Origin of the sequence: Streptomyces ficellus (assembly GCF_030406405.1) — a bacterium.
GTDB lineage: Bacteria > Actinomycetota > Actinomycetes > Streptomycetales > Streptomycetaceae > Streptomyces > Streptomyces ficellus_B.
Genome location: NZ_JAUEPL010000023.1, coordinates 54,903 through 98,442 on the forward strand (window position 1 = coordinate 54,903; position 43,540 = coordinate 98,442).

Here is a 43,540-nt window from a genome sequence, read left to right on the forward strand (position 1 = left end):
CGTCACCATCCGCGACACCGTCTCCTTCCACAATGCCCACGGCCACTTCGACGAGACGGGCCGGCACAAGGACCCCACCCGCCCCGACGCCGCCGCCAAGACGATGCTCGACCAGCTCGCCTGGTGGGCGCTGGCCCTGCGCGAGGCCAAGTCCGTCCGCCCGTACACGGGCTGAACGCACGAGGGCGGCCGCCGGCGGCGGGCGGTGCGTACGCTCGGTGGTGGGCGGCGCAGCTCGCCGCGGTGGCCCGACTGGTGGAGGAGAGTGGAGCGTGACCCTGGCCCTGACCGTACTCACCACGACCGACAGCGCCGAGAAGGCCGAGGAGCTGGCGCGTGGCGCGGTGGAGGCGCGGCTCGCCGCGTGCGCGCAGATCTCCGGCCCCGTCACCTCGGTCTACCACTGGAAGAACGCCATCGAGACGAGCCAGGAGTGGCAGGTCTTCTTCAAGACGACGGAGGCCTGCTACGACACGCTGGAGGCGCACATCGCCCGCGTGCACGACTACGACACACCGGAGATCCTCGCGCTGCCGGTGGTGCGGGGGAGCGCGGCCTATCTGGCGTGGCTGGCGGAGGAGACGTCGGCAGGGTGAGCGAACGTCCGTTCTTCGTGTACGGGACGCTGCGTCACGGCGAGCGCAACCACGAGGCGTTCCTCCGGGGCCGTACGGCGGCGCAGGAGCCGGCGCGACTGGCCGGCGCCCTGCTGTACGACGGCCCCGGCCACCCGTACGCGGTCCGGGGCGCGGGTGAGGTGCACGGCGAGCTGGTGACGGCGGTGCCCGGCTCGTACGACACCCTGCTGTCCGTACTGGACGGCCTGGAGGGGTTCCTCGGCCCAGGCCACCCGCTCAATCTGTACGAGCGGGAGGTCGGGGACGTGGTGCGGCTACGGGACGGGGCGGCCGTGAAGGCGTGGGTCTACGTCGCCGCCGCGAGCGTGAGGCCCGGGCCGCTCATCGCGGGCGGGGACTGGCTCAGCCGCCGGCCGCCCGGCCCGCCGCCTGGTCCGCCGCCCGGCCCGCGCCCGGTGCCTGGCCCCCCGCACGGGCCGCCGCCTCCAGGCGTACCGCGCACACCTTGAACTCCGGCATACGGGAGGTCGGGTCGAGGGCCGGGTTGGTCAGGGTGTTCGCCCGGCCCTCGCCCGGCCAGTGGAACGGCATGAACACCGTGTCCGGGCGGATGCCGGTCGTGATCCGCGCGGGCGCCACGGCCCGCCCGCGCCGCGACACCACCGCGACCGGCTCGCCCTCCGCGACGCCCAGGCGCTCGGCGAGCCGCGGGTGCAGCTCCACGAACGGGCCGGGCGCCGCCGCGTTCAGCTCGGCGACACGCCGGGTCTGGGCGCCCGACTGGTACTGCGACACGACGCGCCCCGTCGTGAGCACCACCGGGTACTCCTCGTCCGTCTCCTCGCCCGCCGCCCGGTGCGTGACCGGCACGAAGCGGGCCAGCCCGTCGGGCGTGGCGAACCGGTCGAGGAAGAGGCGCGGCGTGCCGGGGTGGTCCGCCTCGGGGCAGGGCCAGAAGACCCCGTCCTCCTCCACGATGCGGCGGTAACTGATGCCCGCGTAGTCGGCGGGGCCGCCCGCCGAGGCGCGGCGCAGCTCGTCGAAGACCTCCTCGGGGTCGGTGGGGAACCCCTTCTCCCAGCCGAGCAGCTCGGCGAGCCCGTGGAGGACCTCCAGGTCGCTGCGTACCCCCTCCGGCGGCTGGATCGCCCGGCGGCGCAGCAGGACCCTGCCCTCCAGGTTGGTGGTCGTGCCGGTCTCCTCCGCCCACTGCGTGACGGGCAGGACGACATCGGCGAGTGCGGCGGTCTCCGACAGCACCACATCCGCGACGGCGAGGAAGTCCAGTGACTCCAGCCGCTCCTGGATGTGCGCGGCGCGCGGCGCGGAGACGACCGGGTTGGAACCCATGAGCAGCAGGGCCTTGATGTCGGTGCCGAGCGCGTCGAGCAGCTCGTACGCGCTGCGGCCGGGACCCGGGAGCGTGTCGGGGTCGACGCCCCAGACCCCGGCGACGTGCGCGCGGGCGGCCGGGTCGTCCAGCTTGCGGTAGCCGGGCAGCTGGTCGGCCTTCTGGCCGTGCTCGCGGCCGCCCTGCCCGTTGCCCTGCCCGGTCAGGCAGCCGTACCCGGACAGGGGGCGGCCGGCGCGGCCGGTGGCCAGGCACAGGTTGATCCAGGCGCCCACGGTGTCGGTGCCCTTGGACTGCTGCTCGGGCCCGCGCGCGGTGAGCACCATCGCGTTGTCGGGCTCGCAGAACACGCGTACCGCCTCCCGCAGCTGCGGCACGGGCACGCCGGTGATGCGCTCCACGAGGGCGGGCCAGTGGGACATGGCGGCGGCGCGGGCGTCGGGCCAGCCCGTCGTGCGGTCCCGGATGAAGTCGTCGTCGGTGCGCCCCTCCGCCACGACCAGGTGCAGCAGGCCGAGCGCGAGCGCCAGGTCGGTGCCGGGGCGGGGCGCGAGGTGCAGGTCGGCCTGCTCGGCGGTACGGGTGCGGCGCGGGTCGACGACGATGAGGCGGCCGCCGTTCTCCTTCAGCTCGGTCAGGTACCGCAGCGCGGGCGGCATCGTCTCGGCCAGGTTCGACCCGACGAGGATGACGCAGCCGGTGCGCGGGATGTCCTCCAGCGGGAACGGCAGCCCCCGGTCGAGGCCGAAGGCGCGCTGGTGGGCGGCGGCGGCCGACGACATGCAGAAGCGGCCGTTGTAGTCGATCTGGGAGGTGCCGAGTACCAGCCGGGCGAACTTCCCGAGCGTGTACGCCTTCTCGTTGGTGAGCCCGCCGCCCCCGAAGACGCCGACCGCGTCGGCCCCGTGACCGTCCCTGGTGCGGCGCAGCCCCTCGGCGACGGCACGCAGGGCCTCCTCCCAGGTGGCCGGTTCGAGCTCGCCGGTGGCGGGGTTCTTGACCAGCGGCCCGGCGAGCCTGACCCGGGAGGAGAGCACCGCGGGCGCGGTACGTCCCTTACCGCACAGGGCGCCCCGGTTGACGGGGAAGTCCGTGCGCTCCACCACCTCGACGCCCTCGCCGCCCTCGCCGGCGGGCCGGAGGTTCATCCCGCACTGCAGGGCGCAGTACGGACAGTGCGTGGAGGTGACGGTGGTGAGCATGCCCCCGAGCATGCGACGCCCGTGTTACACCCACCGACACGGCGCATTACATACCCGGTACGACCGACTCCGCCGCCGCCTCCCGCCGCCGTGAGGCCACGCCGCCACCCGCGCGTTCAGCCCGCCGAGGCGAGCGCCTCCGCCACTCCGGTCTCCTGCCCTCCCAGGAAGGTCGGGTCCGGCGTGAACGCCGTGTCCGCCGCCGCCTTCCCGGCCGCCACCAGCTCGCGCACCGCGCCGTAGTACCAGACCGAGTCGCGCCGCTCGTCCACCCCGACGCCGTACGAATCGACCCCCGCCGCCTGGCAGAGCGCGACCGCCCGGCGGATGTGGAACCCCTGGGTGACCAGCACCGCCCGCTCCACGCCGAAGATCTTCTTGGCGCGGACGCAGGAGTCCCAGGTGTCGAAGCCCGCGAAGTCGCTCACGATCCGGCCGTCCGGTACGCCCCGCTCCCTGAGGTACGCGCGCATGGCGTCGGGCTCGTCGTACTCGACCCGGCCGTTGTCACCGGTGACGAGGACGACCTTGACCCTGCCGTCGCGGTACAGGGCCGCGGCGGTGTCCAGCCGGTGCGCCAGGTACGGAGTCGGCCGGCCCTTCCACAGGCCCGCGCCGAACACCACGGCGACGTCCCGCGCGGGCACGTCCGCGGCGGTGCGCAACCGGCCGTCGGCGGTGGCGTGCATCCATGTCGCGGGCGCCAGCGCCAGTACGCACCCGAGCATCGCGCCCTGCACCAGCCGCCGCCGCCCCCGCCGGCTCGCCGGCCACCACAGCACCGTGCGTACCGTCGAAAGGCGCCCCAGCACCCCGCCTCGTATCACCGAATCCCCCTTGTCTCCGCCTCCTTCGACGCGTGAACGGCCCGCCCGGTTCAGTTCGGCACGCGTGATCTCGACGACGGACGTCCGCCGTACAGGAGCGAGGCGAGGCCCGCGCCGAGGAGGCCGCCCAGCAACTGGGCGGTGACGAAGCCGGGCAGGGAGGCGGGCGCGATGCCCGTGAAGGAGTCGGTGAACGAGCGGCCGACCGTGGCCGCCGGGTTGGCGAACGAGCCCGACGAGGTGAACCAGATCGCGGCGGCGATGTACGCGGCCACCGCCAGGGGCGCGAGCCGCGCGCGGCCGATGCGGTCAAGGCCCTGGATGAGCAGGACCAGGCCGGCCGTGGCGACGGTCTCGCCCAGCAGCAGATGGCCGGCCGAGCGGTCCTGGGTGGACCAGCCGCCCGGCGCCCGCCCGAACATGGCCTCGGCCAGCAGCGCCCCCGCGACCGCCCCGGCCAGCTGGGCGGTCAGGTAGAGGGCCACGTCGCGGCCGGTCAGCCCGTTGCCGTCGCGCCGCCCGGTCCACCAGACGGAGAGGGTGACGACCGGGTTGAGGTGGGCCCCGGACACGGGAGTGAACAGGGCGATGAGCAGGCCGAGCCCGATCGCCGAGGCCAGGGAGTTGGCCAGCAGTTGTACGCCGACGTCCTGGCTGAGCCCGCCGGCCTGGATGCCGGAACCGACGATGACCGCCACGAGCGCCGCGGTGCCGACGAGTTCGGCGACAGCACGGCGTGGCAGCTCCCACTGCGTACCACCCATGAGACCCCCACTTCCTCTATGCGGAAAACCCATTCCGAGTTTCGGAAGTAATGTAGCGGGTAGGGGAGATCCTTCTCTTCCGTCCGGCTGTACGGCCGTGCAGCCGGACGGCCGGACGTTCCTCCGGCCTCAGAAGAGCGCGGAGCTGTCACCCCGCCCGCCCACCCCGTGAGCCGGCGGAAAACACCCGTCACCGCCGCGCAACGACCCCGCAACACCCGCCCGGCACCATCGGTCCATGACGCAGCCGGCCGACCCTCGCGAGCCCCAGCCCTTCGACAGCACCGCCCAGCTGCTCACCCGTATCACCGCGCAACTCGGCAGCCGGCTCTCCTCTCTCCACCTCAACGGAACGCGCAGGCCCATGAGCACACCCCACCGGCCCACCCTCGTCGCCGTCGCCCACGGCAGCCGCGACCCGCGCGCGCTGACCACCGTCAACGCCCTGCTCGACCGGGTCCGCGAGCTGCGGCCCGGCCTGCCGGTACGGCTCGGGCACATCGAGCTGAACGCGCCGCTGCTCACCGACACCCTCGCCAACCTGGAGGGCGGCGACGCCGTCCTCGTACCCCTCCTCCTCAGCCGTGGTTACCACGTCAAGCACGACCTGCCCGGCGCCGCCGCGACCGCACCCCACCTGCGTGTCCGCGTCGCCGCCCCGCTCGGCCCCCACCCCCTGCTCGTCGAGGCGCTGTACGCCCGGCTCACCGAGGCCGGCTGGCGTACCGGGCACGGCACGAGCCGCGGCACCGGCGTCGTCCTCGCCGCCGCCGGGTCCCGCGACCCCGAGTCCGCGGCCGACACCCGCCACACCGCCCGGCTGCTCAGCGAGCGCCTGGGCGGGGTGCCGGTCGTCCTCGCGTACGCCTCCGCCGCCTCGCCCACCGTCCCCGAGGCCGTCCGCGCCCTCGCCGCCCGCGGCCGCCACCGCATAGCCGTGGCGTCCTGCTTCACCGCCCCCGGGCTGTTCGCCACCCGCAGCGCGGCCGCCGCCCCCTGGCTCGCCGCCGCCCCGCTCGGCTCCCACCCGGCCATGGCCCGGCTCGTCCTGCACCGTTACGACCAGGCCGTCGCCGACCGCACCGGTCAGCCAGTCGCCGACCGCACCGGTCAGCCCGCCGCCCCGCTGGAACTGGTCCACGCCTGACCCCCGGGGGCCACCGACCGGCCTTCCCGCGCATCACTGTCACTCCTTGCGGTTACCTTCAGTGCATGAACGGCATGGAAGGTACGTACGACGAGAAGGCCACCGCGCGCTGGGCCACCGAGCCCGACAAACGACCGGGCCGCACCGCGTTCCAGCGCGACCGTGCGCGCGTGCTGCACTCGTCCGCGCTGCGCCGCCTGGCCGGCAAGACCCAGGTCGTCACCCCCGGCTCCCGCAGCCATGCCTGGGACCCGACCCCCCGCACCCGGCTGACCCACTCCCTGGAGTGCGCCCAGGTCGGCCGCGAGCTGGGCGCCGCGCTGGGCTGCGACCCCGACCTCGTCGAGGCCGCCTGCCTCTCGCACGACATGGGCCACCCGCCCTTCGGGCACAACGGCGAACAGGCACTCAACGACTTCGCCAAGGACTGCGGCGGCTTCGAGGGCAACGCCCAGTCGCTGCGCCTGCTCACCCGTATCGAACCCAAGCGGTTCGTCCCCGACCGGGCGACCGGCGAGCTGGTCAGCGTCGGCCTCAACCTCACCCGCGCCGCCCTCGACGCCGCCACCAAATACCCCTGGCCCCGCGGCGGCCACCCCACCGACCCCGACTCGGTCAAGTTCGGGGTGTACGAGGACGACCTGCCCGTCTTCGCCTGGGTCAGGGAAGGCGCTCCCGAGCACCGCCAGTGCTTCGAGGCGCAGGTCATGGACTGGTCCGACGACGTGGCCTACTCGGTGCACGACTTCGAGGACGGGCTGCACGCCGGCCACATCGACCCCAACCTCCTCCTGGCCGAACCCGAGCGCGCCGACATCTGGCGCGTCGCCATCGGCCGGTACGTCCCCGCCGACACCGACCCGCGGGAGCTGGCCGACGCCCTCGACCGGCTCATGGAACAGGAGTGGTGGCCGCACGGCTACGACGGGTCGGCCATCGCCCAGGCCCGGCTGAAGGACGCCACCAGCCAGCTCATCGGCCGCTTCTGCCTGGCCGCCGAGGCGGCGACGCGGGAGGCGTACGGCTCGGGCCCCCTCACCCGGTACGCCGCCGAACTGGTCGTACCGCGCGAGACCCGCAACGAGTGCGCGGTCCTCAAGGCCGTCGCCGACCGTTATGTGATGCAGCGCGCCGAACAGGAGGCGCTCCGGGCCGACCAGCGCATCGTGCTCGCCGAGCTGGCCGAGGCCCTGACGGCCCGCGCGCCCGAGGGTCTGGACCCGCAGTTCCGCGCCCTGTTCGACACCGCGCCCGACGACCGGGCCCGCAAACGGGTGATCGTCGACCAGATCGCCTCGCTCACCGACGCCTCCGCCCGCACCCTGCACTCCCGGTTCACGAGCCGCCGCTGAACGCCCTATTCCTTCCTCACGCTCCGTACGGGACGCTGCGTGCGGGCGGCGCGTAGCGTGGAATGGCCCGTGCTCTGTCTTTCCGGGAAAGAGGAGGCAACAAGTGGTCGACGCAGATCAGACCTTCGTCATCGTCGGCGGGGGACTGGCCGGCGCCAAGGCGGCGGAAACGCTCCGCTCCGAAGGCTTCACCGGCCGCGTGATCCTCATCGGGGACGAACGCGACCACCCCTACGAGCGCCCGCCCCTGTCCAAGGGCTACCTCTCCGGCAAGGAGGAGCGCGACAGCGTCTTCATCCACGAGCCCGCCTGGTACGCACAGGCCGACATCGAACTCCACCTCGGCCAGCCCGTCACCACCATCGACCGCGAGGCCAGGACGGTACGCCTCGGCGACGGCACCACCATCCGCTACGACAAGCTGCTGCTGGCCACCGGCGCCGAACCGCGCCGCCTCGACGTCCCCGGCACCGACCTCGCCGGCGTCCACCACCTGCGCTGCCTCGCCCACGCCGACCGGCTCCAGGGCGTTCTGGCCGCACTGGGCCGCGACAACGGCCACCTCGTCATCGCCGGAGCGGGCTGGATCGGCCTGGAGGTCGCCGCCGCCGCCCGTGGATACGGCGCCGAGGTCACCGTCGTCGAACCGGAACCCACCCCCCTGCACCAGGCCATCGGCCCCGAACTCGGCCAGCTCTTCACCGACCTGCACGCCGGGCACGGCGTCCGCTTCCGCTTCGGCGCCCGCCTCGCCGAGATCGTCGGCCAGGACGGCATGGTGCTGGCCGCCCGCACCGACGACGGCGAGGAGCACCCCGCGCACGCCGTCCTCGTCGCCATCGGCTCCGTGCCCCGCACCACCCTCGCCGAGAACGCCGGGCTCGCCCTGGTCGACCGCGCCCACGGCGGCGGCATCGCCGTCGACGCCTCGCTGCGCACCTCCGACCCCGACATCCACGCCGCCGGTGACGTCGCCGCCGCCGACCACCCCCTGCTCCACACCCGGCTGCGCGTCGACCACTGGGCCAACGCCCTCAACGGCGGCCCGGCGGCCGCCCGCGCCATGCTCGGCCAGGACGTCACCTACGACCGCGTCCCCTACTTCTTCTCCGACCAGTACGACCTCGGCATGGAGTACAGCGGCTGGGCACCCCCCGGCACGTACGACCAGGTCGTGCTGCGCGGCGACGCGGGCAGGCGGGAGTTCATCGCCTTCTGGCTGAAGGACCGCCGCGTGCTGGCCGGGATGAACGTGAATGTGTGGGACGTCACAGGACCCATCCAGGAGCTCATCCGCTCCGGTGCCCCCGTGGACACCGAGGCCCTCGCCGACCCGGCGACACCCCTCACGGCCGTCGTCCCCCGGCCGTAGCGGCAGCGGACGGCGCATCGGTGAGGTGCCCCGCCCGTAAGATTTACGCGTGGCAGGCGGCAGGATCAACGATGACGACGTGAAGGCGGTACGGGACGCGGTCCCGATCGACGCCGTCGTGTCCGAGTACCTCCAGCTGCGCAACGCCGGCGGCGGCAACCTCAAGGGGCTGTGCCCCTTCCACGACGAGAAGTCCCCCTCCTTCCAGGTCAGCCCCAGCAAGGGGCTCTTCCACTGCTTCGGCTGCCAGGAGGGCGGGGACACCATCGCCTTCGTGATGAAGATCGACCACCTCTCCTTCTCCGAGACGGTCGAACGCCTCGCCGCCAAGGCGGGCATCACCCTGCGGTACGAGGAAGGCGGGTACAACCCCGGCCACCAGCGCGGCGAGCGCATCCGGCTCATCGAGGCCCACAAGGCCGCCGCCCAGTTCTACGTGGAGCAATTGGACAGCGCCGAGGCCGAGATCGGGCGGAAGTTCCTCGCCGAGCGCGGCTTCGACCAGGCCGCGGCCCAGCACTTCGGCGTCGGCTACAGCCCGGCCGGCTGGGACCACCTCACCCGCTACCTGCGCGGCAAGGGCTTCTCCGACAAAGAGCTGCTCATCTCGGGGCTGTCCCAGGAAGGCCGCCGGGGCCCCATCGACCGCTTCCGCGGCCGCCTGATGTGGCCCATCCGGGACGTCGGCGGCGACGTCGTCGGCTTCGGCGCGCGCAAGCTGCGCGACGACGACAACGGACCCAAGTACCTCAACACCCCCGAGACCCCCGTCTACAAGAAGTCCCAGGTGCTGTACGGCATCGACCTGGCCAAGAAGGACATCGCCAAGTCCAGCAGGGCCGTGGTCGTCGAGGGCTACACCGACGTGATGGCCTGCCACCTCGCCGGGGTCACCACCGCCATCGCCACCTGCGGCACCGCCTTCGGCGGCGACCACATCAAGATCCTGCGCCGGCTGCTGATGGACAACGGCTCGGCCCGCGTGATCTTCACCTTCGACGGCGACGCGGCCGGGCAGAAGGCCGCGCTGCGCGCCTTCGAGGACGACCAGAAGTTCGCCGCGGAGACCTACATCGCCATCGCCCCGGACGGTATGGACCCCTGCGAGCTGCGCCTCGCCAAGGGCGACGAGGCGGTCGCCGACCTGGTGGAGCCGAGGACCCCGCTCTTCGAGTTCGCACTGCGCCAGATCGTGAACCGGTACGACCTGGAGACCCCGGCCGGCCGCGCCGCCGCCCTCGACGAGGCCGCGCCGATCGTCGCCCGCATCAAGAACGTCGCCTCCCAGCACGAGGTCGCGGTCCAGCTCGCGGGCATGCTCGGCATCCTCGACACCCAGTTCGTGGTCAAGCGCGTCGCCCAGCTGGCCCGCTGGGCGAGGGACCGCGGCGGCCGCGGTCCGGCGCCGGCGCGCCACGCACACTCCGGTGAGGCCGCCATGGCGCCGGTGGCGCTGTCCGGCCCGGCGCTCAATCTGCGCAGCCCCGCCCACCGCACCGAGCGCGAGCTGCTGAAGCTGGCCCTCCAGTACCCCGCGCTGGTCTCCCCGGCCTTCGACGCGTACGGCGCCGACGAGTTCACCGCCCCGCCGTACGCCGCGGTCCGCCAGACCATCGCCGAAGCGGGCGGCGCCGAACAGGGCGTCAACAACACCGCCGAGTACCTGGCCCGCGTCCGCGAGGCCGCCCCCAACGACACGGTGCGCGCCCTGGTCACCGAGCTGGCCGTCGAGGTCATCCACGGCCGCACGGTCGACGAGACGTACGCGGGCGACCAGCTCGTCCAGGTACGCCTGCGCGCCGTCGACCGCCGCATCCGCGACGTCCAGGGCACCTTGACCCGCCTGGGCGCGCACGGCGACCCGCAGCAGCTGGCCGCGGTCCAGAACGAGCTGTGGGTACTCCAGCAGTACGCCCAGTCCCTCCGCAACAACGGCGCCGCCGCGCTCTAGCGCCAGTCCGGTCGCCGTATCCGCCCGGTCACGGTCCGGTCGCAAAAAGTGGTCGCACGCCCCTCGTGGCGGTGATGTGTCGTACCCCACACTGGGGGGCGGTGCCTGAGTCCTCGGAGCGCGGCCGGTCCACCGACGGTGGGCCTCACATCCCCGCGGATCCGCTCATCGAGTACGGGACGGAGAACAGCGGCCCGGCCGCCGCCGTCCCGCTGCCGCACGCCCTCGAACCGGCAGCGATCACCCTGGAGGCCGCCCTCGTGCAGACCCAGACCCAGATCCAGCCCCGGACCCTGACCGACATCGACCCGGCCCCGGCCACGGACACCGCCGTCCCGGTCCAGGCCCTGCCGCCGCACCACCCGGAAGCCCTGCCGGACGCCATACCGGATGCGGCCGACCTGCCCGACGCCGTACCGGACGCGGCCGACCTGCGCGACGCCGTACCGGACATGACCGACCTGCGCGACGCCGTACCGGACGCGGCCGACCTGCGCGACGCCGTACCGGACATGACCGACCTGCGCGACCCGGACCCCGGCCCCGCTCCCGCTGTCGACCCCGCTCCCGACCTCGACCTCGACCTCGATGCCGAGCCGGCGACCGCACGCAGCCGCGCGGCCGAGGCGGCGGCCGGCAGCGGCCCCTCCTCCGACCTGTTCCGCCAGTACCTCCGCGAGATCGGCCGCATCCCGCTCCTCACCGCCGCCGAGGAGGTCGAACTGGCCCGCCGCGTCGAAGCCGGCCTGTTCGCCGAGGAGAAGCTCGCCGGCACCCCCGACCTGGACTCCGAACTGGCCCTGGACCTCGACCGGCTGGTCGTCATGGGCCGCATGGCCAAACGCCGCCTCATCGAGGCGAACCTGCGCCTCGTCGTCTCGGTCGCCAAGCGCTACGTCGGCCGTGGCCTGACCATGCTGGACCTGGTCCAGGAGGGGAACCTCGGTCTCATCAGGGCGGTCGAGAAGTTCGACTACGCGCGCGGCTACAAGTTCTCGACGTACGCGACCTGGTGGATCCGCCAGGCCATGTCCCGCGCCCTCGCCGACCAGGCGCGCACCATCCGCGTCCCGGTCCACGTCGTCGAGCTGATCAACCGGGTCATCCGGGTCCAGCGCCGGATGCTCCAGGAACGCGGGTACGAGCCCACCCACGAGGAGGTCGCCGCCCACCTCGACCTGGCGCCCGAGCGGGTCGGCGAGGTGCTGCGCCTCGCGCAGGAGCCGGTCTCCCTGCACGCGCCGGTCGGTGAGGAGGACGACGTCGCGCTCGGCGACCTCATAGAGGACGGTGACGCCGCGTCCCCCGTGGAGTCCGCCGCGTTCCTGCTCCTGCGCGAGCACCTGGACGCGGTCCTGTCCACGCTCGGGGAGCGCGAACGCAAGGTCGTCCAGCTCCGCTACGGCCTGGCCGACGGCCGGCCCCGCACCCTGGAGGAGATAGGACGCATCTTCGGCGTGACACGCGAACGCATCCGCCAGATCGAGTCCAAAACCCTCAGCAAACTGCGGGACCACGCTTTCGCTGAGCAGCTGCGTGGCTACCTGGACTGAGCGCTCAGGAGTTCTCCCTCCGGCGGTGCGCCGCGTCGATACCGGCACCGGCTCCCGCGCCGAGGGCCGTGCCTAGGCCGATGCCCAGAGCCAGGTTGCCGAACAGCATGCCCAGGCTGATCCCGAGGGCCACCCCGATCGGCAGCCAGAGCGCCGTACCCGTACCCACCCGGCTGCCGCCTCCGGCCCTGCCCTTGGCCGCGCCCTCGCCCCTGTCTCCGTGTGTGCCGTGCCTGCCGTTGTCCGTCATGTTCCTCGTCCTCCCCCTACACCGTGACGTACGCCCGTAATGCCGTACGCCCAGGGCTCCGCCTGGTCAGTCGACCTCCGCCACGGCCTGCGCGAACTGCGCCGCGTACAGCCGGGCGTAGGCGCCCTCCGCCGATAGCAGCTGGTCATGCGTGCCCTGTTCGACGATCGCCCCGTTCTCCATCACCAAGATCACATCCGCGTCCCGGACCGTCGACAGCCGGTGCGCGATGACAAAGCTCGTCCGCCCGTGGGCCAGCCGTGCCATCGCCTTCTGGATGAGCACCTCGGTACGGGTGTCGACGGAGCTGGTCGCCTCGTCCAGGACGAGGATGACCGGGTCCGACAGGAACGCCCGCGCGATCGTGATCAGCTGCTTCTCGCCCGCGCTGACGCCCGACCCCTCGTCGTCGATGACGGTGTCGTACCCGTCGGGCAGCGTACGGATGAACCGGTCGGCGTGCGCGGCCCGCGCCGCCTCCTCGATCTCCTCGCGCGTCACCTGCCGCTCCCGCGCCGCGCCGTACGCGATGTTCTCCGCGATCGTGCCGCCGAACAGCCAGGTGTCCTGGAGCACCATGCCGATCCCGGAGCGCAGTTGCTCGCGGGACATCTCGGTCGCGTCGACCCCGTCGAACAGAATGCGGCCGCCCGTCACCTCGTAGAACCGCATCAGCAGGTTCACCAGCGTCGTCTTGCCCGCGCCCGTCGGGCCGACGATGGCGACCGTCTGCCCGGGCTCCACCGACAGCGAGAGGTTCTCGATCAGCGGCCGGTCCGGCTCGTACCGGAAGCAGACCTTCTCCAGCGTCACCCGCCCGGTGAAGGCGTGTGCCGCCTCGCCCGACGCCGGAGCGTCCGGCGTCTGCTCCTCCGCGTCCAGCAGCTCGAAGATCCGCTCGGCGGACGCGACCCCGGACTGCACCAGGTTCGCCATCGACGCCACCTGGGTCAGCGGCATCGAGAACTGCCGCGAATACTGGATGAACGCCTGGACGTCGCCGATGGACAGCGTGCCGGACGCGACCCGCAGCCCGCCCACCACGGCCACCAGCACATAGTTCAGGTTCGAGACGAAGAACATCAGCGGCTGCATGACCCCGCTGTTGAACTGGGCCCTGAACCCCGCTTCGTACAGCGCGTCGTTCTGCTCCCGGAAGTCGGCCGCCGCCTCGCCCTGCCGCCCGAAGACCTTCACCAGCGCGTGACCGGTGTACATCTCCTCGATGTGGGCGTTCAGCCGGCCCGTCGACTTCCACTGCTGCACGAACTGCGGCTGCGACCGCTTGCCGACCCGCGTCGCCACGACCACCGACAGCGGCACGGTCACCAGCGCCACCAGCGCCAGCAGCGGCGAGATCCAGAACATCATCACCAGGACGCCCAGGATGGTCAGCACCGAGTTGATCAGCTGCCCCATGGTCTGCTGCATGGTCTGCGAGATGTTGTCGATGTCGTTCGTCGCCCGGCTCAGCACCTCACCGCGCTTGGCGCTGTCGAAGTACGACAGCGGCAGCCGCTCCAGCTTGCCCTGGACGTCCTCCCGCAGCCGGTACACGGTCCGGTTGATCACCCGGATCGACATGCGCGTCGACACCAGCATCAGCAGCCCGGCCGCCACGTACACGGCCAGCACCACCAGCAGTACGCCGCCGATGGCACCGAAGTCGATGCCCCGCCCCGGGTGGAAGTCCACCCCCGACAGCATGTCCGCGAGCCCGCCGTCCCCCTCGGCCCGCAGCGCCGCCAGAGCCTGCTCCTTGGACAGCCCCTCCCGCATCTCCCGCCCGACCACGCCCGCGAAGACCAGGTCGGTCGCCCGGCCGAGGATCATCGGCCCGACCACCGTCAGCGCCACGCCCAGCACCCCGGCGGCCAGCATCAGCCACAGCGTGCCCCGCTCCGGCGCCAGCTGCCGCAGCAGCCGTTTGCCCGAGCCCTTGAAGTCCATCGAGCGCTGGTCGGGGCCACTGCCGCCGGCCGTCGCCATCATCCGTCCCGCCGGCCCCGCCATCAGGCAGCCTCCGCCTCGGTCAGCTGGGAGAGCACGATCTCCCGGTACGTCTCATTGGCCGCCATCAGCTCGTGATGGCGCCCCGTCCCCACGACCCGGCCCTCGTCGAGGACCACGATCCGGTCGGCGTCACGGATGGTGGAGACCCGCTGCGCCACGATCACCACCGTCGCCTCGGCGGTCTCCGCCGCCAGCGCGGCGCGCAGCAGAGCATCGGTCGTGTAGTCCAGAGCCGAGAACGAGTCGTCGAAGAGGTAGATCTCCGGCCGCTGCACCAGCGTCCGCGCGATCGCGAGGCGCTGCCGCTGCCCGCCGGACACGTTCGTCCCGCCCTGCGCGATCGGCGCGTCCAAGCCGCCGTCCAGCTCCCGTACGAAGTCGGCGGCCTGCGCCACCTCCAGCGCGTGCCACAGCTCCCCGTCGCTCGCGTCGGGTTTCCCGTACCGCAGGTTCGTCGCGACCGTCCCCGAGAACAGGTACGGCTTCTGCGGCACCAGGCCGACCGTCCGTGCCATCACCACCGGGTCCAGCTCACGCACGTCCACCCCGTCGACCAGCACCTTGCCACCCGTCACGTCGAACAGCCGGGGCACCAGCCCCAGCAGCGTCGACTTGCCGCTGCCGGTCGACCCGATGATCGCCGTCGTCTCGCCCGGCCGGGCCACCAGGTCCACCCCGCGCAGCACCGGCTCCTCGGCACCCGGATAGCGGAAGTCCGCGCCCCGTACCTCCAGATGCCCGTGGCGCAGCAGCTTCCGTACCGGAGCCGTCGGCGGCACCACGCTCGACTCCGTACGCAGCACCTCCTCGATGCGCTCGGCGCACACCTCGGCGCGCGGCACCATCATGAACATGAAGGTGGCCATCATCACGGCCATCACGATCTGCATCAGATACGCGAGGAACGCCGTCAGCGCGCCGATCTGCATGCCGCCGCTGTCGATGCGGTGCGCGCCGAACCACACCACCGCGACGCTCGACACGTTCACCACGGTCATCACGGTCGGGAACATCAGCGCCATCAGCCGACCGGTCGACATCGACACCTCGGTCAGATCCTCATTGGCCCGCCGGAACCGTTCCCGCTCGTACTCCTCGCGTACGAAGGCCCTGATCACGCGGTTGCCGGTGATCTGCTCCCGCAGCACCCGGTTCACCGTGTCCAGCCGCACCTGCATCGTCCGGAACAGCGGCCGCATCTTCTTCACGATCAGCGACACCGCGATGCCCAGCACCGGAACCACCGCCAGCAGCACCGCCGACAGCGGCACGTCCTGCCCGAGCGCCATGACGATGCCGCCCACGCACATGATCGGCGCCGACACCATCAGCGTGAACGCCATCAGCACGAGCATCTGCACCTGCTGGACGTCATTGGTCGTCCGGGTGATCAGGGAAGGGGCCCCGAACTGCCCGACCTCCCGGGCCGAGAACGACTGCACCCGCTCGAACACCGCCGCCCGCACATCCCGCCCGAGCGCCGCGGCGGTCCGCGCCCCGTAGTACACGGCTCCGACGTTGCACACGACCTGCACGACCGAGACCGCGATCATCAGCGCGCCGAACCGCAGGATGTACCCGGTGTCGCCGTGGACGACACCGTTGTCGATGATGTCGGCGTTGAGCGTCGGCAGATAGAGCGTGGCGCACGTCTGCAGGAACTGCAGCGCCACCAGCAGGGCTATGGGCCGCTGGTACGGCCGCAGGTGGATCCGGAGTAGTTGTCTGAGCACGGATCAACTATCCCCGGACCCTCCGGGCGCCACGACTCGATTTCCGGGTCCTTTGCCGGAAGACCCCGCAAAGGCCCCGGGAAGACCCCGCCCGGAGCCCAGGAAAGGAGGCGGGCAGAACCCGGGCAGAACCCGGGCGGAACCGGGGCAGTACGGCGGCAGAACCCGGGAACAACCCGGGCGGAACCCGGTCACTCCCACCCGAGCATCCCAGGAAGAAGGTGCTCCAAAGGTGCTCCCTAGGAACCGAACGCCTCCGGGTGCAGCTGATCGCGCGTCGCGCCGTACTGCTGGCGCACCGCCCGGCCCACCGCGAGCTCCTCGCCCGGCTCGAAAACCTGCGCGGCCGCGCCCTGCCAGGCGGGCGGCGTCTGCGGCGACAGCACACCCTGCGAGACCCCCAGCGCCCACGCCGCCTGCCGCGCGGCACCCAGCGCCGCGTAATCGGCCGGCTGGGGTACGACGACCTGCGCGCCGAAGATCGCGGGCGCGGCCGCCTGCACCGCGGGCAGCTCGGCGGCCGCCCCGAGCAGGAAGATCCGCCGCACCTCCACACCCCGCGCCCGCAGCACGTCCATCGCGTCCGCCAGCGAGCACAGCATGCCCTCGAAGGCCGCCCGTGCCAGGTGCTCGGGCTTCATCGACTCACGCCGCAACCCGCTCAGGGTCCCGGCCGTGTGCGGCAGCTGCGGCGTGCGCTCCCCCTCCAGATACGGCAGGAGTACGAGCCCGGAGGCACCCGGCGTCGACTTCAGCGCCAGCGCCGACAGCTCCTCAAGACCGTCCAGGCCCAGCATCTCGGCAGTCCCGCGCAGCGCCCGTACCGCGTTCGAGGTGTAGACCACCGGCAGGTGCATCCCCGCCGCGTCCGCGAACGCCGTGATCATCCCGCGCGGATCGGCCAGCGCCTCGTGGTGCACGGCCATCACCGACCCGGACGCCCCGAGCGACACCACGGCGTCCCCGGTGCCGAGTCCCAGCCCCAGCGCGGCGGCCATCGTCTCGCCGGTGCCGGCGGAAATCAGCAGCCCCTCGGGGGTCATCCCGGCCGCGTCGGCAGGCCCCAGCACCTCCGGCAGCGCGGCCTGGTGCCCGAGCGCCAGCTCCACCAGATCGGGCCGGTACGCCCCGGTGCCCGCCGACCAGTAGCCCGTGCCCGAGGCGGCGCCCCGGTCGGTCGTCCGCCGCACCGGCCGGCCCAGCAGCTGCCACACCAGCCAGTCGTGCGGCTGGAGCACCATCGCCACCTGCGACGCCGCCTCCGGCTCCGTACGCGCCAGCCACCGCAGCTTCGCCACGGGCTGCGCCGCCTGAGGTACGGACCCGACGGCCTCCGCCCACGCCTGCCGGCCGCCGAACGCCTCGATCAGGTCGGCGGCCGCCACCTGCGCCCGCTTGTCATTGCCGACCAGCGCGGGCCGCACCAGGTTGCCCTGCCGGTCCAGCGGCACCAGCCCGTGCTGCTGCGCGGAGACCCCGATGGCCTGCACGCCTTCGAGCAGCCCGCCCGACGCGGCCTCGCCCAGCGACAGCAGCCACGCCTGCGGGTCCACCTCGGTGGCCTTGGGCTCGACGGGGTGCGGTGCGTAGCCCTGTCGCAGCACCGCACCCGTCTCCGTGTCGCAGACGACGATGCGCGTGAAACCCGACGAACTGTCCAACCCGGCGACTATCCCCATGGGGATAGATTCTGCCGCACTCCACACCATGCCCAGGCGTGCCCGGGCGTCGACTACGTATTACTGGTTCCCCACTCGTCCTCACCGCCCTGACCGCGCTCCCGCAGCGAGCGCACGCGCTCGGCGACCGATTCGGGCATCCGGTCACCGACCTTGTCACTGACGGTGTGCAGCGCCTTTCCGGCCACCTCCCGCCCGGTCTGCGCGGCCGTCTCGGCGGCGTTGCGCACGGCGGGGTTCTGGGAGAACTGGCGCGCGGACTTGCACAGCTGCTCATACCGCTCGCGCCCGGCACGTGTGCCGAGGACGTAGCCGATGGCCAGTCCAACGACGAACGTCAGCTTGTACCGCATGGCTGCCACCCTTTCGTAGGCGTCGGTGCTGGCCGCCTACCCGTCAGGGCCGGAGATCACCCCGGGAACCGATTGGCGGAGCACCCCCCTGCTTGCGCTAATGTATGTGTCGCAGCGAGCGAGCGCCGCCCGGGAGGCCCCCGGTGGGTGCGTTCGGTGCAACGCAGCAATCCCCTGTAGCTCAATTGGCAGAGCAGCCGGCTGTTAACCGGCAGGTTACTGGTTCGAGTCCAGTCGGGGGAGCGCGATCCCCTGTAGCTCAATTGGCAGAGCATTCGGCTGTTAACCGGAGGGTTACTGGTTCGAGTCCAGTCGGGGGAGCGGGACGGAAGAGGGCCCTTCGGGGTCCTCTTCCGCGTTTTCCGGCGCCACCGGGAACCGCGCGGTGCGCAGGGCAGTCCTCATGGGCGTGCGTAGCCGACCAGCCGGAGCAGGAGATCGTATGAGCGGCTATGCTGCGGCAGACGGCGCGCACAAATGTGCGCGACGCGCCGTAAGGGGCGGTAGCTCAGCCGGTTAGAGCAGCGGACTCATAATCCGTCGGCCGTGGGTTCGAGTCCCACCCGCCCCACCAGTAACGTGCCCTGGCCTGCAGAAACGTTTCTTCGGTGGCTCTGAGTCACAAACTCGGTCCAACGGAGAGAATCCGCTGCTCACGAGTGCAGCTTGAGGTGTTACGGCGGGCGCGTGGGTGCTCCTGCCGAGGCTCTGACCTGCGGCGATGCAGAACAAGCTCGGCCGCTGGAAGTTACGCAGCGGAGCCGAAAAGCAAGATCCAGTGGACGCTCAGGGGACACGAGGAAATGGAAGGGGCGGAGGAGGCTGGACGGCCTCACCGAAGGCGCCGTCTGCGCACACGCTGCCGTACAACGCCGTCGGCTATCGCTTGGTCTGGGTGATACGCCACAGTCGGCGAGGCCGTTCACCCTCCTCGAAGGTGTCCACCCGACGCACGCGCGAGGCCTGAGCCTGGTTCTTCAGGCTGTGGGGGATCCCAGCGCTGATGGGGGTCCTTCCGGTTCGAGCGCAATCGAGAATCGGGGAGTGCGTAGCCCGTGTGGCGGACGGTGTAGACGAAGAGTCCGCTGGGGCGCAAGTGGGCGCTCGTGTCCATCACCGCCTGAATCTCTCGCAAGCCGACGAGCATCTCCAGCTTGGCGATGGCCTCGTCTTCCAGTTTGACGGAGCGGAGCGAGTGCGGCAGGGAAGTGTTCGGCCTTGCGCTCGTAGCGGCGGTGCAGGCGCCGACAGCCGGCGAGCCGGGACACCGTCCTCTCGACGACCCATCGGTGGCCCAGCCGCGTGGAGGACTCGATGCCCTTGCGGGCGATGCGGTGGCGGATGCCTCGCTTGCGGAGCCATCGGCGCAGGTGGTCGTAGTCGTATCCCTTGTCGGAGTGGAGCTTGGCCGGTCGCCGGTGGCGCGGGCCGCGCCGGAGCGGATCGGTGGGATTCCCCGCACCAGCGACTTCAGGCCGAGGCTGTCGTGCGTGTTGGCACCGGAGACGCCCAGCGACAGAGGCAGACCGTTCCGGTCCGTGATCAGGTGGACCTTCGAACCGTTCTTGCCGTGACCGCCGGCGGAACGTTCACCGGGATCGCGGCGGGTGCGGTCGCCGCACCGGTCCCGGCGCCCGGTACCGATCCGCTCCGCGGCATGCCCCGGGCCCTGGCGCTGAGCGTGCCGCGGGGTGTGAACGGTGACGCCCCGCTGCCGCCGCTGCCCGACCAGACCGGCGGCGGGCGCATCTCCCGGCCGAGCCGCCGTATCCCCTACGCCCAGGGCGCGCCCCGGCGCGGGCGGCAGGGGACGACGTCCCCACCACGCTGCCGTTCGCGTTCAACCAGGCCGGGTACCGGCTGGTGACGGACCTCCCCGAAGCCATGCGGACGTGGCGGGACCGGCCGAAGCGGTGGGAAGACATCACGCCCAACACCGAGACGCAGTTCCTGGACGCCGAGGGTGTCGTGCAGGTGAGCGAGGGCGTAGGCATGCCGGGCTATGACCAGCCCGTGACGCAGATCCAGTTCGCGCTCGGCTGCATAACCAGCTACCGCACCGAGACGGACGCCGCCCGCAAGGCCCTGTTTCTCACCCGGGCCAAGGCGCAGGCGAAGCGGCTGATCGACCGGCGGGTCGAAGCGCGTGGAGTTTGGTACTTCCCCTATCCGTTCGACTACCCGCACGAGACCCACACCAGCATCAACTACAAGGCACCCTGGTACTCGGGCATGGCCCAGGGCGAGGCCATCAGCCTCTTCATCCAGCTCTCCCAGCTCGACGCCGTCACCCATGAGGAACGGGTCCTGTACCGGCAGGCGGCCGACGCCGCCTTCGCTTCCCTGCTGCGTGGGGACGACGGCTACCTGTACGCGGCCGGGTACCTGTGGATCCAGGAATATCCGGGACTACTGCGCCGCCACCGGCAGCGAAATCGCACTCGCGCTGTACGACGGCTCGGCGGCCACCATGGCCCGCTACTTTCCGCTGCTGCGGAACGTCCGCTGGCACTCCTACTACTGCCAGACCCACCGCATTCCGGCCCCCACGTACCACCAGCACCACATCAACCTCTTCCGCCAGCTGCACTGGCAGACCGGCAGTCCCGATTTCGCCTACCACGCGGATGTCCTCACCGACGACTTTCCCTCGCCCTATCTGCGCGACGGGTCGACCGTCGCCTTCGCCGCCGGGACCCACACCCTGTGCCGGCTGGACACCAAGGTTGACGGTGGCTGGGACAAGGCGAAGGAAGACGCGCAACTGGAGGTCAAGAAGGTGACCTTCGCCCGGGCGACGCAGGCTCCGGCGGACATGCGGCGCCGGATCCAGGACCGTGGCATCTTTTACTGCATCAGCGCCGGGGCCTATACCGGCTGGTGGGTCGGTGAGACGTGGCCTACCGCCTTCCTCCGTGGCCAGTACCTGACCACCACCTACCTCCCCCAGCGCACCCTCACCTTCCCCGGCGGGAACCGGGAGGTCGACGTGTACCGCTTCACCGAGGACGGTACGGACGCGTCCATCCGCACCGTGTCCTTCGCCACCCCGTCCAACGCCCCCACGGACCGCCGCGCCATCGTCAACGGCAGGCCCATGTACCAGATCACTGCCGGCGCGCTCACGGGCTACTGGGTGGCTGCCACCAGCGTCACCATCGACGGGACGACCACCGCTTGAGCGCCGTAACGGTGGTTCCGGCCAGTTCAGTTGTGCGAGGCCACGCTGATTATGGGATCTTCTCACCTTTCACATACGATCCACATTCACCTTTGTTCATGCCTTTGGGGGGTACACAGTCATGTCCGGTAAGAGGCGCGCGGCTGTCGGCCGTAGACGGTTCATACGCCTGGCGGGCGGCGCCGCGGCCGGTGCGGCCGTCGTCGGCGGCGGGACCTTCACCGCGGTGGCCACGGGCGTCTTCGACAAGCCCACGCCCGACCCGTTCGCGAACATGCCGCGCTCGCTCGCGCTGAGCCTGCCCGGTCGGGCCGGCGGGGCGTATGAGATGCCGCTGCCGCCGCTGCCGGACCCGCTCGACGAGGGCACCGCCTCCATACCGAGCGCGCCGCGCCGCATTCCGTACGCCGACAGTAAGCCGGACCCCCGTACGGTCGAGAACAACATACCGACCGTCCTGCCGTTCGAGTTCAAGCGGAACGGCTACACGATGGTCAAGGACCTGCCCGAGTCCCTGCGGCCGTGGCGCAACCGGCCCACCACATGGGCGAACGTGACGCCTCCCCTGTCGTCGGTGTACCACCTGAACACCCAGGGTGTGTACATGTACTGGAAGCCCACCACCACCAGCAGCCCCCCGAAGCCGGGCCCGGTGGGTTACGACCACCCGGTGGGACAGATCCAGTTCGGCCTCGGTTGCATCACCAGCTACCGCACCGAGACCGACCCCACGCGCAAGGCCCTCTTCCTCAAGCGGGCCAAGGACCAGGCGAACCGCCTGATCACTAAGCGTGTCCAGACGCGGGGCGCCTGGTACTTCCCCTACCCGTGGGACTACAAGCACGCCGAGCACAGCGGCATCGACTACAAGGCCCCCTGGTACTCCGGTATGGCACAGGGAGAGGCGATCAGCCTCTTCGCCCAGCTCGCGATGCTGGACGGCGTCACCGAGCAGGAGCGCACCCTGTACACGACAGCCGCCAACGGCGCGTTCGCCTCGCTGCTGCGGGCCGACGACGCCTACCCGTGGGTCGTGAACAAGGACCGGTCGGGCTACCTGTGGATCCAGGAGTACCCGTTCAAGACGCCGGGCACGGGCGACTACACGTACAACGGCATGATCTTCGCCATGTTCGGGCTCTGGGACTACTACCAGCTCACCGGCAACGAACTGGCGGCGCAGCTGTACGACGGCGCCTGCACCACCATGGCGCGCTACTTCCCGCTGCTGCGCAACGAGCGCAAGTTCTCGTACTACTGCCAGACCCACCGCATCCCGGCGCACACGTACCACCACCACCACATCACGCTGTGGATGCAGCTGCACTGGCACACCAACAGCTCCGTCTTCGCCCACCAGATGGACATGCTGGTGGAAGACGCACCGGCGTCGAGCGTGGCCAAGGGGGCGGTGATCGCCATCGGCAAGGGCGCGTACACCCTGTACCGGGTGGACACCAAGATCGTCACGAAGCCGGACGGCACCAAGGAAGACACCGGCGAGTACTACGAGAACGCCAAGACCGGTGCCGGGCACGACAAGATCCTCGGCACCAAGAAGGTCTCGTTCGCCAAGCCCACCCAGGCGCCGGTGGACAAGCGGCGCCGCATCATCGGCGCGGGCATCTGGTACCGAATCAGCGCCGGCGCGTACAAGGGCTGGTGGATCGGAGAGGCCTGGCCGAACGTCTTCCTGCGCGGGGAGCACCAGCCGTTCAACTACCGCGTACAGCGCACGCTCACGATTCCGGCGGGTCGTGACGTCACCGCCTACAGCTTCGGAACCAACAACGCGACGGGCAGCACCAGGTCGCTGAAGTCCGATACGGAGCAGACGTTCCAATTCGACCGCCGAGCGGTCGTCAACGGCCGGGCGATGTGCCGCATCTCGAAGGGCGAGCTCGCAGGCTACTGGCTCCCCGCCAACCAGGTCGTCACCGACGGCCGCTGACTCACACGCACGGGGTCGGGACCGGGCGGAGGCGTGCGGCTTCACAGCCGCGAACCTCGGTGGCCTGGTCCTGACCCGTGGAGGACCGGCAAGGCGATGGGGACACCGGGTGGCATCCCTGGGGAAAGGTCGCTGGCCATTGCCGAACGTTGGCTGTACTCGCCAGCGTCACCGCGGTGGCACGCCCTCGCGGTCCGCCGTCGCGCATCCGACATACAGAGCGCCTTGCGGATGCCGGGCCGGCGGCCGGTGAGCTCCGGGGAGCGGACGTTGTACTTGTCGCGGACAGACCTTCGTCGGGCGTATCTGCCCCGCGCGCGGCTGGCGAGATCCAGCCTGCGATACACCAACCTTTCCGGGGCGTGGATGGTGGGCGCCGATCTGGAACGGGGCCGATTGGTCAACGTCGACGTGCGGCAGGCCCGTCTTGAGCGAGCCCGGATGGCGCACGCTGATCTACGCGGCGCTCACCTGCAAGGCGCTGACTAGCGGCAGGATGGCCACCGCTCTGCGTAAGCCGCGTTATAGCTCGCGGTGGGGGTGGGTCACCGGGTCATTGCCTCAGGTCTCGGGCGGGCGATGGCGGCGGCGGGGCGGGGCGGGGAACTGTTGCTACTGGATTCCTATTCATCCCAACGGGTGGCGGGAATTCAGATTGTCGGTGGCGGCGCACAAGAATGACGCATCCAACCATCGTTGGAGGTGCCCTTGTCCCGCTCCGTACCCGCCCCCTCGAACATGACCACCCTCGGCTGCGCTCTCTTCGCGACGCGCTGGCTCCAAGCTCCGCTGTATTTCGGCCTGGTGGCCGCGCAGGGGGTGTACGTCTACAAGTTCTTCAATGAGCTGTGGCATCTGATCCACCACGTCATCAGCGGCCAGGCCGACGAGACCTACGTCATGCTGGCCGTCCTCAAGCTCGTCGATGTCGTGATGATCGCCAATCTGCTGATCATGGTGATCGTCGGCGGGTACGAGACCTTCGTCTCCCGGATCGGGTTGCAGGGGCACCGTGACCAGCCCGAGTGGCTTTCGCACGTCAACTCCAATGTGCTGAAGGTCAAGTTGGCCACGGCCATCGTCGGCATCTCCTCGGTGCACCTGCTCCAGATGTTCGTCGACGTGCACCACACGCCCCGGCACGACCTGCTCTGGGGGACGGTGATCCACATGGCGTTCGTGTTCTCGGCGGCGATCCTCGCGTACATGTCCGGGCCCATGGCCGCGCACGAGGCCAGGGTGCACGCCGCCGCCAAGGAGGCGCCGTCGCAGCCGGTGGTCATTCCGGCCCAGCGGGACGGGAAGGCGGACAAGGGTCCGGACGAGGCGTCGGCGGCCGGGGCGGAGGAGCGTATCGAGGCCGCCGGTTTTCCGGCCCGCAAGGTGCTGGAGTTGTTCGACGACGGGCATCTGCGGGCGCCCGAGCCCCAGGCGATCGCCCGGCTGGGGAAGGTCGACTTCGTCGCCCGCAAGGCGAACGTGCTGTTGCTCGGGCGTCCGGGCACCGGCAAGACGCACCTGGCCATCGGCCTGGGCGTACGGGCCTGCCAGGCCGGCCACCAGGTGCTGTTCGCCACCGCCGCCCAGTGGTGCGCCCGGCTCGCGGACGCCAAGGCCGCGGGGCGGCTCGGCGCTGAGCTGGCCCAGCTGGACGCGTACCCCGTGCTGATCGTGGACGAGGTCGGCTATGTCCCCTTCGAGCCGGAGGCGGCCCACCTGTTCTTCCAGCTCGTCTCGCACCGCTACGAGAAGGCCTCGCTGATCGTCACGAGCAACCGGCCGCTCGGGCGGTGGGACGAGGTGTTCGGCGACAGCGCCATGGCCTCCGTGACGGTCGACCGCCTGGCCCACCACGCGGAGGTCATCGCCCTCGAAGGCGACAGCTACCGCACCCGCCACCTCGAAGGCGCCGCCGGGCCCCTCTTCTGACGGTCGCGACGACGGGAAGGGCCCCGGACGCTCGTCCGGGGCCCTTCGCGTACGGAGCCGGTTACCCGCCGGTTGCCCGAGGCGGTTACTCGATGACCAGTTCCACCGGGATGTTGCCGCGCGTGGCCTTGGAGTAGGGGCAGTACGCGTGGGTCTTCTCCAGCAGGTCGCGGCCGGCCTCGCCCTGGAGGTGGTCCGGCAGCTCGACGCGCATCACGACCGCGAGGCCGAAGCCCCCGTCGGTGTCCTTGCCGATGCTGACCTCGGCGGTGACGGAGGCGTCCTTGACGTCGATCTTCTCCTGGCGGCCTATCGCGCCCATCGCGCTCGCGAAGCAGGCCGCGTACCCGGCGGCGAAAAGCTGCTCGGGGTTGGTGCCCTGGTCGTTGCCGCCCAGGGCCTTGGGGAAGCCGAGCGGGAGGTCGATCTGGCCGTCGGAGCTGACGGCGCGGCCTTCGCGGCCGTTGGCGGTGGCGACAGCGGTGTACAGGGTGTCCATGGGGGCCTGTCCTCTCGGAGGGGTGGCGGTGCGGTGCGCGGCTCACCTTTGTAGCCCACTATTCAGTTGCGCACAACTTAATTGTGTCGCGCTACGCTGGAGCCATGGACACGCTCGGGACCGTGCGGGACGAGGACTTCCTCCGCCTCGACCACCAGATCTGCTTCTCGCTGCACGCCGCCACGCGTGCCTTCAACGGCGTCTACCGCACCGCGCTCAAGGACCTCGGGCTCACCTATCCCCAGTACCTGGTGATGCTGGTCCTCTGGGAGCACGGCGAGCTGCCCGTCAAGCGCATCGGCGAGCACCTGCGCCTGGACTCGGGCACCCTGTCGCCGCTGCTCAAGCGCTTGGAGGCGGCCGGGTACGTCGAGCGGCGGCGCAGCCCGGAGGACGAGCGGTCCGTCACCGCGCGGCCCACCCCCGCCGGGGCCGAGCTGCGGGAGCGGGCCATCGGCGTGCCGCGCCGGATCGCCGCGGCGACCGGGATGCCGCTCGAGGAGATCCGCGAGCTGCGGGCACGCCTCAACGACCTGACCGCCGCCCTCAACCTCGCCGAGACGGGGGCGGGGGCCGGGGCCGGAGCGGGTGCGGGGGCCGGGGCCAGTGCCGGAGGCTGCGTTACGGAGGAGTGAGCGACGGGGCGGTGCGGGGCGTCAGGCGGCCGGGCGTCAAGCCGGGCTGTCAGAGCCGGGCGTCAAGCCGGGCTGTCAGGGCGGGCGTCAGGCGGGGCGTCGGCCGGGCGTCAGGCCGGGCGGACGATGCCGCGGATGATGCCGAGCTCCAGCAGGTCCTGCGGGCGCAGCCGGAGTTGTTCGGCTGTGTGGGGGGCCTCTTCGGGCGGGCGTTTGAGTATCGCGGCCGCCGGCTCCGGGGCGATCACCGAGAAGTAGCTGTCCGGCGTGGCCCACGTGTTGCCCGGCGCGGCCAGCGCCAGCGCCCCGCCCGAGCCGCCCTCGCCGATCAGCAGCGTCGTCACCGGTACCCGCGCCCCCGCGACGGCCGCGAACGCCTCCGCGATCGCCGCGCCCGCGCCCGCCCGCTCCGCTTCGGCGTCGTTCGCCGCGCCCGGTGTGTCGACGAGCGTCAGCACCGGGATGCCGAGCCGGTCCGCGAGCCGGATCACGCGGGCGGCCGTGCGGTAACCGGCCGGGCGCGTCGCCGTGCCGCACTGCGCGACGTACGCGACGGCACCGCCGCCCCCGGGGCGCAGCCCCACGCCGCACAGCATCCCCGGGTCCGTACCGCCGCAGCGGTCGCCGACGAGCGGCAGCCGGTGCGTGAAGTACCGCTCCAGGTACGCCTGCGCGCGCGGCCGGCCCGGATCGCGGGCCTGGCACACCGCGTCCCAGCCGCTGGCCGGGAGCGGCGTGCCGGACAGGGCAGCGGGCGGCTCCACGTCCCCCGGCGCCGGGCCGGACAGCGCGGTCACCCACCGTGTGAGCGTCTCGCGCAGCTCTCCGGGGCGTACGACCGCGTCGACGTGCCCCGCCGCGAGCTGCCCTTCGGCCGTGTACGCCACCGGGTCCGCGTCCGGCGGCCGCACCCGTGACCCGGCGAACCCGACCTGCGCCCCGGGCAGGGCCAGGATCACATCGGCGCCCGCGCCGACCGTCGCCCAGCCGCCGCCGGTCGCCGGGTCGCGCAGCACGGCGATGTGCGGCACGCCCGCCTCCCGCAGCAGCACCGATTCGCGGGCCACCCGCTGGAGCTGGGTGAGCGCGACCATGCCCTCCTGCATCCGGCTGCCCCCGGTCGCGACGAGCGAGACCAGCGGAATGCGCCGCTCGCGCGCCAACCGGTAGGCGGCCTCCAGCCGGTCACCGGACCGCTCGCCCAGCGACCCGCCGAGGAAGCCGAACTCGAAGGCCAGCAGCGCGCACGCGCGGCCCGCCACCGTCGCCGTGCCGTACACGACGGACTCGTCCTCGCCCGTGCGGTCGGCGGCACGCGCGCGTGACGCGCCGTAACCCTCCCAGGAGAGCGGCCCGTCCGGAGCCGTGGGGCGGACGGGCGGCGCGTGCTCGGTGAAGTCGTCCGTGACGAGCGCGATGACCTCGCGGGCGGACAGGCGCTCAGCCACGGAGCGCCCGCTTCATGATCTTGCCCATGTCGTTGCGGGGCAGCGCATCGAGGTAGCGGACGCCGCGGGGACGCTTGTGGGGGGCGAGCTGGGCCGCCACATGGCCGGCGAGTTCGTCGGCGGAGGGCGGGGCCTGGGGGTCGGCGGGGACGATCCACGCGACGATCCGCTCGCCCAGGTCCGGGTCCGGTTCGCCGGTCACGGCCGCCTCGCGGACGCCGGGGTGGTCGAGGAGGGCGTTCTCGATCTCGCCAGCGCCGATCTTGTATCCGCCGCTCTTGATCAGGTCGGTCGCCTTGCGTCCCACGATCCGTACCGACCCGTCCGCGTCCCGGACCGCCATGTCACCCGTGCGGAACCAGGTGCCGTCGAACGCGGCGGCCGTGGCGTCGGGCCGGTTGAGGTAGCCGGTGAACAGGTTCGGGCCGCGTACCTGGATCTCGCCGACCGTCTCACCGTCGTACGCCGCGATCTCCGACCCGTCCTCCTCCACCAGCCGCAGCTCCACGCCCCGCAGCGGCACGCCCACCGAGCCGGCGCGCTGCTCGCCGTCCACCCGGACGCTCGACAGCATCAACGTCTCCGTCATGCCGTACCGCTCGATGACGCGCCGGCCGGTCGCGGCGGCGATCCGCTCGTGGTCGTGGACCGGCAGCGCCGCCGAGCCCGACACCAGCAGCCGCGCGCCCGCCAGCGCCTTGGCCAGATCCCCGTCCGCGGACAGGGCCTCGGCGATCCGGTGGTACATCGTCGGTACGCCGAACAGCATCGTCCCGCCGGACGCCAGCTCCCGCGCCACCCCGCCGGTCGTGAACGCGCCCAGGTGGCGTACCGATCCACCGCGCCGCAGCGGGCCGAGGACGCCGAGGATCAGCCCGTGGACGTGGAAGAGGGGCAGCGCGTGTACGAGGACGTCGTCCGACGTCCACACCCAGGCGTCCGCCAGCGCGTCGAGCGACGCGGCGATGGCGCGGCGGGGGAGGACGGCGCCCTTGGGCGGGCCGGTGGTGCCGGAGGTGTAGACGATGAGGGCGGCGGCTTCGGGGTCCTGCGGCTCGGGGGGCAGGGAGCCGGCCAGCTCACCTTGGAGGGTGACGTCGAGACGGGTCACGGCCTTCAGGGGCCCGGGCAGTACGTCGCCCGGCGCGGCCAGCACCAGCGTCGGCGCGCTGTCGGTGACGATGTGCGTCAGCTCCCGCTCGCCCGTTCTCGGGTTGAGCGGGACGGCCGGTACGCCGGCGAGCAGCGCGGCCACCACGGCGACGGCGGTCTCCGGAGTCGGGGTGGCCCACACGGCGACCCGCCGCGCCCCCTCCAGCCGGGCGGCCAGCGAAGCGGCGGAGGACCGCAGCTCGCCGTACGTCAGCGAGCGCGCGCCGAAGCGCAGCGCGGGCCGGTCCTCTCCTGCCGCAAGAGCGGGAAACAGGAAACTCACTACGTCGTCCTCCTCGCGTCGCCGCACAGGGCTGCTCGTCCTTCGGGACAGGCCCCACCATTGTCCCCGCCGCCCTCGAACCGGAATCGACGCGGAGGGGTGCGGACGCGAATCGGGACCAGGATCAGGTTCCGGGACCCGTATCGGGATCGGGATCGGGGCCGGCGTTCCGAACGGGATCGATTCGGTTCGGTTCGGTGCGTGAGGCAGGAGCGCATGGCGCGGACCCCGTACGCACGTGGGTCGGCGGTCAGGCCGGCCCGCGCGTACGGGGTCGAGGGCGCCCGGCGTGGCGCGTGGCGCGTGGTGCGTGGTGCGTGCGGTTGGACGTGGGTGCGTCCCGGCTCACTCCGCTTCGGCGAGCGGGTTCAGCGTCAGCGGCTGGATACGGCCCTCCAGCATCGCGCCGAGGCCCAGGACGGCGCAGATGTCGGGCCGCTCCGCGATCTGCACGGGCATCCCGGTCGCGTCCCGCAGCATCTGGTCGAGACCCGGCAGCAGGGCGCTGCCGCCGACCATCATGATGCCGCGGTCCACGAGGTCGGCCACCAGGTCGGGCGGGCAGTCGCGCAGCACCTTGCCGATACCGTCGAGCACGGCCGTCAGCGGGGTGTGCAGCGCCTGGCGTACGGCGGCGGTGTCGACCAGCACGGACCGGGCCAGCCCCGTCGCGACGTCCCGCCCGTGGATCTCGGTGGAGGCGGGCCCGTGCGGGGTGAGGCCGTTGCCGTGCAGGGCCAGCTGGAGCGGGCGTACCGACTGGCTGGGCAGCATCAGCTCGTGCTGGTGGCGCAGGTACTGGATGACGGCGTGGTCGATGGCGTTGCCGCCGACCGGGACGCGTTCGGCGGTGACGATCGCGCCGAGCGAGAGCACGGCGACCTGCGTGGTGGCCGCCCCGCACACCAGGATCATGGTGGCGGTGGGCTGCTCCACCGGCAGCCCGGAGCCGACTGCCGCCGCGATCAGCGTGTCGACCAGTTCGACCCGGCGGGCGCCGAGCCCGACGAGCGTCTCGACCGTGGCGCGCTGCGCCAGCGGGTCGCTGTCGTGCGGGGTGCAGGCGGCGGCGCGCAGCATCGGCTTGCGGCGCAGCTGGCGGCGGAGCTTCTCGCCGAGGAGGTGGCGCAGCATCCGCTGGGCCATGTCGATGTCGACCACACTGCCACCGGAGACGGGGCGGACGACGCGGATGTAGTCGGGGGTGCGGCCGGTCATCTTCTCGGCGAACTCCCCGACCGCGATCAGCGCGCCGGTGCGGGTGTTGACGGCGGCGACACTCGGCTCGTCGACCACGAGCCCGACGCCCTTGACGAACACCCGGGTCCGGGCGGCCCCCAGGTCGACGGCGACATGGCAGCGGCGCAACTGCTCAAGACTGACGGTCACGGTGCGGATCCTCCCAGGAGCGGTACGTCTTCGCATCGTGCGATCACGGAGCGCGAGGCGCGCGCTGGGGGAGCTGACGGGGTGACAGGAATGGGCTGTACGAGCCGGGGCGGGGACCGCACGCGGCCGCGGACCGCACGCGGCCGCGGACCGCACGGGGCCACCGCTCATACGAGTCGCTGGAGCAGCCCCCACGTGAACTCCGCCACGCGAGGCGCCCCGCCGGGGAGGGTGAACGCCAGCCGCCACCGGGTGGGCGCGCTGCCCTCCAGCGGGCGGGCCGGCGGGAAGGCGCGGGCCACCTCGTCCACGGTGCAGCTCCAGGGACGCAGGTCGGCCACCGTACGCAGCTCGGGCCCGGCCGCCCCGGGCGCCCTGACGAGCCATGCGTTCCACACCTGGCCGCCGGGCGCCGCCAGCACCTCGAAGCGGAGGTCCGGCCACAGCGGCACGGGCCACAGCAGCGCGTCGCACTCCAGGTCGCCGATGGTGCGGCGGACGCGGGAGGCGGGTTCGCCGAGGACCGAGCGGTAGCGGGCGAGCGCGCCGCGCCCGCGGGGGGCTCGCACCATGGCCTGCCAGCGGCGGTTGGCCTCACGCATGTCGGCGATCGACGCGCCCAGTTCGCGGCGGGCGTCCTCCACCAGGCCCGGCTGGTGGTCGGCCATCCGGCGCAGCAGGACGAGCTGGAAGTCGAGGGGACCAAACGGGGCGGACGGGGTGGCGGAGGGTGTCATGCCGACATCCTTCCCCTTACGTATGAATCGAGCGGACGCGCCGGACTGGAGCCGTTTCCACACAGGATCCTCACAGCCCCGGGTACCTCTGTTGTGGCGGCGCCGCATAACCTGCGGGCGCCATGGATTACTGCCACCAGTGTCAGCGGCACCTCAACGGCGCCCTGGCCTGTGCCGGGTGTGGGACCCCCGTCGAGGAGCTCCGGCACGACGACCCCCGCACACCCGCGGCGGACCACGTCTACGAGCTGGACCGGGACGAGGAGCTTCCGCCGGCGGGTCCTCGTCGTGCCCGTAACCAGGCGCGACGGGATCAGGCGCGGCGGGATCAGGCGCGACGGGATCAGGCGCGACGGGATCAGACGCTGCGGACCGAGGGCACCCGGCGATCCCGGCCCGCGGGGCGCCGGGCCCGCAAGCGGCGGGGCCGCAAGGTGCTGATCGGGCTTGTCGGGCTGCTGCTGGCGGCAGGGGCGCTGAGCCTGGCGGAGCTGGCGATCGAGCACCCGGGCGAGAACGGTGCCGCCACCGCCGTACAGCAGGAGGACACGGCCGAGACGGTGCCGGCGCCCGAGCCCTCGGGCGGCTCCGGCCTGCCGGACGGTCCCGGCCCGGTGGATGACCCCGCCTCGCCGGCATCCGCGTCCGGCGACCCCGAGGACGACGCGTCGGACGGCGCCGACGCGTCCGGCTCCCCGTCCGGCCGCCCCAGCACGTCCGCCTCCGCGCGCGGGGGCGAGCCGGGCACCGGCCCATCAGCCCCGGGGGCGTCGGACGACCCAGGCCAGGCGGGCGCCCCGGGCGACCCCGGCCAGGAGGACCCGGCCCCGGACGACCCCGGCTCGGATTCCGGCTCCGGTTCCGGTTCGGGTTCCGGCTCGGGCTCTGGCTCCGGGTCCGGTGGCGGGGACGGCGGCCCGGGCGAGCCCGCGCCGGACGAACCGGCCCCCGATTCCCCACCGCCCTCGGAACCCTCGCCGGATCCGTCACCGACGGAGAGGTGCGACTGGTTCCTGTGGTGGTGCGTTTAGGTCTTCCCGTGGTGGTGTGTTCCGGTCTTCCCGTGGTGGTGCGTTCGGGTCGTGTGTGACCGCTTGCCTACACCACCGCCTCCTCGCCCAGCATCCGCCGCAGCAGGTCCCTGAGGGCCGTCCGCTCCTCCTCCGACAGCCGGGCCAGCGGCTCGCGGGCGAAGCCCAGCGCGTCCCGCAGGCGGCGTGCCGTCGCACGGCCCTCCTCCGTCGCCGCGGCCAGCTTCACCCGCCGGTCCGCCGGGTCCGGGCGGCGCTCCACCAATCCGCGCGCCTCCAGCCGGTCGACGATCCCCGTCACGTTCGACGGTTCGCACCGCAGCGAGCGCGCGAGGTGGCGCATCGGCGTCGGTTCGAGCGCCAGCAGCCCAAGGACGCGCGCCTGCGCGCCGGTCAGTGAGTGCCGCGCCGCCGCCTGTTCGTACTCCTCGTGGTAGCGGGCCACGACCGTGCCGATCAGCTCGACCACTTCGAGGGTGAGCGGGTCTGTGCGTCTGCTGGACATGGGCACCAGGATACCCACTTACTTGACAACCTGAAATATCCAGGAGCATGGTTGTTTCATATGCTGAAGTAATTCAGTGTGAAGCGATCTCTCAGGAGGCACCGCAGCATGTCCGCTCTTCCCGCGTCCGGCCGCGAATGGCACCTCGTCGCCCGCCCCCACGGCTGGCCCAAGCCCGAGGACTTCGCTCTCCGTGAGGCGCCGGTCACCGAGCCCGCCGAGGGCCGGATCGTCGTCCGGAACCTGTACTTCTCGGTCGACCCGTACATGCGCGGCCGGATGAACGACGTGAAGTCCTACGTGCCGCCGTTCCAGCTCGACCAGCCCATGGAGGGCGGCGCGGTCGGCGAGATCATAGCCTCCAACGCCGAGGGCTTCGCGGTCGGCGACCACGTCCTGCACGGACTCGGCTGGCGCGAGTACGCCGACGTCAACGCCAAGCACGCCACCAAGGTCGACGGCTCGCTCGCCCCGCTCTCCGCGTACCTCGGTGTCCTCGGTATGACCGGCCTCACCGCCTACGCCGGCCTCTTCGACGTCGCCTCCTTCAAGGAGGGTGACGTGGTCTTCGTCTCCGGCGCGGCCGGTGCCGTGGGCAGCCAGGTCGGCCAGATGGCCAAGCTCAAGGGCGCCGCCCGGGTCATCGGCTCGGCCGGTTCCGACGAGAAGGTCAAGCTCCTGACCGAGGAGTACGGCTTCGACGCGGCGTTCAACTACAAGAACGGCCCCGTCGCGCAGCAGCTCAAGGAAGCCGCCCCGGACGGCATCGACGTCTACTTCGACAACGTGGGCGGCGAGCACCTCGAAGCCGCGATCTCCTCCTTCAACGTCCACGGCCGCGCCACCATCTGCGGCATGATCGCCCAGTACAACAGCACCGAGCCGACGCCCGCGCCGCGCAACCTGGCCCTGGTCATCGGCAAGCGGCTGCGCCTCCAGGGCATGCTCGTGAACGACCACGCGGCGCTCCAGCCGCAGTTCGTCAAGGAGGTCGCCGGGTGGCTGGCCTCGGGGGCGCTCAAGTACAACGAGACGGTCGTCGAGGGCGTGGAGAACGGCGTCGAGGCGTTCCTCGCCATGCTGCGCGGTGAGAACACCGGCAAGATGATCGTTTCGCTCACCCGTTAGGCTCACTCCAGGCCGCCGCGATCGTGGGCGCGAGTCGCGGCGCATCACAGGAGGAAACCCCTTACATGTCCATACAGCAGTCCGACGTCCTGTACACCGCCACCGCCACCGCCGAGAACGGCCGTGACGGGCGCGTCGCCACCGACGACGGCAAGCTCGACGTGGTCGTCAACCCGCCCAAGGAGATGGGCGGCTCCGGTGAGGGCACCAACCCGGAGCAGCTCTTCGCCGCCGGTTACAGCGCCTGCTTCCAGGGTGCGCTCGGCGTGGTCGCCCGCCAGGAGGGCGCCGACATCTCCGGCTCGACGGTCACCGCCGAGGTGGGCATCGGCAAGAACGCCGAGGGCTTCGGCATCATCGTCAAGATCTCCGCGAAGATCCCGAACGTGAGCGCCGCCACCGCCAAGGAGCTCATCGAGAAGGCCCACCAGGTCTGCCCGTACTCCAAGGCGACCCGCGGCAACATCACGGTCGACCTCGCCGTCGCCTGATCGCGTCGCCGCACGTACGCGACGGAGGGCCGCACCCGACACGGGTGCGGCCCTCCGCCGTAACCGGTCCGGCACGGGGTGCGGCCCTCCGCCGTTCCGGCACTGGCCGCTTTAGCGCCCTCCGCCGTACCGGCCGGCTGGCCGCTCCAGGCGCCCTCGCCGTACCGGCACCGGCCGCTTTAGGTCCCTCGCCGTACCGGCCCGACCAGTGCTCCAGGCGCGCTCGCCGTACCGGTCCCGCCAGTCCGAGCACCCCGCCGTACCGGCCCGACCAGCACTCCAGGCGCCACCGCCGTACCCGCCCGGCCGCCGCCCCCGCTACGCGGCCTTCGCCGCCGCGTGCACCGCCCGCACCAGGCGGTCGTTCTCCGGCGCCGCCCCGCCCGGGAAGGCGTACCGGCGGCGCGTGTAGCCGTACGCCAGCCCCGCCCGCGGATCGGCGAACGCCTGCGAGCCGCCCGCCCCGGAGTGCCCGAACGACCCCGCGCCCAGGAACGGGTACGTGTCCCACGTGATCTGGAAGCCCAGCCCGAACGCCTTGTGCTGGCGCGACACCAGCTCGTACCCCACCGAGTGCACCTGCCCAATCTCCGCCACCGTGTCCGGCTTCAGCAGCGGCGCCCGCCCGTCCACCTCGCCGATCGCGGCCGCGTACATCCCGGCCAGCCCGCGCGCCGAGGCGACCCCGCCCACCGACGCCGGCCCCTTGGCGCGTATCAGCCGTGAGTTGGGCACCGTCTCGATGTCGGTCGGGTGCTCGCCGTTGCGGTTGAAGGCGATCGACAGCAGCGTGTCCGCGGCGTCCGGTACCGCGTCCAGCTCCGCCTGCTGCTCGGGCGTCGGGTCCATCGGCAGCACCGACCGGAACCGCGGCTCCTGCTCCTGCGGCAGCCCCAGGAAGAAGTCCAGGTCGTACGGGTCGCGAATCCGCTCCTCGTACACCTCGTGGAGGGTCTGCCCGGTGGCCCGGAACACCACCTCGCCGGTCAGCGCCCCGATGACATACGCGTGGTAGCCGAAGGCCGCCCCCGGCCGCCAGTACGGGCGCTGTCCCGCCAGCCGCTGGGCGATCAGCCGGTCGTCGGCGAGCTCCTCGGGCGTGAAACCGCCGTCGGCGCCCACCACGCCCGCGCGGTGTGCGATCAGCTCGCGCAGGGTGACCGCGCCCTTGCCGCCCGCCGCGAACTCCGGCCAGTAATGCGCCACTTCCCGGTCCAGGTCCAGGGTGCCGTCCTGTGCGAGCAGCGCGACCACCAGATGCGCGGCGCCCTTCGTGGAGGAGTAGACGCCGAACAGCGTGTCGCCGTCCGTGTCCGGTCCGGCCCACAGGTCGACGACCTTCCGCCCGTGTACGTACGCGGCCAACTGCCCGGAATAGTCGGGTCTTTCCCCTTCCACTACGGCGGCGAATTCCTCCCGTACCGCCTCGAACCCCTCGGCCACGGTGCCCTGAACGACCTGCTGAACGACCCGCTGAGCGGCCTGCTGATCCGGCATCTGCGCTCCCTCGCACCTGGTGAACGGTGGTGGATGATCAAGCAGGCGGCCGGCTGGGGAAATTCCCGCGCGGGTCCCGATAGGCTGATTCCATGCGTGATCTCGGGGTGGGCTTCGGTTACTTGGTGAAGGGCCAGCGATGGGTCGGCCGGCACGGCCGGTGGTTCGGGTTCGGGCTGCTGCCCGGCCTGGTCACCCTCGTGCTGTACGCGGGTGCGCTGATCGGCCTGGCGTACGGTGCCGACGACCTGACCGCGTGGGTGACCCCCTTCGCGGACGACTGGTCCTCGCCCTGGCAGGGCCTTTTCCGCGGCTTCCTGACCGCGCTGGTCTTCGCCTTCGGGCTGTTCCTCGCGGTCGTCACCTTCACCGCGGTGACCCTGCTCGTCGGCCAGCCCTTCTACGAGTCGCTGTCCGAAGAGGTCGACCGCACCGAGGGCGGCGACGTCCCACGGTCCGGGCTGCCGCTCTGGCGCGAACTGTGGATCTCCGCCCGCGACAGCCTGCGCGTCCTCGTGCGGGTGGCGCTGTACGGCATCGTGCTGTTCGCGCTCGGGTTCATCCCGGTCGTCGGACAGACCGTGGTCCCCGTGCTCGGCTTCTGCGTCTCCGGTTTCTTCCTGGCGGAGGAGCTGACGGCGGTGGCGCTCCAGCGGCGCGGCGTCGAACTCAAGGACCGCCTCGCCCTGCTGCGCGGCCGCCGCCTGCTCACGCTCGGCTTCGGCGTCCCACTGACCCTGGCGTTCCTGGTGCCGTTCGTCGCGGTGTTCCTGATGCCGGGCGCGGTCGCGGGCGCGACGCTGCTCGCCCGCGACGTGGCCGGACCGCACGAGCCCACACACGCGCTGCCGCCGCAGGAGCCGCCCGCCGACGCGAAGGCCGGGCGTGACTGAGCTGTTCGCGGTCGCCGTCATCACGGTCCTCGCGGTCATCAGCCCGGGCGCCGACTTCGCGATGGTCGTACGCAACAGCTACCTCTACGGCCGTACGACAGGTCTCTTCGCGGCCACGGGAGTCGCGGCGGGCGTCCTGGTCCACGTCACGTACACGATGCTCGGCGTGGGCCTGCTCATCGCCGCCAACACCGCGCTGTTCACGGCGATCAAGCTGATCGGCGCCGCGTACCTCGTCTACATCGGCCTGCGGACCTTCTTCGCCCGTGCGGACCTGACCGTCGACCTGGAGTCCAGGCCCGCCCTGTCCCGGTGGGGCGCTCTGCGCACCGGCTTCCTGACGAACGTACTCAACCCGAAGACCACGCTGTTCGTGGTCTCCACCTTCACCCAGGTCGTCGGCCCCGACACGGCACTGTGGCAGCAGAGCGCCTACGGCCTGTTCATGTCCCTCGCCCACCTGACGTGGTTCGGCCTGGTGGCGCTGTTCTTCTCGCACAGCCGCCTGCGTACGTCGATGCTGCGCGCCCAGAAGGCCCTGAACCGCGCCATCGGCGCCACGCTGGTGGGCCTCGGCGTCACCCTGGGCGTGACGTGACGGCGTCGCACGAGGAGCCCGAGTTCCGGCAGATCACCCGGCCCGGGGAGGCCACCGAGGAACTCAGGCGGCAGCTGACCGACTGCTGGGCGGCGGTGATCAACGCGGGCGGCGCGGTCATCGCCCCCGGCTTCCCCATGCCTCCGGTGACCCCCGGCCACGCGCGACCGGTGGTGGACCGGCTCGTCGACGGGCTCGCCCCCCAGCGCGGCCGGCTGCTCACCGCCCGTGCCGGGGGAGCGCTCGCGGGCTGGCTGGTCGTACGCCGCGATCCGCACCCGCTGGTGGCGCACTGCGGGGTGGTCAACCATGTGCAGACAGATCCTCGCTTCCGGGGGCGCGGGATCGGCGCCGCGCTGATGCGCCAGGTCCGTGACCTCGCCCGGGAGGAGATGGGCCTGGAACGGCTGAATCTCGCCGTACGGGGCGGGTTGGGCCTGGAAGCCTTCTACCGCGAGCTGGGCTGGGCGGAGACCGGGCGGTGGCCCGGCGCCCTGCGGGTGGCGCCCGGCGACGACCGCGACGAGATCCTGATGACCCTCGCGCTCGTGCCGTCCGCCGCCCGGGACTGAACGCCCGACGCGGACGCCGATGCCGGACGCCCGCCGCCCAGGACTGAAAGCCGGACGCCGGACGCCCGACACCCGACGCCCGACGCCCGACGCCCGACGCCGGACGCCCGACGCCCGACGCCGGACGCCCGACGCCCGACGCCGACGCCGACGCCGGACGCCGACGCCGGACGCCGACACCGACGTGCGACCCCGGCACCGACCACGCCGATCCGGCCGTCTGCTCCCCAAAAGCCATGCCGGTCACAGACGTTGGGCATAAAGAGCGGGACAGCGGGACAGGTATGCCCCCGGTCGGTATTCCTCACCGGGAGGAACAGCTCGATGAGTACGGCTGGCACAGGTACGCCTGGGACGGGTTCGGCTCCGACAGGTTCGGCCCGGACGGGGGGCGCCGGGGGGACGGGCGCGGCGCGGGCGGGCGACGCTCCGTTGTACCTGGCACCGCGGCTGGAACGGCGGCTGGCGTCCTTCCTGGAGCCGGACCACCGGCTTCCGCACACGCTCGTGGACGCGCTGGGCTCGCCCCTCAACGTCGTGCTGCCGGACCAGATCGCGGAGAACGTGGAACGCTTCCGCTCCGTCTTCCGCCGCCACCAGCTCGCCGGCCGGGTCTTCTTCGCGCACAAGGCGAACCGTTCCAGCGCGCTGGTCCGGCGGCTCGTCACCACCGACGCGGCCCTGGACGCCGCCTCGCTCGCCGAGTTGCAGCACGCCCTGGCCTGCGGATGGACCGGCGACCGGATCATGGCGACCGGCCCCAAGGACCCGGAGTTCCTCTGGCTCGCCGCGCGCACCGGGGCGATCATCCACGCGGACGGGGCCGGGGAGGTGGAGCAGGCCGCCGGCCTCGTCCGCGCGTACGACCTGCCCCGGCTGCGGATCGTCCCGCGCCTGTCGGAGTTCGAGACCTCCGGCCCCCGAACGCTGTCCCGCCGGAGCCGCTTCGGTACGCCCGTGAAGTCCCTGGAGCAGCTGCTCGACACACTCGAACGCCACGGGGACGCGCTGGAACCGGTCGGCGTCGGCTACCACCTCGACACCACGAGCCTGGACGAGAAGGCGACGGCGCTCGAAGGGTGCCTCCTGGCCATGGACGGGCTGCGACTGCGGGGATTTCAGCCGCGCGTCATCGACGTCGGCGGCGGCTTCGGCGTCAGCTATCTGGCCCGGGCCGAACAGTGGGATCGGTACACCACGGAGCTGACCAACGCCGTCATGGGCAGGCGCCCGCCGATGACCTGGGGCGGGCACGGCTACGGCCTGCGCCTGGAGAACGGCACCCTCAAAGGCGCCCTCGGCCTCTACCCGGCGCACCGCCCCGTCTCCGGCGCCGCCTACCTGGACGAGCTGCTGTCGCGCCCCGCGCCCGGCCTGGGCCGCCCGCTGGGCACCCTGCTCCTGGAGAGCCTCTACGACCTGTACGCCGAGCCCGGCCGGGCGCTCACGGACCAGTGCGGGCTCACCCTCGGCAAGGTGCTGGAGGTCCGGCATCCGGGCGGGGACGCGGCGGACACGGGCGCGCCCATGGTGCGCCTCGCCCTGAACGCCGGTGACGTCAGCCTGGAGGACCACGGCGTCCTCATGGACCCCGTCCTCCTGCCCCGTGACCCGGCCGGGTCCGGCCCCGAGGGGCCGGTGGCCGTGCACCTCGTGGGCAACCTCTGCCTGGAGGCGGACCTGATCACCCGCCGAACGGTCCACCTGCCACGCCTGCCGCGACCCGGTGACCTCCTCGCCTTTCCCAACACCGCCGGCTACTGCATGGACTTCCAGGCCACCCACGCCCAACAGCAGCCCGTCGCACGCAAAGTGGCCGCATTCGAGGACGACCCCGAGGAGTCCGGGGGCTCTTGGCGCTGGTGCCTCGACGAGCAGTTCTGGCCGATCACACGACCGGGGGGTCAGCGCACATGAGGTACGACAGCATCACCGACGCCATCGGCAACACGCCGCTGGTACGCATCGACCCGGACGTACACGGTCTGCGCACCATCGACCTCTACGCCAAGCTGGAGATGCTCAACCCCTTCGGCTCCCTGAAGGACCGGGCCGCGTGGAACATGGCCCGGCGCGGCCTGGCCGGTGCCAAGGAGCGCGGTGAGACGGTCGTGGAGCTGTCCAGCGGCAACACCGCCAAGGCGCTGGCGCTCATCGCGGGCATGCATGGGCTGCCGTTCAAGAGCGTCACCAACCGGATGCGCATACCCGAGATCAAGGACCTGCTCCTGCTGCTGGGCGCCGAGATCGAGGAGCTGCCCGGGCAGTCCGAGTGCCTCGACCCGACCAACACCGACGATCCGCTGACCCTCTTCCACCAGCGGCTGAACCGGCCCGGCAGCGCCCACTTCCACACCGACCAGTACTTCAACGCCCGCAACACCGAAGCGCACGCGGCCGGCACCGGCCCGGAGATCATCGCGGACCTGGACGGCCGGGCGCCCGACTGGTTCATCGCCTGCGTGGGCACGGCGGGATCGTCCACCGGCGTGGCCAGGGCCCTGCGCGCACACGACCCGGCGGTGCGCGTCGTCGGGCTCGTCGGCGAGAAGACGGACTTCATCCCCGGCATCCGCAACGCCGACGAGGTCCAGGAGGTGGGCCTGTTCGACCCGGCGACGTACGACACGATCGAGACGGTCAGCGCCGACGAGGCCATCGACGGGATGCTGACGCTGCTGCGCCGCTGCGGCCTGCTCGCCGGACCGACCGGTGGTGCGGCCTACTACGGTGCGCTGCGCCATCTGCGGGCGCTGGACGCCGAGCCGGCGGAGCGCCGCCGGACGGCCGTCTTCATCGTCTGCGACCGGGTGGAGAGCTATCTGGGGTACGTACGGCAGCGCCGCCCCGAGCTGCTGGGGCGGCCCCCGGTGAAGAACTCGGTGGCCACGCTGACCGACACGGAGGCGCGTGCGGCCTCCGTCATCGACGTGGCGGAGGCCCGCAAGTGGATCGCGGAGGAACGGCCGCTGGTGATCGACCTGCGCGGCCCGTTCGCGTACGCCGCGCTCCACATCGACGGCTCGGTGAACATCGTGGACGAGCTGTTCGACGAACTCGTCAAGGGCGGCCTGCCGTTCAGCAAGCGGCAGCCGGTGCTGCTGGCGTGTCCGGTCGGCGAGAAGTCGGCCCGGTACGCGGCCCTCCTGACGCGCATGGGCCATCCCGACGTACGCAGTCTGGCCGGCGGGATCGTCGCCTGGCGCGACGCGGGCGCGCCCCTGGTGCGTGACTGACGTGACCGACCTTGGTGACGCGCCCGACCCAACCGACGCGCCCGACGCAACCGCCCCAACCGACCCAACCGACGCGACGGACATAACGGGCACCATCGAAAAACTGACGTCATGGCAGCTGCCGTTGCGCGCCCAGTTCCCGATCATCACCGCGCATCCGGACCTCGCCTATCTGGACAGCGCGGCCACCGCGCAGAAGCCGCAGGCCGTCCTGGACGCCGTACAGACCTACCTCACCACCTCCAACGCCAACGCGGGCCGGGGCTCGTACCCCTGGGCCAACGCCACCACCGCGCTGGTGGAGGACACCCGCGACCGGATCAAGCGGTTCCTGGGCGACCCGGATCCCGACCGGTCCTCCGTGCACTTCACCAGCGGCGCGTCGGAGGGCCTGCGCACGGTCGCGCGGGACTGGCTGCCCGGGCTGCTCGGCGACGGTGACGAGATCGTCGTCCCGTACGCGGACCACCAGGCGAATCTCTCGCCGTGGCTGGAGGCGCGGGACCTGCTGGCCCGCCAGGGGATCGGGGTGCGGGTCAGGGAACTGCCGTACCAGGCCGCCTCCGGGGACTACGATCCGGCGGCGCTCGCCGCGATCGTCGGCCCGCGGACCCGGTTCGTGGCCGCCACGCACGTTCACCACGTGTACGGCGTCGACATGAACGTCCACCGCATCCGCCGGGTCGTCGGGCCGGACGTACCCATCTGCCTGGACGCCGCGCAGAGCGTCGGCCACCTTCCGGTGTCCGTGGCCGCGCTCGACGTGGACTTCGTGGTCTTCTCCGGCCACAAGGCGCTGGCCCTGCCGGGTTCGGGCGCGGTGTGGGCCCGGGGGCGGCGCGGCCCGGCCTTCCGGCCGGGCGGCTGGCAGGGCACCCCCAACACGGCCGGCATCGCCTCCCTGGCGGCCGCGCTGGACTGGCTGGACGCCGCGGGGACCGACCGGATCGAACGCTGGACGGTGGCGCTGACCGCCCGGCTGACCGATGGGCTGAGCCGGCTCGACGCCTACGAGGTCCTGGGCTGCCGGACGAGCCTGGCGGCCGGGTCGCCGGTGCAGCGGCGGCGGAGCCTGGTGACGTTCCGGCATCGGGAGATCGGTTCGAACGACCTTGGCTTCATCCTCTTCAGCCACGGCTTCATGGTCCGCTCGGACGGCCACTGCCAGGCCGCCGGCGGCGAGAAGGAAGGCTCGGTGCGGGTCAGCCTCCATGTGCACAACACACCCGAAGAGGTGGACGCGTTGCTCACCACCCTCGCCAATCTGCAATGATTTTCATGAGCAGACTTGGGGCAGGACGGGTCGAGGGGACGCGAGCGGCTATGAGTGTCAACGCGGTGACGGCCGCACGGTGGGTGGAGCGCTGGGAGGGCCAGCAGCAGCGGTACGCGATCGACCGCGAGGAGAGCTTCACGGTCATCGCGGACGTGGTGGAGCATGTGACGCGCGGCCAGTCCGCTCCGCCGCTGGTCCTCGACCTGGGCAGCGGCCCGGGCTCCCTGGCGGCGCGCCTGGCCGGCCGCCTGCCGGGCGCGGACGTCCTGGCCGTCGACGCCGACCCCCTCCTGCTGGAACTGGGCAGGACCCACTACGGCCCCGCCCTGCGCTACGTCGAGGCGGTGATCGGCGAGCCGGGCTGGCTCGACGCGCTCGCGCCGGGCCGCCCCGTGGACGCCGCCGTCTCCACGACGGCCCTGCACTACCTGGACCGGCGCACGCTGCGCCGGGTCTACCGGGAACTCGCCGGGCGGTTGCGGCCCGGCGGGGTCCTCGTCAACGGCGACCACATCAGCCCGGATTCCGCGAGGGTCTCCGCGCTGGCCGATGACATCGGGCGCCGTCACGCCGAGCGGAACCTGACCCTCAGCCACGACGACTGGCACTCCTGGTGGTCCGGCGCCACCTCCGATCCGGAACTGTCGCGCCTCCTCGCACAGCGCGACCGGCAGGGGCATCCGCGCTGCGAGGGCAACGATCTGACCGTGGGCGGCCATGTGGCGCTGCTGCGTGAGGCGGGGTTCGACCACGTGGGCGTCGTCTGGCAGTACGGGCACAGCCACGTCCTGGCCGCCATCCGCTGAGCGGTACGGCCCGTACGCCCGTACGGCCCCCGTACGCCCGTGTGCCGTGTGGCCGGAACCGCCGGCACGCCCACACGCCGGCACGCCGGCACGCCGTACGCTCAGCACGCCCTACGCCCCGCGCGCCCGGCACGCCGGCACGCCCGCGCGCCCGGCACGCCGGCACGCCCGCGCGCCC

At 72.0% G+C, this 43,540-nt stretch carries 39 protein-coding genes, 3 tRNA genes and 2 pseudogenes (1 of these 44 running past the window's edge); 28 read left to right on the top strand and 16 right to left on the bottom strand.

The annotated features are described in order from the left end of the window. The 3 genes from QWM81_RS16810 to QWM81_RS16820 form a co-directional block, all read left to right on the top strand. Positions 1 to 175 carry the end of an NADPH-dependent FMN reductase gene (locus QWM81_RS16810; protein ID WP_290112826.1) on the top strand. 422 nt of this gene lie to the left of the window's left edge, so 175 of the gene's 597 nt are visible here — the last part of the coding sequence; its start codon lies beyond the left edge, outside the window; it ends in the stop codon at positions 173 to 175. A 97-nt stretch (positions 176 to 272) separates the two neighbouring features. Further along, entirely contained in the window at positions 273 to 596 is a 324-nt protein-coding gene (gene cutA, locus QWM81_RS16815; RefSeq protein WP_290112827.1) for a divalent-cation tolerance protein CutA, read from the top strand. Beyond that, positions 593 to 1,087 carry a gamma-glutamylcyclotransferase family protein gene (locus QWM81_RS16820; protein ID WP_290112828.1) on the top strand — a complete coding sequence of 165 codons (495 nt, stop codon included), beginning with the start codon at positions 593 to 595 and terminating at the stop codon, positions 1,085 to 1,087. Before cutA ends, QWM81_RS16820 begins: the two co-directional genes overlap by 4 nt. Here QWM81_RS16820 and QWM81_RS16825 read toward each other — a convergent pair. The 3 genes from QWM81_RS16825 to QWM81_RS16835 all read right to left on the bottom strand — a co-directional run bounded on the left by QWM81_RS16825 (position 981) and on the right by QWM81_RS16835 (position 4,722). Continuing rightward, the gene (locus QWM81_RS16825; RefSeq protein WP_290112829.1) at positions 981 to 3,131 is read right to left on the bottom strand and encodes a molybdopterin oxidoreductase family protein; all 2,151 of its coding nucleotides are present in this window, start codon (positions 3,129 to 3,131) and stop codon (positions 981 to 983) included. The genes QWM81_RS16820 and QWM81_RS16825 overlap by 107 nt on opposite strands. 116 nt (positions 3,132 to 3,247) lie before the next feature. Continuing rightward, positions 3,248 to 3,958: a SanA/YdcF family protein gene (locus QWM81_RS16830; protein ID WP_435372382.1), complete on the bottom strand. Its 711-nt coding sequence runs from the start codon at positions 3,956 to 3,958 to the stop codon at positions 3,248 to 3,250. A gap of 50 nt (positions 3,959 to 4,008) precedes the next feature. Further along, on the bottom strand, positions 4,009 to 4,722 hold the full coding sequence (locus tag QWM81_RS16835) for an aquaporin (protein WP_290112830.1): 714 nt from the start codon (positions 4,720 to 4,722) through the stop codon (positions 4,009 to 4,011). 238 nt (positions 4,723 to 4,960) lie between these two features. Here QWM81_RS16835 and QWM81_RS16840 point away from each other — a divergent pair, with 238 nt between their 5' ends. The 5 genes from QWM81_RS16840 (at position 4,961) to QWM81_RS16860 (ending at position 12,097) form a co-directional block, all read left to right on the top strand. Further along, on the top strand, positions 4,961 to 5,869 hold the full coding sequence (locus tag QWM81_RS16840; RefSeq protein WP_290112831.1) for a sirohydrochlorin chelatase: 909 nt from the start codon (positions 4,961 to 4,963) through the stop codon (positions 5,867 to 5,869). Positions 5,870 to 5,934: 65 nt separating this feature from the next. Further along, on the top strand, positions 5,935 to 7,221 hold the full coding sequence (locus tag QWM81_RS16845; protein WP_435372383.1) for a deoxyguanosinetriphosphate triphosphohydrolase: 1,287 nt from the start codon (positions 5,935 to 5,937) through the stop codon (positions 7,219 to 7,221). A gap of 103 nt (positions 7,222 to 7,324) precedes the next feature. Then, entirely contained in the window at positions 7,325 to 8,593 is a 1,269-nt protein-coding gene (locus QWM81_RS16850; protein ID WP_290112832.1) for an NAD(P)/FAD-dependent oxidoreductase, read from the top strand. Between the two features lie 49 nt (positions 8,594 to 8,642). Beyond that, entirely contained in the window at positions 8,643 to 10,544 is a 1,902-nt protein-coding gene (gene dnaG, locus QWM81_RS16855) for a DNA primase (protein ID WP_290112833.1), read from the top strand. A gap of 101 nt (positions 10,545 to 10,645) precedes the next feature. Further along, the gene (locus QWM81_RS16860) at positions 10,646 to 12,097 is read left to right on the top strand and encodes an RNA polymerase sigma factor (RefSeq protein WP_290112834.1); all 1,452 of its coding nucleotides are present in this window, start codon (positions 10,646 to 10,648) and stop codon (positions 12,095 to 12,097) included. A 4-nt stretch (positions 12,098 to 12,101) separates the two neighbouring features. Here the strand turns inward: QWM81_RS16860 and QWM81_RS16865 are convergent, their stop codons facing one another. The 5 genes from QWM81_RS16865 to QWM81_RS16885 all read right to left on the bottom strand — a co-directional run bounded on the left by QWM81_RS16865 (position 12,102) and on the right by QWM81_RS16885 (position 18,125). Continuing rightward, the gene (locus tag QWM81_RS16865; protein ID WP_290112835.1) at positions 12,102 to 12,347 is read right to left on the bottom strand and encodes a hypothetical protein; all 246 of its coding nucleotides are present in this window, start codon (positions 12,345 to 12,347) and stop codon (positions 12,102 to 12,104) included. Between the two features lie 66 nt (positions 12,348 to 12,413). Next, positions 12,414 to 14,360 (bottom strand): ABC transporter ATP-binding protein, encoded by a 1,947-nt coding sequence (locus tag QWM81_RS16870; RefSeq protein WP_290112836.1) that lies wholly within the window; start codon positions 14,358 to 14,360, stop codon positions 12,414 to 12,416. Continuing rightward, positions 14,360 to 16,093, bottom strand: a complete 1,734-nt coding sequence (locus QWM81_RS16875; protein WP_290112837.1) for an ABC transporter ATP-binding protein — start codon at positions 16,091 to 16,093, stop codon at positions 14,360 to 14,362. The genes QWM81_RS16870 and QWM81_RS16875 overlap by 1 nt, the downstream gene beginning before the upstream one ends. 239 nt (positions 16,094 to 16,332) lie before the next feature. Then, positions 16,333 to 17,772: an FGGY family carbohydrate kinase gene (locus QWM81_RS16880; RefSeq protein ID WP_290112838.1), complete on the bottom strand. Its 1,440-nt coding sequence runs from the start codon at positions 17,770 to 17,772 to the stop codon at positions 16,333 to 16,335. A 53-nt stretch (positions 17,773 to 17,825) separates the two neighbouring features. Next, positions 17,826 to 18,125 carry a YtxH domain-containing protein gene (locus QWM81_RS16885; protein WP_290112839.1) on the bottom strand — a complete coding sequence of 100 codons (300 nt, stop codon included), beginning with the start codon at positions 18,123 to 18,125 and terminating at the stop codon, positions 17,826 to 17,828. Between the two features lie 170 nt (positions 18,126 to 18,295). Here QWM81_RS16885 and QWM81_RS16890 point away from each other — a divergent pair. The 3 genes from QWM81_RS16890 to QWM81_RS16900 all read left to right on the top strand — a co-directional run bounded on the left by QWM81_RS16890 (position 18,296) and on the right by QWM81_RS16900 (position 18,699). After that, positions 18,296 to 18,368 (top strand) — tRNA-Asn (locus tag QWM81_RS16890). A gap of 5 nt (positions 18,369 to 18,373) precedes the next feature. Then, a tRNA-Asn gene (locus tag QWM81_RS16895) sits at positions 18,374 to 18,446 on the top strand. A gap of 176 nt (positions 18,447 to 18,622) precedes the next feature. After that, a tRNA-Ile gene (locus QWM81_RS16900) sits at positions 18,623 to 18,699 on the top strand. Positions 18,700 to 19,315: 616 nt separating this feature from the next. Here the strand turns inward: QWM81_RS16900 and QWM81_RS16905 are convergent. After that, positions 19,316 to 19,695, bottom strand: a pseudogene (locus QWM81_RS16905) (IS5 family transposase); the annotation flags it as partial. Between QWM81_RS16905 and QWM81_RS16910 the strand changes: the two are divergent. The 6 genes and pseudogenes from QWM81_RS16910 (at position 19,696) to istB (ending at position 25,186) form a co-directional block, all read left to right on the top strand. After that, on the top strand, positions 19,696 to 19,992 hold the full coding sequence (locus QWM81_RS16910; RefSeq protein WP_290112840.1) for a hypothetical protein: 297 nt from the start codon (positions 19,696 to 19,698) through the stop codon (positions 19,990 to 19,992). A gap of 125 nt (positions 19,993 to 20,117) precedes the next feature. Continuing rightward, positions 20,118 to 20,471 (top strand): annotated as a pseudogene (locus QWM81_RS16915) (D-glucuronyl C5-epimerase family protein); the annotation flags it as partial. A gap of 4 nt (positions 20,472 to 20,475) precedes the next feature. Next, the gene (locus tag QWM81_RS16920; protein ID WP_290112867.1) at positions 20,476 to 21,306 is read left to right on the top strand and encodes a hypothetical protein; all 831 of its coding nucleotides are present in this window, start codon (positions 20,476 to 20,478) and stop codon (positions 21,304 to 21,306) included. Between the two features lie 121 nt (positions 21,307 to 21,427). Next, on the top strand, positions 21,428 to 23,257 hold the full coding sequence (locus QWM81_RS16925; protein WP_290112841.1) for a D-glucuronyl C5-epimerase family protein: 1,830 nt from the start codon (positions 21,428 to 21,430) through the stop codon (positions 23,255 to 23,257). 231 nt (positions 23,258 to 23,488) lie between these two features. Then, positions 23,489 to 23,746 (top strand): pentapeptide repeat-containing protein, encoded by a 258-nt coding sequence (locus tag QWM81_RS29135; protein ID WP_353938310.1) that lies wholly within the window; start codon positions 23,489 to 23,491, stop codon positions 23,744 to 23,746. 249 nt (positions 23,747 to 23,995) lie between these two features. Further along, positions 23,996 to 25,186 (top strand): IS21-like element helper ATPase IstB, encoded by a 1,191-nt coding sequence (istB, locus tag QWM81_RS16930; protein WP_290112864.1) that lies wholly within the window; start codon positions 23,996 to 23,998, stop codon positions 25,184 to 25,186. Between the two features lie 85 nt (positions 25,187 to 25,271). Here the strand turns inward: istB and QWM81_RS16935 are convergent, their stop codons facing one another. Continuing rightward, positions 25,272 to 25,685 carry an organic hydroperoxide resistance protein gene (locus QWM81_RS16935; protein WP_290112843.1) on the bottom strand — a complete coding sequence of 138 codons (414 nt, stop codon included), beginning with the start codon at positions 25,683 to 25,685 and terminating at the stop codon, positions 25,272 to 25,274. A gap of 104 nt (positions 25,686 to 25,789) precedes the next feature. Between QWM81_RS16935 and QWM81_RS16940 the strand changes: the two genes are divergently transcribed. Then, positions 25,790 to 26,320 (top strand): MarR family winged helix-turn-helix transcriptional regulator, encoded by a 531-nt coding sequence (locus tag QWM81_RS16940; protein WP_290112845.1) that lies wholly within the window; start codon positions 25,790 to 25,792, stop codon positions 26,318 to 26,320. A gap of 110 nt (positions 26,321 to 26,430) precedes the next feature. Here QWM81_RS16940 and QWM81_RS16945 read toward each other — a convergent pair whose 3' ends face one another. The 4 genes from QWM81_RS16945 to QWM81_RS16960 all read right to left on the bottom strand — a co-directional run bounded on the left by QWM81_RS16945 (position 26,431) and on the right by QWM81_RS16960 (position 31,329). Then, positions 26,431 to 27,768 (bottom strand): carboxyl transferase domain-containing protein, encoded by a 1,338-nt coding sequence (locus tag QWM81_RS16945; protein ID WP_290112848.1) that lies wholly within the window; start codon positions 27,766 to 27,768, stop codon positions 26,431 to 26,433. Then, on the bottom strand, positions 27,761 to 29,203 hold the full coding sequence (locus tag QWM81_RS16950; protein ID WP_290112849.1) for an acyl-CoA synthetase: 1,443 nt from the start codon (positions 29,201 to 29,203) through the stop codon (positions 27,761 to 27,763). The genes QWM81_RS16945 and QWM81_RS16950 overlap by 8 nt, the downstream gene beginning before the upstream one ends. 345 nt (positions 29,204 to 29,548) lie before the next feature. Next, a complete protein-coding gene (locus tag QWM81_RS16955; protein WP_290112850.1) occupies positions 29,549 to 30,592 on the bottom strand; it encodes a rod shape-determining protein in 1,044 nt (347 codons plus the stop codon). Positions 30,593 to 30,759: 167 nt separating this feature from the next. Beyond that, positions 30,760 to 31,329: a hypothetical protein gene (locus QWM81_RS16960; protein WP_290112851.1), complete on the bottom strand. Its 570-nt coding sequence runs from the start codon at positions 31,327 to 31,329 to the stop codon at positions 30,760 to 30,762. A 122-nt stretch (positions 31,330 to 31,451) separates the two neighbouring features. Here QWM81_RS16960 and QWM81_RS16965 point away from each other — a divergent pair, with 122 nt between their 5' ends. After that, on the top strand, positions 31,452 to 32,360 hold the full coding sequence (locus QWM81_RS16965) for an SCO2400 family protein (RefSeq protein WP_435372384.1): 909 nt from the start codon (positions 31,452 to 31,454) through the stop codon (positions 32,358 to 32,360). A 67-nt stretch (positions 32,361 to 32,427) separates the two neighbouring features. On the opposite strand, the gene QWM81_RS16970 is transcribed toward QWM81_RS16965, so the two are convergent. After that, on the bottom strand, positions 32,428 to 32,865 hold the full coding sequence (locus QWM81_RS16970) for a MarR family winged helix-turn-helix transcriptional regulator (protein WP_290112853.1): 438 nt from the start codon (positions 32,863 to 32,865) through the stop codon (positions 32,428 to 32,430). A gap of 108 nt (positions 32,866 to 32,973) precedes the next feature. Here QWM81_RS16970 and QWM81_RS16975 point away from each other — a divergent pair, with 108 nt between their 5' ends. Together QWM81_RS16975 and QWM81_RS16980 are read left to right on the top strand one after the other, a co-directional pair. Next, positions 32,974 to 33,993 (top strand): NADP-dependent oxidoreductase, encoded by a 1,020-nt coding sequence (locus tag QWM81_RS16975; protein WP_290112854.1) that lies wholly within the window; start codon positions 32,974 to 32,976, stop codon positions 33,991 to 33,993. 65 nt (positions 33,994 to 34,058) lie between these two features. Continuing rightward, positions 34,059 to 34,484, top strand: a complete 426-nt coding sequence (locus QWM81_RS16980) for an organic hydroperoxide resistance protein (RefSeq protein ID WP_290112855.1) — start codon at positions 34,059 to 34,061, stop codon at positions 34,482 to 34,484. A 318-nt stretch (positions 34,485 to 34,802) separates the two neighbouring features. Here QWM81_RS16980 and QWM81_RS16985 read toward each other — a convergent pair whose 3' ends face one another. Then, positions 34,803 to 35,981 (bottom strand): serine hydrolase domain-containing protein, encoded by a 1,179-nt coding sequence (locus QWM81_RS16985; RefSeq protein ID WP_290112856.1) that lies wholly within the window; start codon positions 35,979 to 35,981, stop codon positions 34,803 to 34,805. A gap of 92 nt (positions 35,982 to 36,073) precedes the next feature. Here QWM81_RS16985 and QWM81_RS16990 point away from each other — a divergent pair, with 92 nt between their 5' ends. From QWM81_RS16990 to QWM81_RS17020, 7 genes are all read left to right on the top strand, one after another. Then, positions 36,074 to 36,874, top strand: coding sequence for an EI24 domain-containing protein (locus QWM81_RS16990; RefSeq protein WP_290112857.1), 801 nt, complete (start codon positions 36,074 to 36,076; stop codon positions 36,872 to 36,874). Then, positions 36,867 to 37,472 carry a LysE family transporter gene (locus tag QWM81_RS16995; protein ID WP_290112858.1) on the top strand — a complete coding sequence of 202 codons (606 nt, stop codon included), beginning with the start codon at positions 36,867 to 36,869 and terminating at the stop codon, positions 37,470 to 37,472. Before QWM81_RS16990 ends, QWM81_RS16995 begins: the two co-directional genes overlap by 8 nt. Continuing rightward, a complete protein-coding gene (locus QWM81_RS17000; RefSeq protein ID WP_290112859.1) occupies positions 37,469 to 38,044 on the top strand; it encodes a GNAT family N-acetyltransferase in 576 nt (191 codons plus the stop codon). Before QWM81_RS16995 ends, QWM81_RS17000 begins: the two co-directional genes overlap by 4 nt. Positions 38,045 to 38,482: 438 nt before the next feature. Then, positions 38,483 to 39,961 (top strand): type III PLP-dependent enzyme domain-containing protein, encoded by a 1,479-nt coding sequence (locus QWM81_RS17005; protein WP_290112865.1) that lies wholly within the window; start codon positions 38,483 to 38,485, stop codon positions 39,959 to 39,961. Beyond that, a complete protein-coding gene (locus QWM81_RS17010) occupies positions 39,958 to 41,280 on the top strand; it encodes a pyridoxal-phosphate dependent enzyme (RefSeq protein WP_290112860.1) in 1,323 nt (440 codons plus the stop codon). Before QWM81_RS17005 ends, QWM81_RS17010 begins: the two co-directional genes overlap by 4 nt. 82 nt (positions 41,281 to 41,362) lie before the next feature. Beyond that, the gene (locus tag QWM81_RS17015; protein ID WP_290112866.1) at positions 41,363 to 42,553 is read left to right on the top strand and encodes an aminotransferase class V-fold PLP-dependent enzyme; all 1,191 of its coding nucleotides are present in this window, start codon (positions 41,363 to 41,365) and stop codon (positions 42,551 to 42,553) included. 50 nt (positions 42,554 to 42,603) lie between these two features. Then, a complete protein-coding gene (locus QWM81_RS17020; protein WP_290112861.1) occupies positions 42,604 to 43,362 on the top strand; it encodes a class I SAM-dependent methyltransferase in 759 nt (252 codons plus the stop codon). Positions 43,363 to 43,540 lie beyond the last annotated feature (178 nt).

Bases quoted from the DNA above. Each gene is read 5' to 3' on its own strand.
- QWM81_RS16825 (WP_290112829.1), bottom strand. From the start codon at position 3,131: ATGCTCACCACCGTCACCTCCACGCACTGTCCGTACTGCGCCCTGCAG.
- QWM81_RS16835 (WP_290112830.1), bottom strand. From the start codon at position 4,722: ATGGGTGGTACGCAGTGGGAGCTGCCACGCCGTGCTGTCGCCGAACTC.
- QWM81_RS16840 (WP_290112831.1), top strand. From the start codon at position 4,961: ATGACGCAGCCGGCCGACCCTCGCGAGCCCCAGCCCTTCGACAGCACC.
- QWM81_RS16845 (WP_435372383.1), top strand. From the start codon at position 5,935: ATGAACGGCATGGAAGGTACGTACGACGAGAAGGCCACCGCGCGCTGG.
- QWM81_RS16865 (WP_290112835.1), bottom strand. From the start codon at position 12,347: ATGACGGACAACGGCAGGCACGGCACACACGGAGACAGGGGCGAGGGC.
- QWM81_RS16870 (WP_290112836.1), bottom strand. From the start codon at position 14,360: ATGGCGGGGCCGGCGGGACGGATGATGGCGACGGCCGGCGGCAGTGGC.
- QWM81_RS16880 (WP_290112838.1), bottom strand. From the start codon at position 17,772: ATGGGGATAGTCGCCGGGTTGGACAGTTCGTCGGGTTTCACGCGCATC.
- QWM81_RS16885 (WP_290112839.1), bottom strand. From the start codon at position 18,125: ATGCGGTACAAGCTGACGTTCGTCGTTGGACTGGCCATCGGCTACGTC.
- QWM81_RS16925 (WP_290112841.1), top strand. From the start codon at position 21,428: ATGTCCGGTAAGAGGCGCGCGGCTGTCGGCCGTAGACGGTTCATACGC.
- QWM81_RS29135 (WP_353938310.1), top strand. From the start codon at position 23,489: ATGCCGGGCCGGCGGCCGGTGAGCTCCGGGGAGCGGACGTTGTACTTG.
- istB (WP_290112864.1), top strand. From the start codon at position 23,996: ATGACCACCCTCGGCTGCGCTCTCTTCGCGACGCGCTGGCTCCAAGCT.
- QWM81_RS16935 (WP_290112843.1), bottom strand. From the start codon at position 25,685: ATGGACACCCTGTACACCGCTGTCGCCACCGCCAACGGCCGCGAAGGC.
- QWM81_RS16940 (WP_290112845.1), top strand. From the start codon at position 25,790: ATGGACACGCTCGGGACCGTGCGGGACGAGGACTTCCTCCGCCTCGAC.
- QWM81_RS16960 (WP_290112851.1), bottom strand. From the start codon at position 31,329: ATGACACCCTCCGCCACCCCGTCCGCCCCGTTTGGTCCCCTCGACTTC.
- QWM81_RS16965 (WP_435372384.1), top strand. From the start codon at position 31,452: ATGGATTACTGCCACCAGTGTCAGCGGCACCTCAACGGCGCCCTGGCC.
- QWM81_RS16970 (WP_290112853.1), bottom strand. From the start codon at position 32,865: ATGTCCAGCAGACGCACAGACCCGCTCACCCTCGAAGTGGTCGAGCTG.
- QWM81_RS16975 (WP_290112854.1), top strand. From the start codon at position 32,974: ATGTCCGCTCTTCCCGCGTCCGGCCGCGAATGGCACCTCGTCGCCCGC.
- QWM81_RS16980 (WP_290112855.1), top strand. From the start codon at position 34,059: ATGTCCATACAGCAGTCCGACGTCCTGTACACCGCCACCGCCACCGCC.
- QWM81_RS16985 (WP_290112856.1), bottom strand. From the start codon at position 35,981: ATGCCGGATCAGCAGGCCGCTCAGCGGGTCGTTCAGCAGGTCGTTCAG.
- QWM81_RS16990 (WP_290112857.1), top strand. From the start codon at position 36,074: ATGCGTGATCTCGGGGTGGGCTTCGGTTACTTGGTGAAGGGCCAGCGA.
- QWM81_RS17010 (WP_290112860.1), top strand. From the start codon at position 39,958: ATGAGGTACGACAGCATCACCGACGCCATCGGCAACACGCCGCTGGTA.
- QWM81_RS17020 (WP_290112861.1), top strand. From the start codon at position 42,604: ATGAGTGTCAACGCGGTGACGGCCGCACGGTGGGTGGAGCGCTGGGAG.